Source organism: Ihubacter massiliensis, assembly GCF_024125305.1.
Classification (GTDB): Bacteria; Bacillota; Clostridia; order Peptostreptococcales; family Anaerovoracaceae; genus Hominibacterium; species Hominibacterium faecale.
Map to the genome: position 1 here is coordinate 691277 of NZ_JAMXVH010000001.1, position 57671 is coordinate 748947.

54 protein-coding genes and 2 tRNA genes (2 of these 56 running past the window's edge) are annotated in these 57671 nt (G+C 47.5%); all 56 read left to right on the forward strand.

Annotation, left to right across the window (positions count from 1 at the left end; genetic code table 11):
• Positions 1–314, forward strand: partial view of a pantoate--beta-alanine ligase gene (gene panC / locus NIA71_RS03090; protein ID WP_253019663.1) — the end only. It extends 529 nt beyond the left edge of the window; the window shows 314 of its 843 coding nt (coding positions 530–843); the start codon falls outside the window, past its left edge; the stop codon is at positions 312–314.
• Between the two features lie 161 nt (positions 315–475).
• Positions 476–2062: a DUF975 family protein gene (locus NIA71_RS03095; RefSeq protein WP_253019664.1), complete on the forward strand. Its 1587-nt coding sequence runs from the start codon at positions 476–478 to the stop codon at positions 2060–2062.
• A gap of 108 nt (positions 2063–2170) precedes the next feature.
• Positions 2171–4060, forward strand: a complete 1890-nt coding sequence (gene htpG / locus NIA71_RS03100) for a molecular chaperone HtpG (RefSeq protein WP_227755190.1) — start codon at positions 2171–2173, stop codon at positions 4058–4060.
• Between the two features lie 151 nt (positions 4061–4211).
• A complete protein-coding gene (locus NIA71_RS03105) occupies positions 4212–6293 on the forward strand; it encodes a lectin like domain-containing protein (RefSeq protein WP_253019665.1) in 2082 nt (693 codons plus the stop codon).
• A gap of 12 nt (positions 6294–6305) precedes the next feature.
• Positions 6306–8969: a DNA polymerase I gene (gene polA, locus NIA71_RS03110; protein ID WP_253019666.1), complete on the forward strand. Its 2664-nt coding sequence runs from the start codon at positions 6306–6308 to the stop codon at positions 8967–8969.
• A gap of 101 nt (positions 8970–9070) precedes the next feature.
• Positions 9071–9661 (forward strand): dephospho-CoA kinase, encoded by a 591-nt coding sequence (coaE, locus tag NIA71_RS03115; protein ID WP_227755187.1) that lies wholly within the window; start codon positions 9071–9073, stop codon positions 9659–9661.
• Positions 9662–9681: 20 nt separating this feature from the next.
• A complete protein-coding gene (locus NIA71_RS03120; RefSeq protein WP_148395120.1) occupies positions 9682–10368 on the forward strand; it encodes a DUF554 domain-containing protein in 687 nt (228 codons plus the stop codon).
• Positions 10369–10431: 63 nt separating this feature from the next.
• Entirely contained in the window at positions 10432–11115 is a 684-nt protein-coding gene (locus tag NIA71_RS03125; protein WP_227755186.1) for a response regulator transcription factor, read from the forward strand.
• Entirely contained in the window at positions 11105–12100 is a 996-nt protein-coding gene (locus NIA71_RS03130; RefSeq protein WP_148395124.1) for a sensor histidine kinase, read from the forward strand. Before NIA71_RS03125 ends, NIA71_RS03130 begins: the two co-directional genes overlap by 11 nt.
• Positions 12101–12199: 99 nt before the next feature.
• Complete coding sequence (locus NIA71_RS03135) at positions 12200–12967, forward strand: ABC transporter ATP-binding protein (protein WP_227755185.1); 768 nt, start codon at positions 12200–12202, stop codon at positions 12965–12967.
• The gene (locus tag NIA71_RS03140; protein ID WP_253019667.1) at positions 12957–14948 is read left to right on the forward strand and encodes an FtsX-like permease family protein; all 1992 of its coding nucleotides are present in this window, start codon (positions 12957–12959) and stop codon (positions 14946–14948) included. The genes NIA71_RS03135 and NIA71_RS03140 overlap by 11 nt, the downstream gene beginning before the upstream one ends.
• A 200-nt stretch (positions 14949–15148) precedes the next feature.
• Positions 15149–15231 (forward strand) — tRNA-Leu (locus tag NIA71_RS03145).
• 282 nt (positions 15232–15513) lie between these two features.
• Entirely contained in the window at positions 15514–17160 is a 1647-nt protein-coding gene (locus tag NIA71_RS03150; protein ID WP_148395130.1) for a family 10 glycosylhydrolase, read from the forward strand.
• Between the two features lie 134 nt (positions 17161–17294).
• A complete protein-coding gene (locus NIA71_RS03155) occupies positions 17295–18995 on the forward strand; it encodes an ABC-ATPase domain-containing protein (protein ID WP_253019668.1) in 1701 nt (566 codons plus the stop codon).
• A 25-nt stretch (positions 18996–19020) separates the two neighbouring features.
• A complete protein-coding gene (locus NIA71_RS03160; protein ID WP_148395134.1) occupies positions 19021–19614 on the forward strand; it encodes a hypothetical protein in 594 nt (197 codons plus the stop codon).
• A 91-nt stretch (positions 19615–19705) separates the two neighbouring features.
• Entirely contained in the window at positions 19706–20335 is a 630-nt protein-coding gene (locus NIA71_RS03165; RefSeq protein ID WP_148395136.1) for a TetR/AcrR family transcriptional regulator, read from the forward strand.
• Positions 20329–24054 carry an efflux RND transporter permease subunit gene (locus NIA71_RS03170; RefSeq protein WP_148395138.1) on the forward strand — a complete coding sequence of 1242 codons (3726 nt, stop codon included), beginning with the start codon at positions 20329–20331 and terminating at the stop codon, positions 24052–24054. Before NIA71_RS03165 ends, NIA71_RS03170 begins: the two co-directional genes overlap by 7 nt.
• Positions 24055–24123: 69 nt before the next feature.
• A tRNA-Leu gene (locus NIA71_RS03175) sits at positions 24124–24210 on the forward strand.
• A 48-nt stretch (positions 24211–24258) separates the two neighbouring features.
• Positions 24259–24723 (forward strand): preprotein translocase subunit YajC, encoded by a 465-nt coding sequence (gene yajC / locus NIA71_RS03180; RefSeq protein WP_148395140.1) that lies wholly within the window; start codon positions 24259–24261, stop codon positions 24721–24723.
• Positions 24724–24893: 170 nt separating this feature from the next.
• Positions 24894–25259 (forward strand): TIGR04086 family membrane protein, encoded by a 366-nt coding sequence (locus tag NIA71_RS03185; RefSeq protein WP_253019669.1) that lies wholly within the window; start codon positions 24894–24896, stop codon positions 25257–25259.
• 132 nt (positions 25260–25391) lie between these two features.
• Positions 25392–27611, forward strand: a complete 2220-nt coding sequence (secD, locus tag NIA71_RS03190; protein WP_148395144.1) for a protein translocase subunit SecD — start codon at positions 25392–25394, stop codon at positions 27609–27611.
• A 25-nt stretch (positions 27612–27636) separates the two neighbouring features.
• Positions 27637–29826 carry a RelA/SpoT family protein gene (locus tag NIA71_RS03195; RefSeq protein ID WP_148395145.1) on the forward strand — a complete coding sequence of 730 codons (2190 nt, stop codon included), beginning with the start codon at positions 27637–27639 and terminating at the stop codon, positions 29824–29826.
• A 22-nt stretch (positions 29827–29848) separates the two neighbouring features.
• Positions 29849–30298, forward strand: a complete 450-nt coding sequence (gene dtd, locus NIA71_RS03200; protein ID WP_148395147.1) for a D-aminoacyl-tRNA deacylase — start codon at positions 29849–29851, stop codon at positions 30296–30298.
• A 12-nt stretch (positions 30299–30310) separates the two neighbouring features.
• A complete protein-coding gene (locus NIA71_RS03205; protein WP_148395149.1) occupies positions 30311–30934 on the forward strand; it encodes an MBL fold metallo-hydrolase in 624 nt (207 codons plus the stop codon).
• Positions 30921–32279, forward strand: a complete 1359-nt coding sequence (hemZ, locus tag NIA71_RS03210) for a coproporphyrinogen dehydrogenase HemZ (RefSeq protein WP_253019670.1) — start codon at positions 30921–30923, stop codon at positions 32277–32279. The genes NIA71_RS03205 and hemZ overlap by 14 nt, the downstream gene beginning before the upstream one ends.
• 3 nt (positions 32280–32282) lie before the next feature.
• Positions 32283–33536: a histidine--tRNA ligase gene (hisS, locus tag NIA71_RS03215; protein ID WP_227755179.1), complete on the forward strand. Its 1254-nt coding sequence runs from the start codon at positions 32283–32285 to the stop codon at positions 33534–33536.
• A gap of 9 nt (positions 33537–33545) precedes the next feature.
• Complete coding sequence (gene aspS / locus NIA71_RS03220) at positions 33546–35336, forward strand: aspartate--tRNA ligase (protein WP_253019671.1); 1791 nt, start codon at positions 33546–33548, stop codon at positions 35334–35336.
• Positions 35337–35345: 9 nt separating this feature from the next.
• Complete coding sequence (nadD, locus tag NIA71_RS03225) at positions 35346–35948, forward strand: nicotinate-nucleotide adenylyltransferase (RefSeq protein WP_148395157.1); 603 nt, start codon at positions 35346–35348, stop codon at positions 35946–35948.
• The gene (yqeK, locus tag NIA71_RS03230) at positions 35935–36501 is read left to right on the forward strand and encodes a bis(5'-nucleosyl)-tetraphosphatase (symmetrical) YqeK (RefSeq protein WP_148395159.1); all 567 of its coding nucleotides are present in this window, start codon (positions 35935–35937) and stop codon (positions 36499–36501) included. The genes nadD and yqeK overlap by 14 nt, the downstream gene beginning before the upstream one ends.
• On the forward strand, positions 36491–36838 hold the full coding sequence (gene rsfS / locus NIA71_RS03235) for a ribosome silencing factor (protein ID WP_148395160.1): 348 nt from the start codon (positions 36491–36493) through the stop codon (positions 36836–36838). Before yqeK ends, rsfS begins: the two co-directional genes overlap by 11 nt.
• Positions 36838–39306 carry a leucine--tRNA ligase gene (gene leuS, locus NIA71_RS03240; RefSeq protein WP_148395161.1) on the forward strand — a complete coding sequence of 823 codons (2469 nt, stop codon included), beginning with the start codon at positions 36838–36840 and terminating at the stop codon, positions 39304–39306. The genes rsfS and leuS overlap by 1 nt, the downstream gene beginning before the upstream one ends.
• A 52-nt stretch (positions 39307–39358) precedes the next feature.
• Positions 39359–41050, forward strand: a complete 1692-nt coding sequence (locus NIA71_RS03245; protein ID WP_148395162.1) for a ribonuclease J — start codon at positions 39359–39361, stop codon at positions 41048–41050.
• A gap of 1 nt (position 41051) precedes the next feature.
• On the forward strand, positions 41052–41414 hold the full coding sequence (locus tag NIA71_RS03250) for a YlbF family regulator (protein WP_148395163.1): 363 nt from the start codon (positions 41052–41054) through the stop codon (positions 41412–41414).
• Positions 41395–42093, forward strand: coding sequence for a M24 family metallopeptidase (locus NIA71_RS03255; RefSeq protein ID WP_148395164.1), 699 nt, complete (start codon positions 41395–41397; stop codon positions 42091–42093). Before NIA71_RS03250 ends, NIA71_RS03255 begins: the two co-directional genes overlap by 20 nt.
• 34 nt (positions 42094–42127) lie before the next feature.
• Positions 42128–42688 (forward strand): elongation factor P, encoded by a 561-nt coding sequence (gene efp, locus NIA71_RS03260; protein ID WP_148395165.1) that lies wholly within the window; start codon positions 42128–42130, stop codon positions 42686–42688.
• A 150-nt stretch (positions 42689–42838) separates the two neighbouring features.
• Positions 42839–43912, forward strand: coding sequence for an endolytic transglycosylase MltG (gene mltG, locus NIA71_RS03265; protein ID WP_148395166.1), 1074 nt, complete (start codon positions 42839–42841; stop codon positions 43910–43912).
• On the forward strand, positions 43913–44557 hold the full coding sequence (locus NIA71_RS03270; RefSeq protein ID WP_148395167.1) for an O-methyltransferase: 645 nt from the start codon (positions 43913–43915) through the stop codon (positions 44555–44557). It begins immediately after the preceding gene.
• 1 nt (position 44558) lies between these two features.
• Complete coding sequence (locus tag NIA71_RS03275) at positions 44559–45782, forward strand: peptidase U32 family protein (protein ID WP_148395168.1); 1224 nt, start codon at positions 44559–44561, stop codon at positions 45780–45782.
• A 6-nt stretch (positions 45783–45788) separates the two neighbouring features.
• A complete protein-coding gene (locus tag NIA71_RS03280) occupies positions 45789–47204 on the forward strand; it encodes a hemolysin family protein (RefSeq protein ID WP_253019672.1) in 1416 nt (471 codons plus the stop codon).
• A 70-nt stretch (positions 47205–47274) separates the two neighbouring features.
• Positions 47275–47883, forward strand: a complete 609-nt coding sequence (locus NIA71_RS03285; RefSeq protein ID WP_227755175.1) for an HD domain-containing protein — start codon at positions 47275–47277, stop codon at positions 47881–47883.
• Between the two features lie 118 nt (positions 47884–48001).
• Positions 48002–48322: a hypothetical protein gene (locus NIA71_RS03290; RefSeq protein ID WP_148395170.1), complete on the forward strand. Its 321-nt coding sequence runs from the start codon at positions 48002–48004 to the stop codon at positions 48320–48322.
• Between the two features lie 247 nt (positions 48323–48569).
• On the forward strand, positions 48570–49463 hold the full coding sequence (gene spoIIIAA / locus NIA71_RS03295) for a stage III sporulation protein AA (RefSeq protein WP_148395171.1): 894 nt from the start codon (positions 48570–48572) through the stop codon (positions 49461–49463).
• Positions 49456–49974 (forward strand): stage III sporulation protein AB, encoded by a 519-nt coding sequence (locus NIA71_RS03300; RefSeq protein WP_148395172.1) that lies wholly within the window; start codon positions 49456–49458, stop codon positions 49972–49974. The genes spoIIIAA and NIA71_RS03300 overlap by 8 nt, the downstream gene beginning before the upstream one ends.
• A gap of 25 nt (positions 49975–49999) precedes the next feature.
• The gene (gene spoIIIAC / locus NIA71_RS03305; protein ID WP_148395352.1) at positions 50000–50194 is read left to right on the forward strand and encodes a stage III sporulation protein AC; all 195 of its coding nucleotides are present in this window, start codon (positions 50000–50002) and stop codon (positions 50192–50194) included.
• A 12-nt stretch (positions 50195–50206) separates the two neighbouring features.
• The gene (locus tag NIA71_RS03310; protein WP_148395173.1) at positions 50207–50590 is read left to right on the forward strand and encodes a SpoIIIAC/SpoIIIAD family protein; all 384 of its coding nucleotides are present in this window, start codon (positions 50207–50209) and stop codon (positions 50588–50590) included.
• Positions 50591–50602: 12 nt separating this feature from the next.
• Positions 50603–51697: a stage III sporulation protein AE gene (gene spoIIIAE, locus NIA71_RS03315; RefSeq protein WP_253019673.1), complete on the forward strand. Its 1095-nt coding sequence runs from the start codon at positions 50603–50605 to the stop codon at positions 51695–51697.
• The gene (locus NIA71_RS03320) at positions 51688–51855 is read left to right on the forward strand and encodes a stage III sporulation protein AF (protein WP_227755173.1); all 168 of its coding nucleotides are present in this window, start codon (positions 51688–51690) and stop codon (positions 51853–51855) included. The genes spoIIIAE and NIA71_RS03320 overlap by 10 nt, the downstream gene beginning before the upstream one ends.
• 41 nt (positions 51856–51896) lie before the next feature.
• Positions 51897–52295, forward strand: coding sequence for a hypothetical protein (locus NIA71_RS03325; protein ID WP_148395176.1), 399 nt, complete (start codon positions 51897–51899; stop codon positions 52293–52295).
• Complete coding sequence (locus NIA71_RS03330) at positions 52292–52930, forward strand: SpoIIIAH-like family protein (RefSeq protein WP_148395177.1); 639 nt, start codon at positions 52292–52294, stop codon at positions 52928–52930. The genes NIA71_RS03325 and NIA71_RS03330 overlap by 4 nt, the downstream gene beginning before the upstream one ends.
• A gap of 52 nt (positions 52931–52982) precedes the next feature.
• The gene (locus NIA71_RS03335) at positions 52983–53360 is read left to right on the forward strand and encodes an Asp23/Gls24 family envelope stress response protein (RefSeq protein WP_148395178.1); all 378 of its coding nucleotides are present in this window, start codon (positions 52983–52985) and stop codon (positions 53358–53360) included.
• Positions 53353–53757, forward strand: coding sequence for a transcription antitermination factor NusB (gene nusB, locus NIA71_RS03340; protein ID WP_227755172.1), 405 nt, complete (start codon positions 53353–53355; stop codon positions 53755–53757). The genes NIA71_RS03335 and nusB overlap by 8 nt, the downstream gene beginning before the upstream one ends.
• Positions 53750–54721, forward strand: a complete 972-nt coding sequence (locus tag NIA71_RS03345) for an O-sialoglycoprotein endopeptidase (protein ID WP_148395180.1) — start codon at positions 53750–53752, stop codon at positions 54719–54721. Before nusB ends, NIA71_RS03345 begins: the two co-directional genes overlap by 8 nt.
• A complete protein-coding gene (gene xseA / locus NIA71_RS03350; RefSeq protein ID WP_148395181.1) occupies positions 54712–55935 on the forward strand; it encodes an exodeoxyribonuclease VII large subunit in 1224 nt (407 codons plus the stop codon). Before NIA71_RS03345 ends, xseA begins: the two co-directional genes overlap by 10 nt.
• Complete coding sequence (gene xseB / locus NIA71_RS03355; protein ID WP_148395182.1) at positions 55922–56119, forward strand: exodeoxyribonuclease VII small subunit; 198 nt, start codon at positions 55922–55924, stop codon at positions 56117–56119. Before xseA ends, xseB begins: the two co-directional genes overlap by 14 nt.
• A gap of 13 nt (positions 56120–56132) precedes the next feature.
• A complete protein-coding gene (locus NIA71_RS03360) occupies positions 56133–57029 on the forward strand; it encodes a polyprenyl synthetase family protein (RefSeq protein ID WP_148395183.1) in 897 nt (298 codons plus the stop codon).
• Positions 57030–57031: 2 nt separating this feature from the next.
• Positions 57032–57671 carry the 5' portion of a 1-deoxy-D-xylulose-5-phosphate synthase gene (dxs, locus tag NIA71_RS03365; protein ID WP_253019674.1) on the forward strand. It continues 1217 nt past the right edge of the window, so 640 of the gene's 1857 nt are visible here — the first part of the coding sequence; it begins with the start codon at positions 57032–57034; its stop codon lies off the right edge, out of view.

The following is a 57671-nucleotide window of genomic DNA, read 5'->3' on the forward strand; positions in this document are numbered from 1 at the left end:
GAGAAGCGGATGGTCTGGCGAAAAGCTCACGCAATACATACCTGTCGCCAGAAGAACGGAAGGCGGCGGCTGTGATCCACAGGACCTTGGAATATGCGAAAGAAGCCATTTCACAGGGGCAGCGGGATGCAGGCGAGCTGAAAAAGGAACTGGTAAGCCGGATTGAGAAAGAGCCTCTTGCAGAGATCGATTATATTGAGCTGGTGGACGGCGAGCTTCTCCAGCCGGTGAAAGTTTTGAAAAAGCCGCTGCTGATCGCGGCAGCCGTCAGGGTGGGAAAGACCAGGCTCATTGACAATTATTTTTGGGAATAAACAATAGAGGACGAAATGGCAAATATCTATGTTCGCGTTGCCTGTTTATCCTTTTTCGGTAATATCCATTCTTTTTTCGAAGAAGCATTTGCTATAAACCCTAAATTTTGCTATACTGTATTGCAGTTTTTGTAAAAACGTATCGAAGAAAGGAATATCCTATGTGGAGCCGAAAGGAATTGAAAGCAGAGGCAAAGGCGAATCTGAAGAAAAATTACTGGGCCATGGTGGCGGTATGTTTCTTAATGGCGATTCTGATTGCCGAATACAGTCTGTCAACTGAGACAATTAATTATTATGATTCGGATAACCGTTACAGCGGCGCGGTCCAAAATGAGATGAACAGTACCGGCGGCCTTGGCGAAGAAATGGATCACTTGCTGCCGGGAAGCGAAGAACAGCTCCAGCAGGAACTCCACCCGACCAAAGGAGTGTTTTCCTCCGTTTTCAATATGCTGGGTAAATCCAAGGCAACGGCGAACAATATCCTTCGTACAATTAATTCTATTGCGGCAGACCATGGCGGATTTGCGCTAATGATCGCGTTGCTGGCCGTAGCGCTGGCAGCCTTTTATGAAATTTTCATTAAAGCCATGCTGCGAGTGGGTGAACGACGTTTCTTTCTGGAAAACCATTTATATCATAAAACGCATATAGGTAGAATCTTTTTCCTGTTCAAAGAAAAGAAATTCAGACGGCCAGCTTGGGTTATGCTGGTTAAGGCGATTTACCTGTTCCTATGGAGCCTGACCATTGTCGGCGGCATCATCAAGCACTACTCTTATAAAATGATTCCCTATATTCTAGCCGAAAACCCGGATATTGACCGGCGCCAAGCCTTCAAGCTGTCTCGGGAAATGATGAATGGAAACAAGTGGAAAGCATTCGTTCTGGACCTTTCCTTCATTGGCTGGAACATTCTCATGAGCGTAACCTTTGGCATTCTGGGGATTTTCTTCCTCAATCCTTATGTGCGCGGGGTGGAGGCCAATCTCTATCTGGCTCTACGCGCGACGGCGATTGCCCGCGATTTACCCGGGGCGGATGCCCTGAACGACGATTACCTGGCCGCCGCGCCGGCAGATATTCAAGAGGGCTTTTATCCGGGACAGGCGCAAGTGCGGCAAAAGAAAATCGCCCTTGACTACCACCGCCATTACACTTTGATCAATCTGGTGTTATTCTTTTTCATTGCTGCTTTTATCGGCTGGTGCTGGGAAGTTGCGCTCCATCTTGTAAAGGACGGCATCTTTGTCAACCGGGGCACCATGCTGGGACCCTGGCTGCCGATCTACGGCGTAGGGGGCGTGGCGTCGCTGATTATTCTCAAACGCTTTGTTGACAGGCCTTCGCTTTTGTTCGTTCTGACCATGGCTCTGTGCGGGGTTGTCGAATATTTTACTTCCTGGTATTTGGAAATGACCAAAGGGATCAAATGGTGGGATTACAGTGGTTACCTGCTCAATCTCAACGGTCGAATCTGCCTGGAAGGACTTCTGACCTTTGCCATTGCCGGCTGCGCCTTCATCTATTTGATCGCGCCAAAGCTGGATACCATGCTTAATAGAATTCCCAAGGGGACCAGGTTTGGCATCTGCGGTATCCTGATTCTGCTCTTCGGCGCCGATACCGTCTATTCCCACTTCCATCCAAATACCGGAGAAGGTATTACCGATTACGGGATGCTGGCAGAGCCGGAGCGTTCTGCCGCATCAGGTCAGGAGGCCTCAGGGGAAACGACGTTATAGGGAAAACTTGTAATTTCCCCCTTGATTTCTGACAACAGTTGATGTATAGTAATGTTAGCACTCGATAAAGCTGAGTGCTAACATTTTGATTTAAAAGGAGAATGTATTATGGCAAAGAAACAGTTTAAAGCAGAATCAAAACGACTTTTGGACCTGATGATCAATTCCATCTACACCCATAAAGAAATTTTCCTGAGAGAGCTTATTTCCAATGCCAGCGATGCCATTGACAAATTATATTACCGCAGCCTGACAGAGGGCAATACAGGCCTTTCAAGAGAAGATTTCGCAATTACCATCGAGCCCGATAAGGATGGACGTACCTTGAAGATTATGGATAATGGTATGGGTATGACCAAAGATGAACTGGAAAAGAACCTGGGAACCATTGCCAGGAGCGGTTCGCTGGACTTTAAGAAAGAAACAGAAGGCAAAGATGATATCGACATTATCGGCCAGTTCGGAGTAGGCTTTTATTCCGCTTTCATGGTCAGTGAGAAGGTAACGGTAATCAGCAAAGCCTTTGGTGAAGAAATGGCTTATCAGTGGGAATCCAGCGGAGCGGACGGATACTCCATAAAAGAATGTGAAAAAGATTCAAACGGCACTGAAATTACCTTGCAGCTGAAAGCGGACACCGATGATGAGAACTATAGCGAATACTTAGATACTTATAAAATCAAGAACCTGGTGGGCAAATATTCTGATTACATCCGCTATCCGATTAAGATGATGGTGGAAAAACAGCGCCTTAAAGAGGGAACTGAGGACGAATACGAAAGCTATTCGGAAATGGAGACCTTGAACAGCATGGTTCCTCTTTGGAAAAAGAATAAGAGCGAGATTAAGGACGAAGATTACAATACGTTTTATAAAGAAAAATTCTATGATTTCACCGATCCAGCCAAGGTGATCCATACCAGCGTGGAAGGCGTTACCAGTTATACCGCACTGTTGTTCATTCCGTCTCAGGCGCCTTATAACTACTATACCAAGGACTTTGAAAAAGGATTGCAGCTTTATTCTTCGGGCGTGCTGATCATGGACAAATGCGCCGATCTTCTGCCGGACCATTTCAGCTTTGTCAGAGGTCTGGTAGATTCCCAGGATTTGTCGCTGAATATTTCCAGAGAAATGCTTCAGCATGACCGCCAGCTGCGGGCCATCGCATCTCGTTTGGAAAAGAAGATCAAGAGTGAGCTCTTGGAAATGCTCAATAAGGATCGGGACAAATATGTGGAATTCTTTAAGAATTTTGGATTGCAGCTGAAATACGGGCTTTACGACCAGTTCGGCGCTCACAAGGAAGTTCTCAAAGATCTGGTTATGTTCCATTCATCCCAGGAAAACGCATTGGTTACACTATCTGAATATGTGTCCAGAATGAAGCCTGAACAGAAATATATTTATTATGCCAGCGGCCAGACCACAGAAAAGATCGACAAGCTGCCCCAGACAGAGCTGTTAAAAGATAAGGGCTATGAGATCCTTTATCTGACAGAGGACATCGACGAATTTGCGCTGCAGATGCTGCGGGAATTCGATGAGAAGGAGTTCAAATCCGTATCCAGCGATGACCTGGAGATCGAGGAAAGCAAGGAAGAAAAGGAAGCTGCCGACAAACAGGCGGAGGAAAGTAAAGACATGCTGGCCTTTATGAAAGAGGCTCTGGGGGATAAGGTCGCGGAAGTGCGGCTGACCCAAAGATTAAAGAGCCATCCTGTGTGCCTGACGGCCAAAGGCGGCCTTTCCATTGAGATGGAAAAAGTCCTCAACTCCATGCCGGTGGACCAGAAGGTTCAGGCGGAGCGGGTACTGGAGATCAACGCCAAGCATCCGATTCTGGAGACCTTGAACACCGTCTATAAAGAAGATCAGGAAGCGGTGAAAACCTATACCAAGCTGTTATACGATCAAGCATTGATGATCGAAGGCCTGCCGGTAGAGGACCCGGTGGCATTCTCCAACGCAGTCTGTGAATTGATGACAAAGAAATAAAAACCATATTAAAGAAAACCCGGTGCAAAGGGAGCAGATCGCTCCGCCGTGCGCCGGGTTCTTTGATTAGTGCAAAAGCCGAACGTACCTTGCTAGCAGGGAAACTTTGTCGTATAATAGAAAAGATATTGAACAATGGATGGGAGAAGTTATGAAAAGAAGAGTATTATCGATCTGTATCACCTTTGTTATGCTGGTGACATTACTGGCAACAACAGGTTCCGCGGCAGTTTTTGCAGACAGCGGCGCCAAAACATCCCTTTCCGGGGCAGAAAAAATTGGTGGCTTGGAAGAAGTGGGAGACCAGGTTCGCTACCGGATGAAAAACGATGCCCTCCTGGATCCGGGACAGGCGGCGGCTAAGAAAGCGGCCAGAGCTTCATCCGTATCTCAATCCAAATTTTCACTGGCGGATAAAATGCCTGCGGTTCGCGACCAGGCAGCAAGTGATAACTGCTGGACCTACGGCACGCTGGCATCCATGGAATCCAGTCTCATCATGCGGGGCCTTTCCGGAACCGGACTGGATCTCTCCGAGAACCATTTGACCTGGTTTACCTATAAAGGCGCAAGCAGCGCTGCAAAGAGCGCTTATGCTGGAAAAGACACCCACATCCTTACCCAGAGCAGAAGCCCCTTCAGCGAGGGCGGAAACCGATGGTTTTCCACAGCTACGCTTGCCAGATGGTACGGTGCTGCCGATAACAGCAGAGTAGGAAATACCACCAGCCTTTCCTCCGGCATTCAGACCGTGTCGGATATTCGGCTGCGTAATGCGGATTTTCTGCCGGAGCCGGCCGAGAATAACGAAAACGCAAAAAGAATTATTAAAAACTATTTAGTTAATAAAGGTGCTGTAGATGTGTCGTACTATGTGCCTAATAAAAACCTGCAGAAGAATGCAGACGGTAAATTTGGCTACTACTATGGCGGAAATGCTCTTGCCAATCATGAGGTTGCCATTGTCGGCTGGGATGATGATATTTATTTCAGCGGCTGGAAAGGCCCGGGCGCCTGGCTGGTGCGCAACAGCTGGGGCAGCGATTGGGGAGACAACGGCTATTTTTACCTTTCCTACTATGATTCCAGCCTGTGCAATCCGACCTTCTTCGAAGCAGAGGCCCGTTCCTATAACGGCGGCAGCACCTCTCATGAATATACATCCGTCTATCAGTATGACGGCGTGGGCGCCGGAGACGGAGAGTTTGCCATGGGCAGCAAGCTTTCTTCGGCTAACCGGTATACGGCTAGAAAAGACGAGCTGATCCGGGCCGTTGGAACCTATACAGGGGCGGCCAATTCCACGGTCAACGTTTCCATATATATCAATCCTTCTGCTTCCAATCCGGCCAGTGGTGTGAAAAAACTTAGTAAATCCTTTTCCCTCCAATATGCGGGATATCATACCTTGGATTTGGGGACGGCCATCGGCATACCCAAGGGATGCACCTTTTCCATCGTGGTTTCTTCCTCCTTTACCGATGGCGGCAGGCGCTATTATTTCCTGCCTAATGAAACAGCCGACTATAACTACTATGTGTCCGCATCCATCGATTTCAGCAAAGGACAGAGCTTTATCAACGATGGCGACGGCTGGTACGATGTGACCAATGTGGCGCCCATTGCTGACGGCAGGGATAAATACGAAGTGGGAAACGCACTGGCAAAAGCCTTTGGTACAAATACCGGAACTGCGGCTCAATCCATATCAGCAAAGAGCAAATACACCAAAACTTACGGCAATAAGGCCTTCAAACTGAACGCCAAGCGAAAAAAAGGCAACGGAAAACTCTATTACCGGTCCAGCAACACCAGTGTGGCTGCAGTCAGTTCTTCAGGAAAAGTAACCATAAAAGGCCCTGGCAAAGCAACCGTAACCATTTCCGCAGCGCCGAGCACGGTCTACAAGTCTGCGTCTAGGAATGTGACCATAACCGTAAAGCCAAAAAAAACGACGATTACCACAGTCAAATCAAAAAAATACAGAACCCTTTCCGTAAAGTGGAAAAAAGATTCCAAGGCCAGCGGCTATCAAGTAATGATCGCTCAGAACAAATCGTTTAAAAAGGGAAAGAAAACGGCCACCATTAAAAAGAAATCAACCACCAGCAAGACTTTTAAAAAACTCCCATCCGGAAAGACTTATTATGTAAAGGTCCGCGCATATAAAAAGGCGGGCAGCAAGAAGGTCTACGGGTCTTACAGCAAGATCAAGAAAATAAAGACAAGATAGAAGGAGCAGAGCATGGAAAAGACCATTGTCATCATTGATGGAAACAGTTTGATCAATCGGGCGTACTACGCAATGCAGCGGCCTATGATCACAAAGGACGGAATCTATACACAGGGTATCTTCGGCTTTCTCAATATGCTGTCGAAGATTGAAAAAGATTATGAACCGGGTTATATAACGGTGGCTTTCGACTTGAAGGCGCCGACCTTCCGCCATAAAGAATACAAGGAGTATAAGGCAGGCCGCAAAAAGATGCCGCCGGAGCTGGTGATGCAAATGCCGCTTTTAAAAGATGTGCTGCGGGCGATGAACATCAAGCTGCTGGAAATGGAAGGCTTTGAAGCGGACGATATCATCGGAACCGTCGCCCGGGAAGCGGAGGAGCAGGGGCTGCTGCCGCTGATCATCACCGGGGATAAAGACGAATTGCAGCTGGCCACCGATAAGACGAAAGTCATCATTACCAAGAAGGGGATCTCCCAGTTTGAGATCTATGACCGGAAGGCGATGATTGATAAGTACGGATTTACACCTGCCCAGTTCATTGATTTTAAGGGCCTTATGGGCGATCAATCGGATAATATCCCAGGACTTCCCGGCGTGGGTGAAAAAACGGCGCAAAAGCTGATTTTGGAATACGGGAGCGTGGAGGAGCTGATTGCCAATACGGACAAAATTACCAGCCCCAAATTAAAAGAAAAAATCGAAGACAATGTCCAGCTGGCTGTTATGAGCAAGCGGCTGGCGACGATCAATACCAATGTACCCATTGACATTGATTTTGACGAGTTTTTATTGGAAGAGCCGGATTACGATCAGCTGATCGAAATCTACACCAAGCTGGAATTCAATAGTTTTCTGAAAAAACTGGATAAGTCGGCGGTGAAAAGTGCGGCCCAGCAGACGATTATCGATACGGAAGCTATCGAAAAGACGGTCATTCGGGAGCCGGAGCAGGTGCATGATCTGAAGCTGACAGAGCAGATTTCCATCAAAGTGCTGGGAGATTATAATCACGTAGCCGCGCCAAAAGTTTACGGGATCGGTATTCTGTCAACCAATGGCAAGTATTTCTATATCAACTGCGAAAAGGAAGAAACACTGCTGGCGGCCATCGATCTCTTCAACGAGGAAAAGCCGTGTTTTATCGGCCATGATCTGAAAAACGATTATTATATGCTGATGGCTTACGGCCTGGTCAGCTGCAGCTCTTGCTTTGATACGGCCATCGGCCAGTATGTTCTGGAATCGGGACGCAGCAACTATAACCTCAAGACCCTGGCTTATGAATATTTCCACGAGAGCCTGGAGGATGAAAAAGAGTTCTTTGAGAGCAACAGTCAAGTGGACTTATTCAGCGATCCTACGGAGATTTACAGCACTTACGGGCTTCGGTGGTGCGCCACTGTTCTCAGTCTGATGCCGGTGCTGGCTCAGAAGACCGAGGATGAAAACCTGAAGCAGGTTTTATACGAGGTGGAATTGCCGCTGATCGAAGTTATGGCAGCCATGGAGCGGGACGGCGTCACGGTTGATCGCAAAGAACTGACGGATTTGGGCGAGGTAATCACAGCTCAGGTGGAGACCATTACCCAGAAGATTTATGATCTTGCCGGCGAGTCTTTTAACATCAATTCACCGGCCCAGCTGGGACCGATCCTCTTTGAAAAGCTTGGGCTGACAGCCGGAAAGAAAACAAAACGGGGGTATTCCACCAGCGCTGAAACGCTGGAAAAGATCATGGACGAGCATGAAATCGTGCCCTTGATTTTAGAGTACCGGACCCTGACCAAGCTGAACAGCACCTATATTGAAGGGCTGCTGCCGCTGATCGACGAAAACAATAAGATCCATGCTCATTTCAATCAGACGGTGACGGCCACCGGCCGCATCAGCTGTACGGAACCCAATCTGCAGAACATTCCCATCCGCCAGGCATTCGGGCGACAGCTGCGAAAGGCTTTCGTGCCCGAGGATGACCATCATACCCTGGTGGGGGCGGATTATTCCCAGATTGAACTGCGGGTACTGGCCCATATGGCAGAAGATCCTGCGCTGATCGAAGCATTCAACCAGGGCGAGGATATCCACCGGACGACAGCCGCCAATGTGCTGGGCGTACCCAAAGAGCAGATTACCATTGAAGAACGGAGCCGGGCTAAGGCGGTTAATTTCGGTGTTATTTACGGTATGAGCTCCTTCGGCCTTTCTTCGGAACTGCATATTACAAGAAAGGATGCAGACGCTTATATCAAAGCTTACTTTGAAAAGCATGCGGCAGTGAAGACCTTTATGGATGAGCAGGTCCGCCTGTGCAAAGAACAGGGCTATGTGACCACTATCAAGGGGAGGAAACGTTATATCAGTGAAATCAATGCTTCCAATTATATGGTGCGTCAGGTGGGGGAACGGCTGGCTATGAACAGTCCCATCCAGGGGAGTGCGGCGGATATTATCAAGCTGGCGATGATCAAAGTGTTCCAACAGATTAAAGAACAGGGATTGAAATCCAGGCTGATTCTCCAGGTCCACGACGAATTGATCATTGAAACCGCTGAGGACGAACAGGATATCATCGAGCGATTGCTGGTGGAAAATATGGAAAACGCAATCGATTTGAAAGCCCGATTAGTCGTAGATCTGAATCAGGGTAAAAGCTGGTATGATTTGAAATAACAAAGTCGGCTTCGCCGATTCTTTAAAGAAGTAGACTTTGTTGATACTCCGGAAATATCGCTGACGATATTTCCTACGTCATAGAAGAACGGGAGCATACGATGAAAATTATTGGACTGACAGGAGGCATTGGGGCCGGTAAGTCTACAGCATCGAAATATTTGGCGAAAAACGGGTACGCCGTCATTGATGCCGATCAGATTGCAAGAGAGGTGGTGGAGCCGGGAAAGCCTCTGCTGGCAGAACTCCGACAGGCCTTTGGAGCCGAAATTATTAAAACGGATGGAAGTCTAGACAGAAAGGCCCTGGCCGCCATTGTTTTTGAAGACGAAGCCGGTCGCAGAAAACTGAATCGGATCATGCATAGCAATATTATTCAAGTTATCGATAAGAGAATTGAAGCATCCTGCAGGCAGGAAACATGTAAAGGAATCATCATTGACGCGCCGCTGCTATTTGAAACCGGCCTGGAAGAAAAGTGCGATCAAACCTGGCTGTTGGTAGCAGATTGGGAAACTCGCATTCGCCGGGTCTGTGCCAGAGATGGCGCAGCGCCGCAGGAGGTGGAGGCCAGGATCAAAAGTCAGATGGATGATGAGGAAAAACGAAAACGGGCTGATCTTGTGATCGACAATTCCGGCAGCAGACAGGAGCTGGAACAGAAGCTGAAGACTGTGATCGCACAGCTGTAGAAGGAGGCAGGAAAAGGAATATGATTGGCACGATTGTCAACACTTGTACAATTTTAGCGGGAAGTATCATCGGAAGCGTGATAAAAAAAGGCATTAAGCAAACCTATCAGGATGCACTGCTCAATGCCATGGGTTTGGCGGCAGTGGCTTTGGGCATCAATACCCTTGTCCAGAACATGCCGAACAGTGAGTTTCCCGTCCTTTTCATTCTCAGTCTGGCAGCAGGGAGCCTCTTCGGTTACATTGTTGACTTGGACAGGCGGTTTCAGAATCTCACCGACCGTTTCAGCGCCTCCGGTTCCAATTTGGCCCAGGGTCTTTCCACTGGAATTATGCTCTTTTGCATCGGCACCCTTTCCATTTTGGGACCTATCGAAAGCGCTCTCCACGGAGACCATACCTTTCTTTTCACCAATGCCACTTTGGATTTTGTGACCTCCATGGTATTGGCATCTACATACGGCATCGGTATTGCTATTGCCGCCGGTGTGCTGTTCTTGTGGCAGGGAGGCATTTATTTATTGGCGACGTGTGTGGCTTCCTCTTTGTCTGCCGATTTGCTTACGGAAGTTTCCATTATTGGAGGTATTCTCATCTTCAGCTCAGGACTGTCCATTCTCAAAATCAAGGACCTGAAAGCACTGAACATGCTGCCGTCACTTTTAGTACCAATCATCTGGTTCGGTGTGAAAGCCTTGTTTTCTTAATTGACCCAAGGATAAAATGACGTTAAAATAAAAAGACTATGAAACTGAAAGGCAAAGATAATCATGGAAAAACTATTCCTTGTTGAAGATGAGCCCAAGATTCGCCAGGAGCTGGCCGCCTCACTGATCAAAAACGGATATTCTTGTATACTGGAGGATCAATTTGAGCATGTTGCGGAAGATATTCTGGCAGAAGCTCCTGATTTGGTTTTGTTGGATATTAATCTGCCCGTCCACGACGGATTTTATATCTGCCGGGAAGTGCGGAAAGTATCCCGTGTACCGGTGATCATGGTAACCAGCAGAGATTCGGATTTGGATGAAGTTATGAGCTTGAATACCGGAGCCGATGACTTTATTTCAAAACCTTACAACCTTCATGTGTTATTAGCTCGGATCGCTGCCGTACTCAAACGGAGCAGAGGAGGAAATGACCAGGCATTACTTAAATATAAAGGGGTATGTTTGGAATTGCTTAAGAGCAAAGTCTCCTATCAGAACCAAGAGATGGAGCTGACCAAAAATGAACTGGAGATTCTAAAAAAACTGATGAATCAAAAAGAGCAGATTGTTTCCAGAGACGAGCTGATCCGTACACTTTGGGAACAAGCTGAATTTGTTGAAGACGGGACTTTGACGGTCAACATCAATCGGCTTCGCCGCAAGCTGGAATCGATTGGCTTGAACGGGTTTTTAACAACGAAGCGCGGGCAGGGATATATGATCGAGTGGACCAATGAATTTTAACACATACTTGAAAGAAAAAGGAATGCGGATCTTCTTTTTTCTATGTATTTATGCTCTGGCTGGCTGTTTCCTATATGCCACTGGTACAGGATTACCTGCAATCTGTCTGATTGAAATCATCTTTTTGATGACTGGATGCGGGATGCTGTTCTTTGATTATGTAAAAAAAGTCCGTTTCTATCAGGAAGTGGCCAGCACCATCCATGTGTTTTCGGAAAATACAGGTTTGATGGAATTGCCGATGGAACCGGATTTTTGGGATGGAAAGATCGTACACAACATTTTGGAGCAATTGAAAACCGATTACAATGATCAAATGGCTGCTCAAATGGGCCAAAATCGAGAATACCGCCAGTACATTGAAAGCTGGGTCCATGAAATAAAGCTGCCGATTGCAGCCGCCCAGATGCTGGTAACCAACTATCCCAGCAGGGAGACGGCCAGTATTGGAGAAGAATTGCAAAAGATTGAAGCATACGTACAGCAGGCGCTCTACTATGCCCGCAGCGAAGGGGTGGAAAAGGACTATCTGATCAGTCCGATTTCCTTAAAAGATTTGGTGCTAAAAGAACTGGCTGACTGTGCAAGGGATATGCTGGAAGCCAATATACGACCGGCAGCCGAAAATCTGGACTATCAAATTTTGGCAGACAGTAAGTGGTGCGGGTTCATTCTTAGGCAGATTCTTTCCAATTCCATCAAGTATCGCAGCAAGATGGACGGTATGATCCGCCTTACTGCGAAGGAAGAGGGGTCCTGCATCTGGCTTTCCATTTTTGATAATGGAATCGGAATATCGGAAAAAGATATGGAGCGGATTTTTGAAAAGGGATTTACGGGGGAAAATGGGAGAAAATATGGCTCATCCACCGGCATGGGCTTATATTTATGTAAAAAATTATGTGATAAAATGGAAATGAAGCTGAATATTCATTCCGTTCAAGGAAAGGGTACGGAAGTGCGGATTGGATTTGTAAAAGCGTGAACTGGGATCTTACAAAAGTGTAATATTTCTGTCAGATAAATCGGTGGAAGGCTTAACTCCCTCCTGGTATGCTATAGAAAAGAAAAGGAGGAAGTTTATATGGAATATGTATTAAACGCAAAAAACGTACAAAAGTATTATTACAATAAAAAGAACGTTACCAAGGCGGTGGATGATGTTGATCTCAAAGTACACAGAGGCGAGTATATTGGAATTATGGGTCCATCAGGAAGCGGTAAAACGACTTTGCTCAACTGCATTTCGACCATCGATATTGTGACGGCGGGCCATATTTTTATCGGAGAAAAGGATATTACGACGCTGAAACAAAATCAATTGTCAGATTTCAGAAGAAACCGTCTAGGATTTATTTTTCAGGATTTTAATCTGCTAGACACCCTGACGGCTTATGATAATATTGCTCTGGCCCTGGCTGTGATTGGAAAGGAGCCAAAACTTATCGATCAAGCGGTGCATAGGATGGCAGAGGAGCTGGGAATTGAAGAAATTCTTTCGAAATTTCCCTACGAATTGTCTGGAGGTCAGAAACAGCGGGTGGCCTGCGCCAGAGCAATGGTAAAAAATCCGTCTCTGGTATTGGCCGATGAACCTACAGGAGCATTGGATTCCAAATCGTCGAAAATGCTTTTGCAGAATCTGGGAGATATGAATGAAAAAAGAAACGCTACGATTTTGATGGTTACCCACGACGCCTTTACAGCCAGCCATTGCAAACGAATTCTCTTTATGAAGGACGGCAAATTGTTTCATGAGCTGGTAAGAGGATTGGATACGAGAAAGGAATTTTTCAAAAAGATCATTGAAGTCGTTTCTGTGCTGGGAGGTGACAACAACCATGTCATCTAAAAAAGCAAAGATCCAGACAATGGCTCTTTTTCAGCAGATTGCCAGAAAAAACGTAAAAAACAACTTAAAAAATTATATGATTTATTTTCTGACAATGACGTTGGGCGTTGCACTGTTTTACACCTTCAATTCGACAAATGCCCAGTTTGCGATGATGAATATGAGAGATGAAGGCAGTTATTTAACATTTGCTTCTGCTACGCTGCTAGGGGTATCGCTGTTTATCTGTGTTATTATGGGGTTTTTAGTCAGCTATGCTAATCGCTTTTTAATGCGCAAACGGAAAAAAGAGCTGGGTATTTATATTAGTCTGGGCATTGACCAAAAAACAATTTCAAAATTGATTCAAAAGGAAACTCTTTTGATTGGAGGGATCTCCCTGGCCGCCGGGCTGGCTGTCGGTATTTTTCTTTCCCAGGGGCTGGCTCTCATTTCCATGCAGTTTTTAGCTGTTCAGAACGCAAGTTATCATTTTGTATTTTCGCCTGGAGCCGCATTGGGGGCAATTTGCTTTTTCGGCCTATTGTTTTTTGTTATGTATCGGGTGAACAACCGAACTTTAAAAAAGTACAAACTGATAGATCTGCTGTACGCAGATAAGAAAAATGAAAACTATCGTGAAAAATCGTCAGTCCAGAATCTCCTGATCGCAATCTTTGGCGGGGCTCTGATTATCGGAGGCTATTTGATGATTCTGGGTACAGATTCTTTAAGCCCGAAATGGGCGGGCGCTGGTATTGTATGCATTTTTATTGGAACATTTTTTTTCATTTGGGCAGTATCAGGGGTGCTGCTGCTGGTCTGCAAACGGCGTAAAAAAAAGTATTACAGAGGTATCAACCTTTTTTCCGTTGCGCAGATTGCAAGCAAATTCAAGACCACAAATGTTTCCCTTTCAATCATTTGTATCCTGTTGTTCCTTGCTATCAGCAGTATGACCATTGGGCTGGGGATGGGAAAAAGCTTTTCCCAGGATTTAGATACGCTTACTGCTTATGATGCTACAGTAAGAAAGATTCAAGAAGAAGGTATGAGCGGCCGCCAGTTTGCCAAATTGCAGCTTGAACAAGATTTGGAAGAAAAGGGACTGAAGATCAGTCAGATCGGTGCGGCAGGGCAGATTTCAATATATGCTTTTCCTGATACGAAAATTCAGGGCAAGCAGGTCTATACAGTGTCTCTGTCGGACTATAATAAAGCGCGGATCATGCAGGGCCTTAAACCTGTTCAACTTTCCAGCAACAGTTATCTGCTGTCGGTAACAGATCGGGATATGATAGCAGAATTCAAAGAGTTTTTATCCCAAACTGACGGTGAACTGCAAGTCAATGGGGAAAAATTAAAGCCGGAAACCAAAAATTTGCTCAATATGGGTTACGCGGTCAGTAATGTAAATACTGGGGACGGGACGGCAATCGTCGCTGATGGACTATTAAAAGGAAAAACGCCGCAAATCAAATATTTAAATATCAACTATACAAAAGATGCGGAACATGCTAATAATGTCCTTGCCGACGGTCTTAGGAATTTACAGGATAAATCGTATTCACTGGCAGAAAAGAGTATGGTAATTGTTGAACTGACATCCAGCAATTTGATGATGTCCTATTTGGCAATTTACTTGGGCATCTCGTTTATGATCTGTGCCTGCGTAGTACTGGCCTTACAGCAGATGGGAGAAGCGGAAGATAACCGGAAGCGGTACAGGGCTTTGAAGCAACTTGGCGTTCGATCCACTGCTATCCGAAAGTCTATTTTTCAGCAGATAGGCGTATACTTTGGATTGCCCTTGATACTGGCCTTGATTCACGTGGTGGTGCTCACTGTTGGTTTTTATATGATGCTGCCGCCGATGGGAATCCCCGCGATTATCTATAATACTGCTTTTGCAGCAATTGTTACCGGTGCTGTTTATGGAAGCTATTTCTTCCTCACATATTTGTCTGGAAAGTCTGCGGCGGAAGAAGATGTATCACAATAATTGTTTTATGATCGGTCGGGGCCTCCTTCTTTGGGGCCCCACCTTTTTTAGGTCAGATGATTTAACAGGTTCCGGACAATGAATGATTTTCTCGATACATAAGTATAAAATATCAAATTTTTACGAACTTGTGATTGACAAAAGGGTCAATTTCCATTAAAATTGTAAAAGTGAGTTGAAGGAAAATAATTCACGGATGTGCGGCTGTGGCGGAATAGGCAGACGCGCACGGTTGAGGGCCGTGTGGGCGACCGTATGGGTTCAAGTCCCATCAGCCGCACCAATATAAATCGTTGGAATGATTGCGTTTCCAACGATTTTTTTATTATGCAGGAAATAGATCAATTACGGGTATCTCTTTGAAGGACTTAAGATTGCTTCCTGGTCCTGACGCAGATTGAAGAGCGGGACTACGAAGCCGGGCTGTGCGCGGAAAGTTATGACGATATTCGAAAATACGGTGTTTCATTCATCAAGGAGAGCGGAAAACATTTCCGGTTCCAATTCAGGTCAATGGAAGTTATAGTAGTAACATACTTAACATTACAAAAGGAGATTCATTATTGTGAAAAGAATTGGAATTATTTTTATGATAACAGCGCTGCTGCTGGGAGGCGCTTTTACCTACGGACCCCAACGACCGGAAACTAGCTTTGCAGCGGCAGCCAAGGGCGAATTGAGAGGAATATGGGTGTCGGTCTTTGATTTGCCCAAACTGGGGTTGAACGCTTCCAATGAGGCAGCCTTTATTAAGAATGCCGACCAGTTTTTAACCGATGCCAAATCAAATGGAATTAATACGGTTTTTCTGCATGTACGCGCCTTTGACGATGCCATTTATCCGTCGAAGACCTTTAGAAGGAACCAGTATGTGTCCTCTTCCTACGACCCGCTGCAGCTGATGATCCAGCAGGCCCATAAAAAAGGTATGGAGCTTCATGCCTGGATGAATCCCTACAGGCTGGATTACAATTATTATTTGGATCCGGCGCAAGCGTCCACCAGTGAGCGCATTAAAAAAGCCGTTTCCGAAGTGATGGCATATGATATCGACGGCATTCATTTTGACGACTATTTTTACCATGCAGAAAAGGGATACAAAAATGTCAATGGAACCATTACTATCCAAAAGGAGCAGGAACCTTCCCCACCTGTTAAGCGGGCCAACGTCAATGCGATGGTTAGTTCAATTTATTCCTACATAAAAACGAAAAAGGCGGATGCCGTTTTCGGTATCAGTCCCCAGGGCAGTCTGGAAAATTGCCGGCTGGGAGGAGCCGATATTGACCGCTGGATTTCGCAGAGCGGTTATGTAGACTATTTGATGCCGCAAATCTATTGGTCCAATCAATGGGGAAGCAAGGCCGACCGGGCGATGTTTTCGGAGCGAATCGCAGAATGGAAAAGGCTGAATAATGGCAGGAAAACCCTATATGCCGGACTGGCCTTATATCGAACCGGCACCGCCATTTCCGACGATCCGGGTTGGATGAAGAAATCGACCAATTTAAAAGATCAAGTCCAGATTTTGCGAAGCAGCGGTCTAGCAGGCTACACCTTGTTCAGCGGACAAGATCTATACAGGAGCGCTGCTCAAAAAGAGCTTTCCCAATTGCGCGTGCTTCTTGGTCTGGAGACAGCGCCGTCTGTTCCCAAGCCAATTCCGGCGCAGGCGCTTCAGGTTTCGGCAAGCAGCTACAACTCTTTAAAACTTTCCTGGAAAACGCTGCCGGGTGTGAGCGGATATCAGATTTACAGAGCCGCTTCAAAGGGAGGCACTTATAAAAAAATCAAAACCATTGATAAAGCACAAACCAGTACCTATAAAGATTCCTCCCTGGTATCGGGCAAAAGCTATTATTATAAAATAAGAGGCTACAAAGGCAGCCAATACGGGGCGTTTTCCACGGTTAAAAGCGGAACGCCAAAACCGTCAGCACCTAAAATAAGCGTCAAGGCCGGCAAACGTTCTGCGGCCATCAAATGGAAGAAAATCTCCGGCGCCAATGGATATGTTCTGTACAGAGCCGCGGGCACTAAGGGAAAATTCAAGACAATCAGGACAATAAAGTCAGGCTCTACGATCAAATATACCAACAAAAAACTTGCGAAGAAGAAAAAATACACCTTCCGAATGCGTGCTTATCGCCTGGTAAAAGGAAAGCGGGTCTACAGCGGATACAGCAGCAAGGTAACGGTGCGCATAAAATAACGTAGTCGGCTTTGCCGATTCATAAAAGAAGTAGATTTTGTTGATATTTCCTATGCTATAAAGAAATGCAGATTGCCCGGCCTGGGTTTCTCGGTTATAATACTCGTAACATCAATCGGAAAGCAGGTCGCGCAATGAAGCAAGCAATGGATTTAAAAAAACAACTATACGCCATCGACGGTAAAAGCTATGCGCTCTATAAGGAGCTGAGAGGCAGATACCAATTCGACCAATACGTTTTGGCATTGGATCGGATTCAAGGGGATCCTTTCGCGCCGCCATCAGCCCTCAGCGTGAGGATTCCTTTTAAAGATACCGGAATCCCTCGATCTTACACAGAGAAAAAATATACCAGAATTGCTCTCCAGGATTTTCTGACCCGCAGGCTGGCAGCCCAGCTTGAGAACTTTACATTTCAAACTTCCGGTTCAGGAAAAAGCGGCCTTTTGACTACGTCCCGGTGCGGACAAACGGTCCTCGAGCGGACAGCCTGCCAGATTACGGAGGACAGCCTGATCGTAAGATTTCATGCTGGGTTCCCGGCAAATGGCCGGCGAATTCATGCCGCAGGATTGGAAAAAATGCTCTTTTCTTTTCTTCCTGTCTGCATGGAGAAAGCTCTGTTTTATTCCAACATGGATGGCCGGGAACTGGAAGCGGTTATTTTCCTGGCAGAAGATCAACATGCGATCCGCCGGGAATTGAAAAAGCGAAATCTGGCTGCTTTCGTAGCAGACGGGTCTGTTCTGCCCCGGGAAAGCGGCATATCGGACCGGCCGATGAAGGATTCTGTGGCTTTTTCCGCGCCCGATCGGCTGCGAGTTACCATCCGGCTTCCCCACAGAGGGGAAGTGAGCGGAATGGGGATTCCCTGCGGCATCACCCTCATTGCCGGCGGCGGATACCACGGCAAGTCCACCTTGCTCAACGCATTGGAACAAGGCGTGTACAACCATATCGCAGGCGACGGCAGGGAATATGTGGTGACCGATGACAGCGCCGTTAAACTGCGTGCAGAGGACGGCCGGTTTGTTAAAGATGTAGATATTTCTCTCTTCATCAACGATTTACCCAACGGGAAAGATACCGGCTGCTTTTCCACGCTGGATGCCAGCGGCAGCACTTCCCAGGCCGCCGGCATCGCAGAGAGCATTGAAGCGGGCAGCCGCCTGTTTCTCATAGACGAAGATACTTCCGCCACCAACTTTATGGTGCGGGATGCCTTTATGCAGGAGGTCATCAGCCGCAGCAAAGAGCCGATCACCCCCTTTCTTGAACGGGCCGGACAGCTTTATGAACAAGCTGGCATTTCCACCATCCTGGTGGCAGGCAGCAGTGGCGCTTTTTTTCACATCGCGGACACCATCATTCAGATGGATTGCTACCGGCCGGCGGATATTACGGAAAAAGTCAAAAAACTGTGCGAGAAGCATCCGCTTTCCAGTGGGGGCACCATACCGCTCTTTGCGCTGCCCCGGAGCCGCCGGATTATGAGCTGGCCCAGGAGACTGGAACAGGAGAAAAAGAAGCACAAGCCTCTAAAGGTAAGACTTCACGACAAAGATTCTTTTTCCATAGGCAAAGAAACGGTGGATTTGCGGTATGTGGAACAGCTGACCGACGTGGAACAGACCCAGTCGCTGGGCAGATTGCTGCTTTACGGACTGGAACAGCTGACCGACGGCAGGCGGACGCTGCCACAGATTGCCGATCAGTTGGATGAACTGGTGAGGGGGCAGGGGATGGAAGGATTCTTTTCCGGCAGCCCGGTATGCGGATTCGCTGCTGTACGCAGACAGGAAATTTTCGCCTGTTTAAACCGGTTTAGACGATAAAATGTGTGTGACAAAGGAGGAAAGTATGAAAGAAGAATATGAATTTGGCCCGGAAAGGCCGGGGAATTTTACAGTTTCCGAAAAAAAGTTGAAAAAGCTCTGTCCTGAGCTTTATGGAACGGGTAAGTTTAACCCGTCCAAGATGTTTGCCAAATCATCCATCAAACGCTTTGTTAAAATTGGAGATTGCCAGCCGGCGGTGGTACTAAAGACAAAGCCGCTGATGGTAGCAGCGTTTGCTGATGAGCTGGATTGCATCGCCATGCTCCGGTTTCCCGAAAAACTGGCAGATACGTATGAGCTTGTGGAAGGAAGCCGGCTGCTCAGTGTGAATACCTATACGGAAATGGAAGGAATGCTCTGCGCCGACCTGGACAAGGGCCCGGAAGATTCCGGTATTTTTGAAGGTTTTCAACCGATCATTATCCAGTTCCTTTCTGATGAGGAATCGAGGATGGAGGAAATCATGGATTCTTTCGAGCCTGTTTTGTGGGAGAAAGCCTTTCAGCTGGGCAAAGAATACATGCGAAGCTATCCCGGCGTGTTTCGAGATGGAAATCCCCTTCGATCGGAAGAACTTTCCAAAGACTCTAAGCGGAAATTAAAAAAGAAGCTTTAAGAAAAAGAATTCAATTGACATTCGACACGGTGTCCAGTACAATATTTATGTTGTATCGACACTGTGTCAATTTTTGTATAAGGAGAATCTTATGCCGACTGAGGCTTTTTTTCATTTAGAAGAACAAAAGAAAATGGTTTTGTTAGAATCTGCTGTCAGTGAATTTTCTGCGCTGCCTTATGAAAAGGTTTCGATTTTTAAGATTGCGCAAAATGCAGGAGTTTCCAGGAGCGGATTTTATTATTACTTTAAAGATAAAGAAGATATTTACAAATACTTGATCGACCAGATCAAGGAAGAATTTATGACCGAGCTTGGCAAAGATAAACGGCGATACGATATCTTCGCGTTCTGCAAAAAAATCTTCTGTCTGCTGGCCAATGTGAAAGGAACCAGCCGGGAAGCACTGATCAAGCGCATCGTTTCCAATGCCAAACCGGACGATGTAAACGAATTCCTGGATAAGTTCGAGCTGTGCGCCGAAGAAAAACAGTTTGAATATCTGTGTGACTTGAATGATTTAAACCATTATTCCAGACAAGAGATCACCAGCCTGACCTGGCTTTTGATCTGCAGTTCCGTTTATGCGCTTCAGCGGTACTTCGCAGGGGGCGAATCGTTTGAAACAGCTGAAGGGCGGTTGGAAAAGATGTTCGAAATGCTTAAATACGGTGTAATAAAGGAATGCAAGCGGGATAAAACAGGAGGAGATAAATGTTAGCAAAATTCAGCGTAAAAAAACCATTTACCGTGTTAGTGGCGGTCATATTAATCATTGTTTTCGGGATTGTATCCTTTTCCAAGATGACTCCGGATCTGTTTCCCAGTATCAACATGCCTTATGCCATTGTGATGACCACGTACCCGGGAGCCAGCCCGGAGGAAGTGGAAAACGAGCTTACCAAACCCATGGAACAGCAGCTGGCCACGCTCAACCATATTAAAAATCTGACTTCCCAGTCCAATGAAAGCTACTCCATGATCGCTTTGGAGTTTTCCGATGATGTGAATATGGACGCGGTGTCGGTGGATATCCATGAGAAAATCGATATGATTTCCGGCGGATGGGACGAAACCGTGGGAACGCCCATTGTTATGAAGATCAATCCGGATATGATGCCGGTCAATGTGGCGGCGGTCAGCTTGAAAGATAAAAGTACCACGGAGACATCCAGTTTTGTAGAGGAAAATCTTCTGACGCCGCTGGAAGGGATCGAAGGAGTAGCCAGCGTCAACGCCACCGGATTGATTAGTGAAGATATACAGGTTATCCTTTCGCAGGACAAAATCGATAAAATCAATGATAAGACCAGTAATGCCATACTCAAGCAGTTTTCCGACGCTAAAGGCAAACTGAACAGCGGAATCAACTCGGCAAAAGGCGGTCAGAACAAAATTGATTCGGGTAAAAAACAGGTGACCAAGGCTCAGAAACAAGCTGCTCAGCAGATGGAAGCCGCAAGGGTCCAAATGAAAGAAGGAAAAGAGCAGCTGCAGAAGGCCAAGGAAGCGGTTATTCAGGCAGAAGCGCTGAAAGCTACCATGCAGCAGATTGAAGCGGAAGTAAAAAAACAGTATCCGTCTCTTTCTGATGAACAGATTAAAGAACTTTGTATGAGAAATCAGGCTTATGCCCAGGCTTCCAAGGCGCTGGATACAATGGCCGATGCGCTGAAGGCATATGGAATGGATATGAATGATCTTCCTTCGACCAAGGAGATCGATGCCCAGATCAAAGCGATCGACGACGGACTTTCCAAGCTCAACGTACAGCAGGCCAATCTCTCGGACACCTTGGGCAACAACATGTCCGAGCTGACGGCAGGCAGCAGCACTCTGCAGGCCACAGTGGCCCAGCTGCAGGCATCTTTGGCTCAGGTACAGTCCTCCGAAGAAGCGGCGCTTAACAGTGCCAATCTGACGGGCGTACTGACCATGAGCAATGTTTCGGCAATCTTGAGTGCCCAGAACTTTTCCATGCCGGCCGGCTATGTGAGTGACGGAAAAAGCGAGATCCTGGTCAGTGTGGGCAATAAAATCAAGAGCATTTCCGAATTAAAGGATCTGGTGGTTTTGGATATGGACGTGGACGGCATGGACCCGGTAAAGCTGTCCGATATCGCCGATGTGACCAATGCCAATAATTCTGCCGAAACCTACGCCAAAATCAACGGCGAAAACGGCGTGCTGCTGACCTTTACCAAGCAATCTGGATACTCAACCGCCGACGTTGCCGATCGGGTTACGGAAAACTTCGATAAACTTGCGGATAAATATGACGGCCTTACCTTTACAACCTTGTCCGATCAGGGGGAATATATTCATATGGTCATCAATTCCGTATTGCAGAACCTTTTGCTGGGGGCGATCCTGGCGATTCTGATCCTGCTGCTGTTCCTGAGAGACATCCGACCTACGATCATAACGGCCATCAGTATCCCCATCAGCGTGACCTTTGCCATCGCATTGATGTACTTCTCAGGAGTCACTATCAACGTGATTTCTCTGGCAGGTTTGGCCGTGGGCGTGGGTATGCTGGTGGATAACTCCATTGTAGTGATTGAAAATATCTATCGGCTGCGCGCGCTGGGCTACAACCATACCAGAGCCGCTATTTCGGGGGCAGCCCAGGTGACGGGAGCGATTACCGCCTCAACCCTGACCACCATCTGCGTCTTTGCGCCTATTGTCTTTGTGGAAGGTATGACCCGGCAGATTTTCACCGATATGGCTCTGACCGTGACTTATGCGCTTTTGGCCAGCTTGATTATCGCACTCACATTGGTTCCGGCCATGGCCAGAGGACTTTTGAAACGGGACGCGAAAAAGACGGCTCTCAGCCAGGACAGCCCGATTATCGCCAAGTATAAAAAGGCTGTGGAGTTTGCGCTGGATCATAAAAAGTGGGTGCTGATTATTGCGGTGGTGCTGCTGATCGGTTCCACTGGTTTGGCATTGAGCAAAGGGTTTTCCTACATGCCTTCCATGGCCAGCCAGCAGATGTCTGTAACGATACAAATGCCTGACGACAGCGACCTGAGTGATACGGCTAAGGCTACTGACGCGATTTCTAAGAAAATCATGAAAATGGATTATGTGGAAACGGTTGGCGCTATGCTTTCAAGCGATGCCAACAGCGCCATGGGCATGTCTACAGGAGAGAAGGATGTGACTCAGTCCATGATGTATGTGATTTTGGACGAGGATAAGCTGGACCAGGCCAAAGATCTTTCCCAAAAAATCGAAGCTATGGGCAGCGATTACGGCTGTGAAATCACCGCTCAGGGAGATACGGATATGATGAGTATGATGGGCGGTTCCGGGGTACAGCTTAAGGTGTACAGTGATGACCTGGATACGCTGAGAACTTCAGCCATATCCATTGAAAAGCGTCTGGGTCAGGTCAAGGGACTGAAAGAGGTGACCGATACAAAGGACGACAGTACGCCCAAACTGCAGATCAATATTCATAAGAATAAAGCCATGTCCTACGGGCTCACAGTGGCGCAGGTGTTTGCCGATGTTTCCGCCCAGCTTTCGAAGGATAAAGCAGCCACAACGCTGGTGCAGAGCGGAGAGGGAACGGATGTGCTGGTATCCAGCAAGGATACGGAATCCATGACAAAGAAGGATTTGGAGAAATTGAAAGTTACCGGCAAGAAGGCGGACGGCAGCGAAAAGAAGGTCAGCCTTTCGACGATCGCCGATATTACGGAAGAGCAAGCCCTCAGCGTGATCAATCATGAATCACAGAAGCGAGTGCTGACCATCAGCGGCGAACTGGCTGAGGGATACAACATCACCCATGTGACAAACGCGGCTAAAGACGCAGTAGAAAGCATGGATTTGCCGTCGGATGTAAAAGTGGAATTTGAGGGAGAAAACGAGACCATTATGGATGCCATGGAGCAGATGATGCTGATGATGGTGCTGGGTATGCTGATGGTATATCTGGTCATGGTGGCTCAGTTCCAGTCTCTGCGTTCTCCGTTTATCGTCATGTTCACCGTTCCCCTGGCCTTTACCGGAGGAATGCTGGCGCTGCTTTTGACCGGACAGGATGTGAGTGTGGTCGCACTTTTGGGATTCGTCATGCTGATGGGTGTTATTGTAAACAACGCCATTGTGCTGGTGGATTGCATCAACCGCTTCCGGCTGGAAGAGGGCATGAGCCGCCGCGATGCCATCATTGAGGCGGGAGCAGTAAGAATACGCCCGGTTCTCATGACAGCGATCACCACCATTCTGGGACTCTTGCCGCTGGCCGTGGGGATGGGAAACGGCGCCGAGATGATGCAGCCTGTAGCCATCGTCTGCATCGGCGGATTGATTTATGCTACGCTGATGACCTTAATCGTCATTCCGGTTATGTACAGCTTGCTGAGCAGAAAATATATGACGGATATCAAGGCCGAGGACCTGGAAATTATCGATGCGTAAAAATATGCCGAATTTTTTGTGTTAAAATCTTGTCTTAATCTGTAAGCTATGCTATAATAATTTCATTGCGCCGGCGTGATGGAATTGGCAGACGTGCGGGACTCAAAATCCCGTGGTGGCAACACCGTATGGGTTCGACCCCCATCGCCGGCACCATTTGAATTTGAATTGTATAAAGTAATATTTTAAGGAGGCTTTATTTTTATGAATGGGAACATGTTAGCAACGTTACTGCCTTTAGTCCTGCTCTTAGTAGTAATGTATTTCCTGCTGATCAGACCTCAGAAAAAGAGGGAAAAGCAGGTAAATCAAATGAGGAGCAACGTTCGTGTTGGTGACGAAATTATCACGATTGGCGGAATCTGCGGTAAAGTCGTAAAGACCAAAGACGAGTCCCTGGTGATTCAGGTTGGAGCTGATAAAGTAAAATTCGAAATAATGAGATGGTCGGTTTCCAAGGTTGTTGAAAATGCAAAACCGACTAAGAAAGTAAGCGTGCCGTCTTCCGAAGAAGAGACCGAAGAGGAAGATGCACCAAAGAAGGCAATGCCGAGAAGATTGAAGAAAAAAGCTGCCCAGGAAGAAAAGGCTGAGGAGCCGGAATCTGCTGAAGAAGCCGCGCCGGAAGAAGAGCCTGCCGAAGAAGCTGCAGCTGAGGAACAAAAATAGGCCGCCTTTTGTAATAGGAAATCAAGACGCATCCGAGAGCCAGAGGTTTTGGATGCGTCTTTTTTTGTGTATGGCTTTTGCCGGCCGCTTTTAAATCGGCGGGCTGCGGTTCTTATTTTCCTCTTGACGAAATATACTGATTACAGGCAAAAGAGGGAGGTACAAAATCGATGGATAAAATTATGAGAATCTGCAAAGGGTATTTCTTCAGCTTGATTGGCTTCGGACTGTTTACATTGGTGGGAGCGCTGGTTTTGAAATTCACTCCGTTTCCAGAGAGTTGGAGTTTCTTTTATTTGCTGGCAGCTATGATAATCGTCTGCCTGTTTATCGGTCTCTATATGGGAGCATTTTTTCAAAGAGCAGGACTGCTGACCGGTCTGGCCTTTTCCACAGCGCTCATGCTGCTGATTTTGCTTATCGTCAGCGCTTGCTTTACAACCTTCATAAAGCTTTCTATGTTAACGCCCGCATATCTGATTCCCATTGGGGCCGGGGCGCTGGGAGGAATCCTGGGGGCAAATATGAAAAAGTAGCGAGAAAGCAGAAAATTCAATGGTCCCCCTTGTTAAAACAGTAAAAAAGTAGTAAAATATTATGACTGTAGTTTAAAATGGCACAGATGTTGCCATAGAGAAATCATACATAAGATAAGAGTGGAGGACAAAATGAATTACAAGCTTAAAAGAGTTTTCGCAGTTTTGATCATACTTCTGATTGCGTTCGGATGGTATGTGACTCTTTTTGGACTTGGATCTGTCATGGAACCAACCAAGGACAAAATCAAACTGGGACTCGACATTAAGGGCGGAGTATACGTGGTTATGCAAGCCAACACCGACGCCACAGGTGAGGAACTGACAGAGCTGATGAATCAGACACAGGCAGTTATTGAAAAGCGTGTTAACGAAATGGGACTGGCGGAACCTACTGTTACGGTGGAAGGAACCAACCGCATTCGTGTTGAGCTGCCGGGAGCCGAGGACGCAGAAGAAGCCATCGACCAGATCGGTAAGACTGCTCAGCTCCAATTCGCACTGGCGGACGGCACCATTGTACTGGACGGAAGCAATGTAAAAAATGCTACTACCGGTATGGCGGAAGATGGGGGCTATGCGGTCAACTTGGAATTCAACAGTGAAGGCGCCAGCAAATTTGCCGAAGCCACACAGAAGGCTTACAGCGGAACAGTGACTTCAAAGATTGAGAACGTAGCAAATAACGCAATCATGATCCTTTTGGATAATCAAATTATTTCCGCTCCGGGAGTGAAAGAACCGATTTCCGGCGGAAAATGTGAGATTACCGGCAATTTCTCTCAGGATGAAGCCAAGAATTTGGCTGCCCTGATTCGAGGCGGTTCACTGCCGGTAGAACTTGAAGAAGTCAATTCTTCCGTGCAGACGGCCAAAATTGGGTTTAATGCTTTGGAACAGAGCATTATTGCCGGATTTATCGGTCTGGCACTGATTTTCCTGATCATGATTGTGGGATACAGACTTATGGGCCTGACTGCCGATCTTGCACTGCTGCTTTATGTGGTCATCATACTCAATGTCATGGCTCTAATGGGAAGTGTATTAACCCTGCCCGGAATTGCAGGTATCATCTTGTCCATTGGTATGGCCGTGGATGCCAACGTAGTTATTTTCTCCCGAATACGAGAGGAGATCATCAGCGGCAAGAGCGTGCGGGTAGCCGTTCAGACCGGTTTCAAACGGGCCATGAGTACGGTAGTAGATTCCCAGGTGACGACCTTTATTGCCGCCATTATCCTATACCAAGTGGGAACCAGCTCAGTAAAGGGCTTCGCATGGACGTTGATGATTGGTATCCTTGCCAGTCTGTTTACCGCAGTTGTGGTTACCCAGCTATATCTGGGCATTCTTTCTGAAAGCAAGAAATTCACCAAAAAGTCTTTCTACGGAATAAAAAAGGACAACACTGCAGCCTTCCAGATCAAACGAGAACTCCATTTTGTTAAGCATAGAAAAATCTTTTATATCGCAACGGTTGTAATCATGCTAATTGGATTGGCATTTGGATTAATCCGCGGACTCAACTACGGCATTGATTTCACCGGCGGTACCATGATTCAGATTGATATGGGCAAGCAGGTGCCTGCTGCTGAGGTAGAAAAATCCATCAAGGAATATAAGCTGGATCCGGAAGTCATTTATTCCGGAGAAGGAAATGAAGAAATCGTGATCCGTACCATGGAGGCACTGGATTCCGATCAAAGAGCGAAAGTCATTGGGACTCTCCAAAAAGATTTTGGCTTTGAAGATCAGGACATCATCGCACAGGAACTCTTTGGGCCTTCCGTGGGAAAAGAGCTTCGGAACAATGCTATCAAGGCGATTTTGATATCGGCGCTTTGTATGCTGATCTATATCCGAATCCGTTTCTCCGAATGGAAGTTCGGCGGGGCGGCTCTGCTGGGTGTACTAAATGATGTCCTTCTTGTGATCGCTTTTTACGCCATCTTCCACGTACAGGTCAACAACCCATTCATTGCGGGTATTCTGACCGTAGTCGGGTATTCTATAAATGATACCATTGTTGTTTTCGACCGGATCCGTGAGAACCTGAAGTACTCCAGGCGCGGAGGAACGGAGGAGTTGATCGATAAGAGTATTTCCCAAACTTTGGGCAGATCGTTGATGACTTCCTTTACAACGCTGATTGTCATGGTTCCGCTGTTCATCATGACCGGTCCTGCAATTCGGGAGTTTACACTGCCGCTAATGATTGGCGTGCTGGCAGGTGCCTGCTCTTCCATCACCATCTGCAGTCCTCTCTATTATGAATTTGCACAGCGGGCGCGGGGCAGCAAATATTTAAAAGATTCGAAGAAGAAAAAAGAAAAAGCCAAGAAAGACAAATAAGTAAGAACGAGGATAAGGACAGTCGATGAAAAGCAGAGAAGAATTTATAGAAACCATAGCCGGTTATAATCCAAAGTACGATTTGGATCTGATCGGACGGGCCTACGATAAGGCCAGAGAAATGCATGAAGGACAACTGAGAAAGTCCGGCGAACCATACTTAATCCACCCGCTGGCCGTCGCAGAGATTCTGGCCGATTTGGGCATGGATGAGGATACCATCGTCGCGGGGCTGCTTCATGATGTGGTGGAAGATACTTCTTATACAGAGGAAGAACTGAAAGAAGAATTCGGAGAAGAAGTAGCGCTTTTGGTAGACGGCGTCACTAAACTGGGTTCCCTCAAATTTGAGAGCAAGGAACAAAGACAGGCTGAAAATCTGAGAAAAATGTTTCTGGCCATGTCCAAAGATATCCGCGTGCTGATTATCAAGCTCTCCGACCGGCTTCATAATCTGCGGACGATCAACTATATGACGGAAAATAAAATCATCGACAAGTGCAAGGAAACCTTGGAAATCTATGCACCTCTGGCCAGCCGGCTGGGGATCTATGCCATGAAGTTTGAGCTGGAAGATATCGCGCTCAAATATCTGGACCCTGAGGCTTATTACAACCTGGTGGAAAAGGTCAGCGAACGGAAAGAAAAACGGGAGGAAGCCATAAAGCAGGTCATCGACGAGATCAAAGAAGCGTTGGAAGATCTGCGGATCCACTACGATATCATGGGCCGTTCCAAACACTTTTACAGCATTTACAAGAAAATGAAATACCAGCATAAACAGCTGGATGAAATCTTTGACCTGACGGCAGTGCGCATCATTGTTGAAAATGTGCGGGACTGCTATGCGGTGCTGGGGATCGTCCATACCCTGTGGACGCCCATTCCTGGCCGTTTCAAAGATTATATCGCCATGCCCAAACCCAATATGTATCAATCCCTCCACACGACGGTCATCGGCGATACGGGAAATCCGTTCGAAATTCAGATACGGACCTACGAGATGCATAAAATCGCGGAATACGGTATCGCGGCCCATTGGAAATATAAAGAGGGCATTACTCAGGACAAGGAAGAAGTAAAACTGGCGTGGCTGCGCCAGACCCTGGAATGGCAGAAGGATATGAACGACCCCAAGGAGTTCATGGAAACGCTGAAGGTCGACCTTTTCGCAAGTCAGGTTTTCGTATTTACTCCCCAAGGGGATGTTATCGAACTTCCGGCCGGTTCGACGCCGCTGGACTTTGCCTTTAAAATCCACTCGGATATTGGCTGCAAGTGCGTGGGCGCCAAAGTAAACGGCAAAATGGTTACCATCGACCATACCCTGGAAAACGGCAATATCATCGAGATCGTTACCTCGCCCAACGCCGCCGGACCCAGCATCGACTGGCTGAAAATCGCCAAGAGCAGTACGGCCAGAAATAAGATCCGGCAATGGCTGAAAAAAGAAAATAAGTCCGATGCCGTTGATAAGGGAAAGGATTTGATCGATAAATATGTCCGGAAAAAGGGATACGACCCGCGGGACGTTTTGAAAAATTCCTTTATCAACCGGGCATTGAAAGAATTGAATCTGAACAATAGCGACGAACTCTATACCCAGCTGAGTCACGGCGGAGCCTTCCAAAGCAAAGTAGGAACCCTGCTCTTCAAGTATTATAACGATGAAAAGCAGGAGCAGCTGGAGCGTGAAAAGAAAGAAATCGCGACCAAGATTCCCGATGAGCGCAAGCAGCGGGAAGAACGCAAGCGCAGAGAAAACGCAGGTATCACCGTTGAAGGGGTGGACAACCTGATGATCCGCATCGCCAGGTGCTGCAATCCGGTGCCGGGCGACGACATTGTCGGTTTCATCACCAAGGGGAGAGGAATCTCCGTTCACCGCGCCGACTGCCCCAATATTACATCTCTGCCCGAATCGGAACGGGCTCGTTTCATCGATGTGCGGTGGGACAAGGAAAAGCTGGATCAGGTCTATACAGCTGATGTCAGCGTGATCGCCCAGGACAGGAAAGGGTTGTTCTCAGCTGTTTCCAGAGTCTGCGAGGATATGGACGTTCATATCGATGGGGTAAACGCCAAGAGCAGCAAGGATGAAACCATCAATGTAACCCTGACACTTTCCATATCCAGTAAAGATCAGATGGAAAAAGTTCTGCGCTCCCTGAGGAGCGTTCCCGGCGTTTCCGACGTTTATCGGGCAAAACCATAGAAAAAATACATTAGGAGAAACCATGCGAGCAGTAGTACAAAGAGTATGCGAAAGCAGCGTGACCGTCGACGGAACCGTTACCGGCTCCATACAACAAGGACTGATGGTCCTTTTAGGCGTAGAAGATGATGATACGGAAAAGGATGCCGCGTATATTGCTGACAAGGTGGCCGGACTGCGCGTTTTCGAAGATGCGGATGAAAAGATGAACCTGTCGGTGAAAGATGTGAATGGACAAGTATTGGCTGTTTCACAGTTTACGCTGCTGGGCGATGTGCGAAAGGGAAAGCGGCCCAGCTTTACCAAAGCAGCTTCCCCCGAAGAAGCAAACCGGCTTTACCGCAGTTTCATCCAGCTGGTAAAACAGCAGGACATACATGTAGAAGAAGGGGTTTTCCAGGCCGATATGCTGGTGAAAATCCACAATGACGGTCCGGTGACCATCTTACTGGACAGCAAAAAAACATTTTAGGAGAGAAGTTTTATGAAAATCACCAACCTGCCCAGCGGCCCGCTGGCTGTAAATACGTATCTTGTGGAAGATGAGACGACGAAAAAAGGATTTATTGTCGATCCCGGCGGTTATAACCCCAAGCTGACAAAGCAGATTGCCAGCGAAGGAATCGATATTGAATATATTATTTTGACCCATGGACACAGCGATCATATCGGCGGGGTCAGCCAGCATAAAGAAGAACTGCCCCACGCCAAAGTAGTGGCAGACGAGGCTGAGGTCCCGATGCTGGCCGATGCCCGTATGAATATGAGCGCCATGATGGGCGGTCCGGTTACCCTCACGCCTGATCTCACCGTTAAGGACGGCGATACTTTGAAGGTAGGAAACATGGAACTGACCTTCCTTCATACACCGGGCCATTCCCCAGGAGGCATGTGCATTGTCGTCGGCAATGCGGTTTTCAGCGGAGATACGCTTTTTTGCCAGTCCATCGGCAGAACGGATTTCCCAGGCTGCTCCTTCAACGATCTGGCGGAATCCATCCGGACAAAACTCTATGTGCTCCCGGACAACATGCAGGTTTTCCCGGGACATATGGGGCCTACCGAAATCGGACAGGAAAAGGAGAGCAACCCCTTTGTACGGCCTTAAACTGGAGAATGTGGACAATACCAACCCTTATGAAGAATTGATCAAGCTGTTTTTACAGCCGCAGCAATATCAGCTGCTTACCGGGGATGAAACCGGCGGCGATCAAGCTGCTGTATTCACCTTTGCCGGAGACAAGGATCAATTAAAGCGGGAACTGTACCAATACTTGCAGGCGGAAACCGGAAGACGCCCCCAATGGGGAATTCTGACGGGTATACGGCCGGTAAAGCTGGCCGGTGAACTGGAGCGGAAATGGGGAGGCGCAGCTGCGGCCAAACAGATCCTGATGAACGATTATCTGGTGGATGAACGGAAGGTTGACCTTCTCTTGGAGTTATATGCCTATCAGCAGCAAACCCTGGGAAAGCCGGAGCCAAACACAGCAGGAGTCTATATTGGGATCCCATTTTGCCCCACCAGGTGCCTTTATTGTTCCTTTACATCCAATCAGGTGGGGCCGGAGGAAATCGACCGTTACTTGAACGCCCTTTACAAAGAAATTTCCTTTGTCGGCAAGGGTATGGCAGATGACGGCATCAGGGCCGAATCCATTTATATCGGCGGCGGAACGCCCACTACGCTGACAGCGGAGCAGCTGAAAACGCTGCTAGCCTGCATCAAAACGTCCATGGACCTATCCCATTTAAAAGAGCTGACCGTGGAGGCCGGACGGCCGGATACGATTACGTCGGAAAAGCTGGCAGTCCTCAAAGAAGCTGGGGTCGGGCGAATCAGCATCAACCCTCAGACCATGCACGATCGGACCCTGGAAACAATCGGCCGCTCCCATACGGCGCAGCAGATTCGTGAGGCCTTTTTGATGGCTCACGAGGCTGGAATCGATGTGATCAACGCCGACTTGATCGCCGGGCTTCCGGAAGAGACCGGCGGGGATTTTCAGGAATCCTTAAGACAGGTGATGGAGCTGGGCGCAAACAACATAACCGTTCATACTTTGGCGGTAAAGCGTTCCTCCAGGCTGAAAGAGCTGGATGAAAACTTTCATTATAAACAGCCTCAGCTGACCCAGGATATGCTGGAGCAGGCGGCAGCAATGCTGCGGGCCGGCGGATACTTGCCGTATTATTTATACAGACAAAAGCATACGGCCGGGAGCACCGAAAACATCGGTTACTGCAAAGACCATACTCCCAGCGTTTACAATGTTCGCATCATGGAGGAAGCGCAGAGCATCATTGCCCTGGGCGCCGGCGGGATCACAAAGGTTTATTATCCGGAGGAAAACCGTTTGGAGCGGGTTCCCAATGTATCCAATTACGAGATTTATATAGAGCGCATCGACGAGATGCTTGAGCGGAAGAAAAAGAATTTATTCAGGAGGTAAAAGATGTTAACCAACGCACCAAAAGGCACCAAGGACGTATTGCCGTCCCAGGTGTACAAATGGCACTATGTAGAGCAGGCTTTTGCGGATATCTGTGCAAAATACGGCTTTAAAGAAATCAGGACTCCGGTCTTTGAGCATACAGAACTATTTTCAAGAGGCGTGGGCGACACGACGGATATTGTACAGAAGGAAATGTACACTTTCCAGGATTATGGAAAAAGAAGCATTACCTTAAAGCCGGAAGGGACGTCTCCCGTTGTGCGGGCCTTTATCGAGCACAAATCTTATGCGGATGTGCAGCCTTCCAAATATTATTACAATACACCATGCTTCCGCTACGAAAAGCCCCAGTCGGGCAGACTGAGAGCTTTCCACCAGTTTGGCATCGAAGTCTTTGGAACCAACAATATGCTGGCTGATGCCGAGGTCATTTGTCTGGCCCACGATTTTCTGGCAGGCCTTGGTATTGAAAATGTACAGCTGCGGATCAACAGCGTGGGCTGTCCGGGTTGCAGAGAGGCTCACAGAAAAGCGCTCCGCGATTTCCTGCGCCCCAAATACGATGAACTTTGCGACACCTGCAAGGACCGTTTTGAGCGGAATCCCCTGCGCATTCTCGACTGCAAGTCGGAAGTCTGCCAAAAATTAGTTCAGGGCGCGCCGATGATGATCGATTTTCTGTGCGAGGAATGTAAAGATGCCTTTGATCAGGTTCAGCAGAATCTGACCAGCATGGGCATTGAATTTGTCGTGGATCCGGGGATCGTAAGAGGTCTGGATTACTATACAAAAACAGCCTTTGAATTTGTCACCGACAGCATTGGCGCCCAGGGTACCGTCTGCGGCGGCGGCCGTTACGACCACCTGATCGAAGAAGTGGGAGGACCTCCCATTCCAGGGGTAGGATTCGGTCTGGGCATTGAGCGGCTTCTTCTGACCATGGAGGCAAACGGAGTGGAAATTCCCCAGCCGGAAGGAGTGGATGTCTTTATCGCTGTCATGGGCGATGCGGCCAAAGCTTTCGGACTCAAACTTCTGCGTCAGCTTCGCCAGGCGGGAGTACGTGCGGAGATGGATACCATGGCCAGGAATATCAAAGGCCAGTTTAAATACGCCAACCGACTGCACGCGAAAAAAACCGTTGTCATCGGCGACAACGAGCTGGCGGAAAAGAAGGTTGCCATTAAGGATATGGAGACTTCCCAGCAAGCGGAAGTAGCAATGGACGATATCATCAAAGAGCTTACAAAATAGGAGATAAGGATGGAACAGATATTCAAAAGGACCCATATGTGCGGAGTCCTGAATGAAAACAACATAGATGAACAAGTGGTGATCAACGGCTGGATTCAAAAGCGGCGAAATCTGGGCGGACTGATTTTCTGCGATGTGCGGGATAAAACCGGCATTGTCCAGGTCGTATTCAACGATCAGATTCCCCAGGAATTGTTCGAAAAGGCCGACCGTCTGCGCAGTGAATATGTGGTGGGAATCAAGGGAACCGTAAAAGAACGGGAATCCAAAAATCCCGATTTGCCCACCGGCAGCATCGAGATTTTTGCCGATGATCTGATGATCTATTCTGCGGCCGATACGCCGCCCATCTATATAAAAGACGACGATAACGTGGATGACAACCTGCGTCTCAAATACCGCTATCTGGATTTGCGCAAACATCAGATGCAGCAAAATTTGACCTTCCGCCATAATCTGACCAAGCTGGCCAGGGACTATTTTGACAGCCAGGGCTTCACAGAAGTGGAGACCCCTATGTTGATCAAATCCACGCCGGAAGGCGCCAGAGACTATCTGGTTCCCAGCCGGGTCAATCCGGGAGCCTTTTATGCTCTGCCTCAATCCCCGCAGATGTTCAAGCAGCTTCTGATGGTGGCGGGAACAGACCGTTATATGCAGATTGTAAAATGTTTTCGGGATGAAGATCTTCGTGCTGATCGGCAGCCGGAATTTACTCAGATTGACTTGGAAATGTCCTTTGTGGATCAGGATGACGTCATCGCCGTTCAGGAGGGCTTTTTAAAAAAGGTCTTCAAAGATCTAATGAATATTGAACTGGATACGCCGTTTCCAAGAATCCCTTATGATGAGGCGATGGAACGCTACGGCAGCGATAAGCCGGATACCCGCTTCGGGTTTGAACTGAAAAAGCTCAACGATCTGGTAACTTCCTGCGACTTCAAAGTCTTTACTGATGCTTTGGCAGCAGGCGGCGATGTGCGCGGCATCTGCATCGACGGCGGCGCGGCTTCCTATACTCGCAAAAAGATCGACAAGCTGACAGAGGCGGTCAAAAGCTACGGCGCGAAAGGCATGGTTTGGATCAAAGTGGAAGACGATAAAATTTCTTCTTCCGTCAATAAATTCTTTTCACCGGAGGCGCTGCGTGAAATCGCCGATGTCTTCGATGCCAAGGCCGGCGATCTGATCCTGATCGTTTCCGACAAAAAACAGGTGGTGTTCGACAGCCTGGGATTCTTGCGACGCCATATTGCAGGAGAATTAGGTCTGCTGGACGACAACAAGTACCAGCTTTTGTGGGTGGTCGATTTCCCTCTCTTCGAATACGACGAGGAGACCGGCGAATACCACGCCAAGCATCATCCATTCACATCGCCCAATCCGGAGGATCTGGAATTCCTGGAAAGCGATCCGGGGAGGGTAAAAGCCCAGGCATACGATATTGTGCTCAACGGCGTAGAGCTGGGCGGAGGCAGTATCCGTATCCACGATCGGGCCCTGCAGGAAAGAATGTTCGGAGTCCTGGGGCTGTCCCCTCAGGAGATCGATGAGAAATTTGGTTTCTTAGTGGAAGCCTTTAAATATGGAGCTCCGCCTCACGGTGGACTTGCCTATGGGCTGGACCGTCTCGTCATGCTGCTGACCCATCAGAGCAGCATCCGGGAAGTCATCGCCTTCCCCAAAAACCAGGCAGCCCAATGTATGGTCAGCGAAGCTCCGGGCTGTGTGGATCAAGAACAGCTGGACGAGCTGGGGATCGCCGTAACAGCGGCAAAAGAAGAGGAAGCACACCAGTAAGGGCATGACATGAAGCGCATTGGAATTTTAGGCGGGACCTTTGATCCCGTACATTACGGCCACATTGGCCTGGCACAGGATGCACGCAGGCAGGCGGGGCTGGATAAGGTTCTGCTGATTCCGGCCAAGCTGCAGCCGTTTAAGCTGGACAAGGAGATTACCTGCGGCCGGCACCGGCTGGCGATGGTTGAGCTGGCCGTTGCGAAAGACCCGGGTCTTGAAGCATCCGATTACGAATTAAGGCAGAAAGAGATTTCTTATACTTATAAGACTTTGCGGGCGCTTTCGGCCCAATGGGGCGAGGAGACCCAGATCTGCTTTATAACTGGAACAGATGCATTTTTGAAGATCGATCGATGGAAGCAGGCGGAGGAAATGCTGACTAAGTATTCCTTTGCCGTGGGTTCCAGGCCCGGCTATAAAGAGGCGGAATTGAATCAATGTATAGAGCATTTGAAATCGGTCTATAATACAGATATTGTAAAAATTCAGAATCGCAGAAGAGACATTTCTGCCACTGAGATTCGGGAGCGGCTCTCAAGGGGAGCATCCCTCAGCGGCCTGGTTCCTGAGCAAGTAGAAAGGTATATCAAGATAAATGGACTCTATTGAAGTTTATATAGAAAAAAACTTATCTGAAAAACGCAGACGCCATATTTACGGTGTTGTTTCCACTGCTGAAAAATTAGCCGCAAAATACGGGTGCGATCAGGAAAAAGCCAGGATCTGCGCCCTTTACCACGATATGTTCCGCAGTACTCCGGCTGCTGTGTTGAATATGTACGTCAAGCAGCTGGGGCTTGATCCTGCTTTTATGGACAATGCCAATCTGGCCCACGGCCCGATTGCGGCCAGGATTATGGAACGGGACTATGGGATCAGCGATCCCGATGTTTTGAATGCGGTAAGATATCATACCACTGGCCGGGAGGGCATGTCCCTGCTGGAAAAGGTGGTATATCTGGCAGATGCGATTGAACCCGGGCGGGAATATCCGGGAGTGGAGCCGATCCGGCGGCAGGCGGAGGTCTCTTTAGACCAGGCATGCCTGCTTGCGATGGAACGCTCGATTACATATATTGAACAGCGAGGATTGTTCCTCCATGAGGATACGATAAAAGCACGAAACGATTTGAAAAAGAAGGGAGAAATAAATGGATTGTAAAGACATGGCTATGTTTTCAGCAAGAGTCCTGGATAATAAAAAGGCCCGGGACATTGATGTGATCAACATTGGAACCAAAGCCGCATTTGCGGATTATATGGTTCTGGCCTCCGGCGGCAGCGAGCGGCAGATTGAAACCCTGGCCGATGAACTGGAAGAACAGTTCCAAAAGGAAGGGATCCAGGTTCGGAATATCGAAGGAAAGAAAGCTTCCGGATGGATTCTGATGGACTACGGCGATATTATCGTCAATCTGCTGACCGCGGACATGCGCGAAAAATATAACATTGAAAAAGTCTGGGGAGACTGCGAATTTTTAGATCTGGAGGATGAGTGATGATCGATAAATACAACTTTACGGAAATTGAAGCCAAATGGCAGAAAAAGTGGCAAGACGCGGATATTTTTAAGACCACGGAAGATGAAACTAAGGAAAAATATTATGTACTGGAAATGTTTCCATACCCATCAGGCAAACTACATATGGGTCATGTGAGAAACTATTCCATCGGCGATGTCATTGCCAGATTCAAGACCATGAAAGGCTTTAATGTGCTCCATCCCATGGGATGGGATTCTTTCGGCCTGCCAGCGGAAAACGCAGCTATCAAACATGGCGCCGCACCCAGCGAATGGACCTGGAACAACATCGACGAAATGCGCGACCAGCTTTGCGAACTGGGACTTTCCTATGATTGGGACAGAGAGGTGGCTACCTGCCATCCCGACTATTACAAATGGATGCAATGGATTTTCATCCAGTTTTACAAGAAGGGCCTCGCCTATAAAAAAGAGAATCCAGTAAACTGGTGTCCCAGCTGCCAGACGGTTCTGGCCAACGAGCAGGTTGTGGATGGAAAATGCGAACGCTGCGGCGCGGAAGTGGGAAAAAAGGAACTGTCTCAGTGGTATTTTAAGATCACCGATTATGCGGAGCGGCTCCTTTCCAATCTGGACAAGCTGCCGGGATGGCCGGAAAAAGTTAAGACCATGCAGAAAAACTGGATCGGTAAGAGCATCGGCGCAGAGGTTACGTTTGAAATCGAAGAATTTGATAAAGGCCTGGATATCTTCACCACCAGACCGGACACCCTCTACGGTGTGACCTATATGGTACTTGCTCCCGAACATCCTTATTTGAAGGATTTAGTGGCCGGCGGCGAGTATGAGGAAGCTGTAAAGGCATATGTGGATAAAGTCCAGCATATGTCCGATATTGAGCGTACGTCCACTACCAATGAAAAGACCGGCCAATTTATCGGCCGTTATGCGGTCAATCCGGTTAACGGCAAGAAAGTGCCGATTTATATTTCCGACTATGTACTGATGGATTATGGTACCGGCGCCATTATGGCCGTACCGGCGCATGACCAGCGGGACTTTGAATTCGCTAAGAAATTCGGCCTGGATATTATACCGGTTGTAGATACCGACGATCCGGACATCGATGTATATAACCTGAAGGAAGCCTTTGCTGCCGAAGGAAATATGATCAACTCGGAAATGTTCACAGGTATGAACAATCAGGAAGCGATCACCAAGATCATCGATTACCTGGAAGAAAAGGGCATCGGTAAAAAGTCCATCAACTATCGGCTCCGCGACTGGCTGATTTCCAGACAGAGATATTGGGGTACGCCGATTCCGATGATCTACTGCGATGAATGCGGATGGGTTCCGGAAAAAGAAGAGAACCTGCCGGTTATGCTGCCCACGGATGTGGAATTTACCGGCAAGGGCGAGTCACCCCTGACCACCAGCAAAACCTTTGCCAAAGCGGTCTGCCCAAAATGCGGAAAGCCGGCAAGACGGGAAATGGATACCATGGACACCTTCCTGGATTCATCCTGGTATTTCCTGCGCTATTGTGACGCCCAAAACGAAAAAGAAGCCTTTAACCTGGAAAAGATTAAATACTGGATGAGCGTGGACCAATATATCGGAGGCGTGGAACATGCGATCCTCCACTTGATGTACGCCAGATTCTTCCAGATGGCCCTTTATGATCTGGGACTGGTGAACACAGACGAGCCTTTTGTCAATCTGCTGACTCAAGGCATGGTCATCAAAGATGGAAAGAAAATGTCCAAATCCATCGGGAACGTGGTCAGCCCTGCGGAAATCATTGAAAAGTACGGCGCTGATACGGCACGACTGTTCATTCTCTTTGCGGCTCCTCCGGAAAGAGAGCTGGACTGGTCCGATAAAGGAGTGGAGGGAAGCTATCGTTTCCTGAACCGCGTCCACAGATTGGTCTATGAGTTTGCGGAAAAGTATCAGGACGTGCCGGAAAGCTACGAATTAAAGAACAAGGCGGACAAGGACCTGGCATACGCCATGAACTATACCATTAAAAAGGTATCGGACGATGTTGGCGGAAGGTTCAATTTCAATACGGCGATCAGTTCGGTCATGGAGCTGGTCAATGAAATGTACAAGTATAAAGAAGGAGAAGTAAATCCCGGACTTTTCGGAGAGGCAGTCAAAAATCTGGTACTGGTCCTGTCTCCGTTCACGCCCCATATCTGCGAAGAAATGTGGGAGCACCTGGGACATGATTCCTTTATTTATAAAGAAGCGTGGCCGGTATGCGACGAAAGCGCATTAGTGAAGGACACCATAGAAGTAGTTGTTCAGATCAACGGAAAAGTAAAAGAAAAAATGGACGTACCGGCAAATCTGAATAAAGCAGAACTGGAAAAGCTGGCAATGGAAAACGAAAAAGTACAAACGCTGACAAGCGGCAAGAACGTTGTGAAAGTAATCGCAGTGCCAGGTAAGCTTGTCAATATCGTTGTAAAATAGGTTTTCTCAGCTTTTCAGGAAGAAAGAGAAAGAAAAGAGAGAACGGAAATTTATGAAAACAAAACAACAGAATACGAATAACAACAGAGGCGGAGCAGCGCTGAAAATCATCCCCCTGGGCGGACTCAACGAGATCGGAAAAAATATGACCGTCCTGGAATACAAGGATGAGATACTGGTCATTGACTGTGGTCTGTCCTTTCCCGATGATGATATGTTCGGGATTGATATGGTTATCCCTGATTTTTCCTATCTGGTTCAGAATCGGAAAAAAATCAAGGGCATCGTGATCACCCACGGTCACGAGGACCATATCGGCGCCGTCCCTTATCTGCTGAAAGTGCTCAACGTACCCATCTACGGGACCAGGTTCCCGCTGGGGCTGATCGAAAACAAGCTGAAGGAGCACGGATTAAAAGGGAAGCTGCACCCCATCAAGGCCGGACAGAAATTCAAGCTGGGCGTCTTTGAGGTGGAAACGCTGAGGATCACCCACTCGATCGTGGATTCCATCTGCCTCTGTATCAACACGCCTGCCGGAAGGATTTTCCATACCGGCGATTTTAAGATCGACTATACGCCGGTGGACGGGGAACCCCTCGATTTTGCCAGGCTGGCGGAGCTGGGTTCAAAGGGCGTGCTCCTGATGATGGCCGACAGCACCAACGCCACCAGACCGGGGTATACCTCATCGGAAAAGGTGGTCGGCCGCACGCTGGAAGATATTTTCCGCAGATCCCAGACCAGGATCCTGATCGCCACCTTCTCTTCCAACGTCCACCGAATTCAGAAGATTATTGATATCGCCGTAATGTGCAAACGGAAAGTGGCTGTCTCCGGCAGGAGCATGGTTAACGTGGTGGCTCTGGCCCAGGAATTGGGATACATTAAGATTCCTGCCAATGTGCTGGTTGATATCAACAAGACAAGAAATATACCGGATAAAGATCTTGTGATCATAACGACTGGAAGTCAGGGCGAGCCCATGTCGGCATTGTCCCGTATGGCTACCAACGACCATAAGGCTGTAAAGATCAAAAAGGGCGACATGGTTATCCTTTCGTCCACACCGGTGCCTGGAAACGAAAAGACCGTTTCCAACGTGGTAAACAAGCTCTTTGAGAAGGGGGCGGAGGTCATCTATTCGGATATTGCCGATATCCATGTTTCTGGCCATGCCTGCCAGGAAGAGCTGAAGCTGATGCACTCTCTCATACGGCCCAAGTATTTCATGCCTGTACACGGAGAGTACCGCCACTTGAAAAAGCATTCGGAAATTGCCCAGTCCCTGGGAATGCCGGAGAGCAAAATCTTCATTCTGGAAAACGGTGATGAGCTGGATGTGAACAGACGTCAAGCGAAAATCGTCACCAGTGTGGCGGAGGCCGAAGGCGTGATGGTTGACGGTCTGGGAGTAGGAGATGTAGGCAACATCGTGCTCAGAGACAGGCGGCTCCTTTCCGAATCGGGATTGATCATTGTGGTCGCTGCCATTGACCGGCAGAATAATTGCGTCTCCTCTGGTCCGGACATTATTTCCAGAGGGTTTGTCTATGTGCGGGAAAATGAAAAGCTCATCGACGATGCCTGCGATCTGGCGGCGGATATTTTGGAAAAATGCTGCAAAAAGAACGTGCGCGACTGGAATGCTATGAAAACTGCCGTCCGCGACGGCCTGAGAAGCTATATTTATAATAAGACCATGAGAAGTCCGGTGATTTTGCCGATATTTTTGGAGGTATAAAATGAATGTATATGATGAGGCCCACAAATTAAACCAGGCCATCAAGGAATCAGAAGAATACAAACAGTATCAGGCTGTAAAGGAGAAAATCAAAGGAAATACTCAGTTGGAACAGACGCTTAACGATTTTAAAACCAAACAAATTTCCATGCAGGCCCAGCAGATGATGGAAGGCCAGATGAATCAGGAGGCAATGGCCCAAATCCAGCAGCTTTCCATGGTCCTGATGCAGGATCCGCTGGCTGCTGAATATTTGCAATGCGAAATGCGGTTTTCCCTGATGATCAATGATGTCTATCAAATCCTTTCGGAAGTGATCGATTTGGGATTAGGGGGTGTGCTCGGTGGAAAACAGAATGATTAAGACTCCTGACGAGATTTTAAAAATCATGAAAGCAGAAGCCATGGGCGATATGTGCTTCTCCCACATCCTGGATTTTATCAAGGTAGGCATGACGGAGCTTGAGGTTGCAGGTGAGATTGAACGGGTGCTGCTGGCGCTTGGCGCGGAAGGCCTTTCTTTTCCAACCATCTGCGTTTCCGGTACAAGAACTGAATTTCCCCATGGGGAGCCTACGGATAAAGTGATTATGGAAGGCGATTTGGTTACTATAGATATGGGCGCGGTCGTGGACGGCTATTGCGGAGATATGACCAGAACCGTGGCTATGAATTACATCCGCGATGATCAGCAGGAAGTATACGATGTGGTTCTTCGCTCCCAGGAGGCCGGCCTTGCTGCCGTCAAATCCGGTGTCAGATGCTTTGATGTGGACAAGGTTTGCAGGGACATCATCGCAGACGCCGGTTACGGAGAATACTACATTCACGGCACCGGACACGGGGTGGGCACGGAGGTCCATGAGGCTCCCACCCTCAATACCAAAAGCGATGAAGTTCTGGCGGAATATATGCCGGTTACAATTGAGCCGGGTATTTACATACCTGGAAATTTCGGAGTGCGGATTGAGGACTTGGCAATCGTTACAGACTTTGGTATAATAAATACGACTAAGTCTTGTAAAGAGCTGATTATACTCTAATTAAAAATACAAATTTAAGAAAGGTCGAGAATTTATGATTTATGCAGGTGATTTTAGAAAAGGTATTACATTTGAAATTAACGGCGAACCCCATGTTGTTCTGGATTTCCAGCACGTTAAACCGGGCAAGGGGGCTGCTTTTGTAAGAACCAAATACAGAAACATCCTTACGGGAGCCACCAGAGAAGAAGCCTTCAACCCCAATGACAAGTTCCCCAAAGCCCATATTGAAACCAAGACCATGCAGTATCTGTATAATGACGGAGATCTCTATTACTTCATGGATCCGGAGTCATATGAACAGATTCCTCTGCCTTTTGAACAGGTGGAAGATGCGATGAATTATTTGAGGGAGAATGATGAGGCAACAATTAAATTCTACAAGGGCAGCGCTTTCCTTGTGGAAGCGCCCAACTTCGTCGATTTGAAGGTTATCGAGACAGAGCCCGGCGTAAAAGGAGACACTGCCACCAACGTAACAAAGGCAGCTACTGTTGAAACCGGCGCGGTCGTTCACGTTCCTATTTTCATCGAAGAGGGTGAAATCATCCAAATCGATACCAGAACCGGAGAATACCTGGGAAGATCCAAATAAACAATCAAACCGGAGGGACGTTTTGGCGTCCCTTTCTGCGTATTATACGGTCAATCAAGGGTGCTTTTCCGTACGGGCGGCAAGTCATTGACACTTTTAAATGGAGCAGATGGAATATCAGCAATTATTGCAGAAACGAGGACAAACGAGATGAGAAGGGCGAATCAGGGTAATCGAGGCGGGCTTGGGATCCGGCTTGTGATCATATTAGCGATAATCGTAATCATTTTAGCAGGGGGGCTTTTTTTCTACGTGCACGGTATTTCGGCCACCGATCCTGGCAATCAGGAAAAAGTGAGCATTACCGTTGAGCCGGGGACCGGGGTCATGCAGATCCTCAACCAGCTGGACGAGGCCGGGCTGGTTGAAAACAAATTCTGCGGAAAGGTTTATGTCAAGCTGGCATCACCGGACAAGATTCAGGCGAATACTTATGTGCTCAGCAAGGATATGACTCTGACGGAAATCTTTTCCGCAATGGACAGCGGGGATCCTGCGTATATTTCCCAGTCCAAATTCACGATCATAGAAGGCGCCACCATTCCCCAGGCCGCAGAAGCCATCGCCGATGAATCGGGTTTGTCTCAAAAGGCAATTATGAAAAAGTGGTCGGACACAGCCTATTTGAAGAAGCTGATTGAAAAATATTGGTTCCTGACCGATGATTTGCTCAATAAGGACTTGAAATACCCGCTGGAGGGTTATCTCTATCCGGAGACCTATTTCCTCTCTGAAAAGGACCCGGATATTGAAAAAATTACGGAAACCATACTGGACAAGATGGACGAAGAACTGACACCCATCAAGGGCGACATAAAATCAAAATTGAACATGTCCGTTCACCAGTTCCTTTCTTTTGCTTCTGTGGTGGAACGGGAATCCCTTTTTGAGGCTGACCGGCCCAAGATTGCAGGCGTCTTTAAAAACCGCCTGGATCAAGACATGGCTCTTCAGAGCGATATTACCGTTTTGTATGCCCTGGACCGGACCGGAGTCAAGGTTTCCATCAAGGAAACTCAGGTGGACTCCAAATACAATACGTATAAGTATAAGGGGCTTCCTGTAGGCCCAATCTGTGCAGTACCGCGAAGGACGATGGATGACTGCCTCAATTATGAACCCAGCGACTATCTGTTCTTCTTTGCCACAGAAAAAGGAGAGGTGCTCTATTCCAAGACTTATGAAGAGCACCAGAAAATTGTCAAGGAAAATAAATGGTATTAAATGAATATTATAAACGATAAAGTTACTGCATATATCGACGCATTATACCAGCCCATGGACAGCCGCCTGGCCCTTTTGCGGCAGCAGGCGGAGGAGGATAATGTTCCCATTATTCTAAGGGACACGGAGACGTTTTTGATGAATCTTCTGCGCATCCGAAAACCGGTGAAAATCCTGGAGATCGGTACGGCGGTGGGTTATTCGGCAGCTTGTATGGCAAAGACCTGTCCTTTTAGCCGGATTATCACCATCGAAGCCGACCCTCAAATCGGCATGACAGCAAGAAAAAATATTGAAATGCTGGGACTTCAGGATCGGGTTCAGGTGATCCTGGGGCCGGGCCAGGAAGTACTGGATCAGCTCACCGGCCCCTTTGATTTTGTATTCATCGATGCGTCCAAAAGCAATTACCGCACTTTTTGGGATAAAACACTTCCCATATGCTCTTCCGAGGCTGTCATCGTCTGCGATAATGTGCTCTTAAAAGGTATGATCGTTTCCGAAGAATACGATCCGCGAAAAAAACACAAGACCCATATCCGTAAACTGCGGGATTTTCTCACCCATATCACACAGACCGACTGTGCCGACACGTCGCTCCTTCCCATCGGCGACGGCGTTTCTTTTAGTGTATTGAAAGGATAATATGGACAAACTAGAATTACTTGCTCCTGCGGGAGATTTGGAAAAATTAAAAACAGCAGTGGATTACGGCGCAGATGCCGTTTATTTCGGCGGCGAGCTGTTCAGCCTGCGGGCGGGTGCCGGAAATCTTTCCATCGAACAGATGAAGGAGGCAGTCCAATACGCCCATGCCCATCATGTGAAGTGTTATTTGGCCCTCAACATCTTTGCCCATAACGAGGATGTTCTTCCCTTGGAAGACTATCTGCTGAAGATTAAAGCGCTGGAGATTGACGCCTTCATCGTTTCTGATCCAGGTATTATGCTGATGATTCGGGCGGTGATGCCGGATGCGGAGATTCATCTTTCCACCCAGGCCAATATGACCAATTACAAGACGGCGCAGTTCTGGAAGAACCAGGGCGTAAAAAGAATCGTGCTGGCCCGCGAGCTGACCTTTGATGAAATACGTCATCTGCGGGCCCAGCAGCCGGATCTGGAACTGGAAGCCTTTGTTCAGGGGGCCATGTGCATTTCTTATTCGGGCCGCTGCCTGCTCAGCAATTTTATGATCGAACGGGATGCCAACCGGGGCCAGTGCGCCCACCCGTGCAGGTGGAAATACGCGCTGGTGGAGGAACAGCGCCCCGGCGAATATTATCCCATAGAAGAGGATGAGCGGGGCACCTATATTCTCAATTCCCGCGATCTGTGTATGATCGATCATATTCCCGATCTGGTGGAGGCCGGTATCGCATCTGCCAAAATCGAAGGCCGGATGAAGAGCAGCTTTTATGTTGCTACAGTTGTCGGGGCTTATCGAAAAGCGATCGATGCTTATTACCAGGACCCTGCCGGATATGAATTCCGCAAGGAATGGATGGATGAATTGAAAAAGGTCAGCCATCGGGAATTCACCACCGGTTTTTATTACAACCAGCCCACCAACCAGGATCAGAACTACCAGACCAGTGCCTATACGAGAAACTATAGTTTTATCGGTGTGGTGAAGGATTACGATCCTCAAACCGGGATGGCGATTGTGGAACAACGAAATAAAATGACGGTAGGGGAGGAGATCGAAGTCTTCGGCCCCCATACCGATTTTTTTAAACAAACACTGGAAGTGCTGCTGGATGAAGAAGGAAATGCCATTGAATCGGCGCCCCATCCCCAGCAAATCCTTCAAATCAAGATGGAGCATCCAGTCAGTGCAAACTTTATGTTACGAAAGCGAAAGGAGTAAAAACCAATGTCAGGTTCTGACCCCGGGTCGCCTTTGGCGGTCCAATTTCTGTTTCTATTTGTTTTAATTATCATCAATGCCTTTTTCGCCGCGGCGGAAATGGCAGTCGTATCTGTGAACAAGAACAAGATCAAAGTTCTTGCCCAGGAGGGGAATAAGCGGGCAATCGCCGTGCAGAAACTTCTGGAGAATCCCAATGTTTTTTTGTCGACCATTCAGGTTGCCATTACCCTGGCGGGCTTTCTGGCCAGCGCTTCTGCTGCAGTGGGCATGTCTGACGATCTGGGTGACTGGCTGATGGGCTTTGGCCTTTCCAAAACGGTTGCCAACGATTTGGCAGTGGTTATTGTGACCATTATATTGTCCTATGTTACCCTGGTTCTCGGTGAGCTTTTTCCAAAACGGATTGCCCTTCAGCACTCTGAACGGGTTGCCATGCTGGTGGTTCGGCCGATTAACGCCATCGCTTTTTGCTCCAAACCTTTTGTTTGGTTCTTGTCGGCATCGGTCAATGTGCTTTTGCGGATTACCAGGCAGAAGGTGGACATGGATAACGAGGAGTTTTCTGAGGACGAAGTCATGTCCATGCTGGAAGTCGGGCAGGAGAGCGGCGTGCTGAAAGAAGAGGGAAAGAAGATGATTAACAGTATCTTCGCCTTTGATGACAAACTGGCCTATGAGGTGATGACGCCCCGTACAGAAGTGTTCTCTATCGATATCAACGACCCCACTGAGGAATATATTGACGAACTGATGGAGCTGCGCTATTCAAGGATTCCGGTTTACGATGACGACAGCGACAAGATCATCGGTATCCTCAATATCAAAGACTATCTGATTAAGGCAAGGGATACTGGATTTGAAAACGTGGACATCGCGGCCATTCTTCGCAAACCGTATTTTGTACCGGAGACAAAGAATATTGACTCACTTTTTTTTGAACTGCAAAAGACCAAACAGCAAATCGCGATTTTGATCGACGAGTACGGCGGTTTTTCTGGTATTGTCACTATGGAAGACATCATCGAGGAAGTTATGGGCGATATTGATGACGAATACGATGAAGAAGAGCCTGAAATCGAACAAATCGATGAAAATACCTATATGCTCAACGGCGCTGCTGATCTGGACGATATCAACGAGGAGCTGGATATCAATTTGGAGTCAGAGAACAGTGAGACCATCGGCGGCTTTATCATCGATATTCTGGGTGAGATACCGGATGAAGATGAGGATGAAGACCGCATTATCGAGTTTGAAAATTACATTTTCAAAATTGAATCCGTAAAGGATCGAAGAATCGAGAAGGTTAAGCTGTATATTATGCCGAAGAAGGAAGACGAAGATTCTGAGGACAACGACGGAGATGAAAAAGAATCCCGCCGGGAAAAGCGGGCGAAAGAAAAAGATACGGAAAAATAGTTGATCGGGAGCTGCCAATTTATGTGGCAGCTCCCATTTTGGGAGAGCAAGGACTACGAAAGGAGCAAACATGAACAGTCAAAAGGAAGAAATAGATAGACTAGAAAAACAGTTTTCGTTTATTAAAGAGATCGACAAGGAGAAAAAGATTACCCGGCAGACCTACATATCCAGCGGAGAAAGAATGGAAAACGATGCCGAGCATGCGTGGCATATGGCGATCATGACCTTACTGTTGAGCGAGTATGCCAATGAAAACATCGATATTTTAAAAACCATATCCATGCTGCTGATACATGATTTGGTGGAAATTGACGCTGGTGATACCTATGCTTATGATGAAGCAGGCAAAGCTTCACAGCGGCAGCGGGAAGAACAGGCGGCCGAGCGGATTTTCGGGTTGCTGCCGCAGGATCAGGGAAAGAAGATGCGAGCTTTATGGGATGAATTTGAAAAAGGAGAGACAGCGGAAGCAAAGTTCGCCCATGCTATGGACAACATTCAGCCGGTTATGCTCAACGCAGAGACCGACGGAAAAGCCTGGGCAGAGCGGAACATCCATTTATCCCAAATCCTCAAACGAAACCAGGCAACTGCAGAAGGCTCGGACACTTTATGGAACTACGCCTATCATCATTTCATCATGCCCAATGTGGAGAAGGGGCGGATCAAAGAATGATTGCCTTGATTACGATCTACATGAAAATATTGTAAATTAATTACATAAAATAACATATATTGCTTGAAAGCTCGTAAAAGATGTGCTAGAATTAAGAAAAAAAGAAGGAGGTGAAAGTATGGAGCAGGAATTAAAGAACATGTTGACTTTGATTTATGAGGAAGTAAAGGAATTGAAAGTGCGAGTGACCAATCTGGAAACCCAGACAACTTCCCTTAGAGAAGATCTGGAAACCCGGACAACTTCTCTGAGAAACGATCTGCAAGCACAGATAAATTCTCTGAGAGAAGAACTGGACAAACGCACATCGGCGCTGGATCAGCAGGCAAAACGCCATTTCGAGATCCTCGAAAGAGATTTAGGCGGAGCCCTGGATTGGGGCAAATATCTGCAAGAAAAGAAAGTTGACAAAGAAGCCTTAAAACAAGCAGCCGTATAGACTGCAAAACCAAGTTGTCACCGGGTGGGACCGGCAGTATTGTGACAGCAGAATTTTAAAAGTACCCACTTTTAAGCAAGCATTACAGAATAAAAATCTGTACATGGTTGCTTTTTTTATGCAAAAAATAACTATAGATTGTGAGAGCGGGCCGCTCTCTTTTTTCTGACCCTGATCTAAAAAAATCTGTAATAAAACCTTGTCCCAGGAATATGATGTATAAACAAAAGGGAAAAGGGGTGTTTTGATGAACAACTTGGAACAAATTTTAAATAAACTTCCGGATAATATCAGGGGGCCGGTCATGGATCTGCCGCAAACAATTCTCAATAATTTGGAGGAAATCAGAATAAAGGCTGAAAATGATATACGGGTCCTGTCAAAGAATCAGGAAATCGTAGTAGCGCTGAAAAAAAATGCGCTGGTTACCAGAGAAGATTTGGATACCATTTTAAATAACCTGCTGAACTATTCCTATTATGCCTATGAAGAAGAACTGGCAAAGGGTTACATAACCATCGAAGGCGGGCACAGAGTCGGAGTCTGCGGCAGGGCCGTTTTGGACAAGGGGAAAGTTTGCCTGATCAAGGAAATCTCATCCCTCAACATTAGACGCAGCAGAGAGATCATCGGCGTGGCAGATCGGGTGATCCCTCATATTCTGGACAAAAACAACGGCCTGCTCGCCAACACTTTGATTGTTTCACCGCCCAAATGCGGTAAAACCACATTACTTCGGGATCTGGTGCGCGTACTCAGCTACAAGGGCTATAAAGTAGGTCTGTGTGATGAACGCTCGGAGATTGCCGGCTCTTACTTGGGAAAACCCTCCTATGATTTAGGGCCCAGGACCGATGTGCTGGACGGATGCCCCAAAGCAGAAGGGATGACCATGCTGATTCGGGCAATGTCACCGGATGTGGTGGTCACCGATGAAATCGGGAAAACTGAGGATGTTTCTGCCATCGAAACGGCTGTTTGTGCCGGTGTCAGCATTCTGACAACGATTCACGGAAAAAATTACGATGACGTGATCGCTTCCAATATTGGACCGCTGGTTTCGAAAGGCGTTTTTTCCAGGATTGTGTTTCTGACCAACGATCCGCGGACGGGTACCATCGACGAGGTCCTTCATGCTTAAGGGAATTCTATGTCTGATCATCGTCTTTGCCTGCGGAGGACTGGGGCTTTTGAAAGCGCAGACATACAGCGCCCGGTTGGAAGACCTGGCGGATCTTAAGGATATGATCCACATTCTGCAGACCGAGATGAGCTATCGCAAGGATCCTCTCCCCAATGCCTTTGCACGTATCGCCTCATATAAGGATAATCGGGCAATGGATCTCTTGCGAAGGTGCAGCGATTCCATGAAAGAAAGTCTGGATTTAAAACAATGCTGGGAACAGGCCGTAAAGTACGCTTACGAAAAGAGCGGCAGCTGTCTGACCGGCGAGGATCTGGTCATTCTCAAAGATTTGGGACTGCAGCTGGGGAAAAGCGACATCAAAGGACAGGCTGCTATGTTTGCCCTTACAGAAACTAAGCTGGAAAATCAAATCGAGCAGGCGACCAAGGAGAAAGAGAGCAAGGGAAAGATGTACAAAGGCTTGGGATTTTCCATCGGCATCGTCATTGCGATCATTTTGATTTAACAGCAAAACAGGAGATAAATCTATGATGGATATCGATATTATATTTAAAATTGCGGCGATCGGCATCGCTATAGCCGTGCTCAATCAAATTCTGATCCGGGCGGGCAGGGAAGAGCAGGCCATGATGACTACCCTGGCGGGAATCGTCATCGTGCTCTTCCTGGTCGTCCAGATGATCAGTGAATTCTTTGACACAGTCAAAACATTGTTTCAGTTTTAAGGGGGACAGCCTATGGAAATCATGAAAATCGTTGCCATCGCCATAGGCGGAGTCATCATGGCAGCCGTCGTAAAAAACTTCAAGCCTGAATTTTCCATCTACGTGGTTCTGGCTACCGTGATCATTATTTTTCTCATGGCGCTGGACAAATTGACTACTGTGTTTCAATTTTTGGGAACTGTGTATGGAGAAATGACTTATGGGAAAAATTTCTTTCCTATTATTATAAAAGTTTTGGTGGTGGCATATCTGGCTGACTTTACAGCACAGCTCTGTAAAGACGCCGGGGAAAGCGCCATCGCAGGAAAAGTGGAGCTGGCAGGAAAAATTGTGATCTTTTATCTGTCCATGCCTATCCTCCTGGCGATCCTGGAACTGATCAATTCTGTGCTGTAAGGGGGAATATATTTGGATTACGATTCGATCTTACAAGAACAAATGGGAAAGATGGACCTCTCCGAGCTGGAACAGATCATGGACGATGCGGCAAAACAGAGCAACGGACTTTTTTCTTCCATGTCCACCGATGATATTGTTCAAAGCTTTATCGACGGCAAACCGCTCTTTGACTCGGAGGTCATCATGAACAACCTCCTCGACGTCTTTTTATATGAAATCAAGGCGGGACTGATACTGGGCGTGGAAATCATCAGCATTTGCATTGTGATGGGTTTGCTTAAAAATTTTTCCAATTCTTTTGGGGACAAACCGGTGTCTACTTTGGGGACAGTTGTATGCAGCTGTTTAGTCATTACTCTTTGCTTAAAAAACTTCATGACGACATACGACGCATGTTTGGATACACTCAACATCATGACTAAAACCATGCAGATCCTTCTTCCGATCATGATACCGCTGCTGATCAGCATGGGCGGTTTTTCCTCCGGAGGAGTGCTCAATCCGGTTATCATCGGCGCCATTACCGCTTTTAATACAGCACTGCAAAAGTTCATTCTGCCCATTGTTTTTATTTCCAGCATTTTTATTCTCATTAACAGCTTGACAGAAAAGGATTATGTGAGCAGACTGGCGATCTTTCTGCGAAAGGCAGCGGTCTTCTTCACCGGGCTAGCCGTCACCATCTTTGCCGGATTAACTGCCATTCAGGGGCTGGTAACAAAAACCGCCGACGGACTCCTGGTCAATACGGCTCGTTATTCGGTGGATAACTTTGTACCTATTGTGGGCGGCTTTGCAGCCGATTCCATCGACATGGTCTTAAGCTGTGTGGCTGTAATAAAAAATGGGATCGGTGTGCTGGGAATTATCATCATTTTATGTCTGCTTGCCATGCCAGTATTGAAGATTCTGGCGATCGCGGTTATTTACAAAATCACAGCTATTCTAGTGGGTCCAATCGGTAACAAACAGATTGCAGACAGTTTGGGTGAAATGGGTAGCTCAGTTATCACCATGGCCGTTATTTTGTCCCTATGCGCGCTCATGTTTCTGATTTTTTTGACCATCATCATCGGCATCGGAGGAGGCACCCTATGGAAATGATGAAAGAATGGGTGAAGAACATCTTTATACTCATACTGGCCCTCACCTTTATCGAAATGCTGCTGCCCACCTCCCGAATGGAAAAATACATTAAGTTTATTTTTTCCCTGGTGGTGATGGCTACGATATTGTCGCCGCTTTTGATTTTGCTGGAATAAGCGGCAGAAGGTGAAATATATATATAAGGAGAGTGATCACAATGCTAGAAAAATTAAAAAAAGATCCAAAGATGAAGGATCTGGCAATAAAGATCATCGCCATACTCATCATCATCTCTGTAGCGCTGCTTTCTTTTGACGTATTTACACAGAATAAAGATGGGCGGAAACAGATCATCGATGACGACGGCGGCACCGAAGCACAGCTTTGCAGCATTTTGACTGACATTAAGGGGGTAGGTGCTGTGGATGTGATGCTGCAATATGGTGAAAAAGACCAGATCACAGGAGTCATTGTAACCGCAGAGGGTGCAGATGATCCGGTCGTAAGGAATAATCTGGTCAATGCAGTGAGAGCCGTGTTCAACATACCGGTGTCCAGTGTTATGGTCTTTGAAAAAGACAATACAACTAAAAAGGATGGAGGAAGTGAATCATGAAAAAGCACAACTTTTGGGAAAAGATAAAAAAACATAGAAAATTGATCGGCGGGGCGCTGGTGGTGGCGCTGTGCCTGGGGGTGGTAACGGCCATCGGAGGTGTATTCCCGTCGCCGGACGCGGCGCAGAGCAATCAGGATATTCCCGAGCACGACGGCGATGTTCTTGTGGACAGCATTAATGTTAAGAATGAGAGCGAAACATCTGCCCAGGAAAATAAAAAAGAAACTGAAAAAACAAAAGAACCTGCGCCCGTCACTTCTGATGACGTCAGTGACCTGGAGAATACAGATACTTATTTCGAAGAAATGCGCGCTACCATCAACATGGACAGAAATCAAGTTATTTCCATGCTGACCGATGCGGAAACCACAGCCGACAGCAGCTCGGAAAAAGAAAGCGCCACACAGCAAAAGCTAAAGCTGCTCAAATATATGGAGCAGGAACAAAATGTAGAAAACGCGATTAAGACAAAAAAACTACCCGAATGTCTGGTTCTGATCACAGATAGCGGTGTCAACGTTACCGTTAATAAACAGGACTTGAATCAGTCTGATGTGGCAAAAATCTGTGACGTAATCATGCGGGAAACCGGCAGAAAAGCACCGGAGATCGTTATTCAAAGCAAGTTTTAGACATTGTAATCACGGGGTAAATTTGTTATAATAAGTCCCGAGGTGAAAATGAATGAATGTGGTAAATGAACAGAAATCCGGTACCCTGAAAATCTCCGATGAGGTAATCGCCGTCTGCGCAGCAAATGCTGCCTTAAAGACGGATGGTGTGGCGGAGCTGGCCGGCGGCCTGACCAATGCGCTTTCAAAAAACTTTTTAGGCAAAGAGCTGCTGTACAAGGGCGTAAAGGTTTCTCAGGGTGAGGCCGGTGTGATCATAGACATATTCGTCATTGTGGACTACCAGGTGAATATACCGGCTGTTGCATGGAATATCCAGGAACACGTCAAAAAAGAAGTGGAATCCATGACGGAAATGACGGTAGAAGCTGTAAATATCAATGTACAGGGAGTCCACATACCCGAGGAGGAGGCCCCAATACATGACTAGAACCGAAGCAAGAGAACGATTGATGCAGCTGTTATTTCAGATGGAGATTCAAAACGATTACAGCGATGAGATAAAAAACAACTATATCGACGACCACTTTAAGAACGACCATCAGCTTTCCTACGCGATCAAACTGTGCAATGCGGTCATACAGCATCTGCCTGAGATCGATGCTAAGCTAAATGAGAGCAGTTCCAAATGGAACATTCAGAGGATGGCAAAAGTAGATCTGGCCATAACCAGACTGGCCATGGGAGAAGTTCTTTACATGGACGATATTCCTGATGCGGTGGCAATTAACGAAGCGGTGGATATGGCCAAAAAATACAGCGCGGAAGACTCCAGGAAATTTATCAACGGAGTGCTGGGCCAGATTGTGAAACAGAAACATGCTTAGGAATCGGGACTATGTGCTGGGAATCGATACCAGCAATTACAAGACTTCCGCAGCGATTACAGATGCACAGGGTAAGATTTTATGCGATCTGCGAAAGCTGTTGCATGTAAAACAGGGCGAACGAGGGCTGAGACAGTCAGACGCCCTTTTTCAGCATGTGGAAAACCTGCCAAAGCTTTTGGAAGAAGCGCTGGCAGACGACAGGGCCCGGCGTATCGCAGCAGTCGCCTGTTCTGACCGGCCAAGGCCGCAGGAAGGCTCCTATATGCCGGTATTCAAAGCCGGAATCGGATTTGGACAAGCCGTGGCAGCGGCGCTCCAGGTGCCATTTTTTACCTTTTCCCATCAGGAAGGACACATTGAAGCAATCAAGTCCAGTTCCGGGCTTTCCCATCAAACACGTTTTCTGTGTTACCATTTGTCCGGCGGCACCTGCGAACTTTTGGAAGTCAACGAAGGAAATATTCAAATCATCGGCGGCTCTAAAGATCTTTCTTTCGGACAGGTGATCGATCGGGTCGGCGTCAAACTAGGCCTGAATTTTCCTGCGGGTGAAGAAATGGACCAGCTGGCCATAGGTGCTGAAAAGCCATCTGCCTATTTGAAAAAGATTCCGGCAGACGATTTGTTTTTCAATCTGTCCGGTATCGAAACCCAGTGCGGCAGACAAGCCGAGTTGATGATGCAGCAGGCTTCCACAGAAGAAGAAAAAGCCGAGCTGGTGCGGGAGCTGTTTGATAAAATAACCCGCATTTTAATCGAAATTACGCAAAAGGCCAGCAACGAGACGTCGATAACTAACATTATGTATACCGGAGGAGTTTCCTCCAGCCGCTGCATTAGCGGACAATTGAAAAGACATTTTTCCAATACCGGGATATCCGTAGAATTCGGGCAGCAGCGGCTGTCCCAGGACAATGCTGTGGGTATCGCGCTTCTTGGGGGTAAGAAATTATGGCTATAAAACCAATCAAAGTTTCACAGCTGAACGGATATATTAAGCGGATCCTGCAGACCGATCCGCTCCTTGGAAACGTATCCGTGGTCGGTGAAATTTCAAATCTGAAGTTTCATGGTTCCGGCCACGTCTACTTTTCCCTGAAGGATGCAGACAGCAAGCTCAACTGCTTTCTCCCGCAGCAGCGAGCTGAAGCTTTGCGCTATGAGCTTTCAGAAGGGATGGAAATCACGGCCAGCGGATACATTTATCTGTACGAACGAGGGGGCAGCTATTCGCTCAATATACGCGATATTGAAGTGGCCGGCCTGGGAAACCTCTCCGTTGCCTTTGAAAAACTGAAAGCAAAACTGGAAGCAGAAGGGATTTTTGACGCTGCCCATAAAAAACCAATTCCGTTTTTTCCGGAAAAGATTGCAGTCATTACTTCGGAAACCGGAGCTGCCATTCGAGATATTTTGAAGATTATCAAAAGCAAGAATCATTATACGGACGTGCTGATTTATCCGGTCCTGGTCCAGGGACCGGCGGCAGCCGGACAGATCGCAGAAGCCATCGATCAGGTCAACTGCCTTTTTCCGGAAACGGATACTATCATCGTAGGCAGAGGCGGAGGCTCCATGGAGGAGCTTTGGGCCTTTAATGAGGAAATCGTGGCCCGCAGCATATACCAGTCCAAAATTCCCGTTATTTCCGCAGTGGGCCATGAAACGGACATTACCATTGCCGACTTCGCGGCCGATAAGAGGGCGGAAACGCCGACAGCCGCGGCAGCTATGGCAGTGCCGGATATCGGCGAGCTGAAGATTTATGTGGACAATTTAATGAAAACGCTGGCAGCAGACGCCAATTCCTATATCCGCTATCAGCAGATGCATTTGAAAAGCCTGGATCTGGCGGCCTTTAAAAGAGATTTGGAGAGCCGGATCGTCATGGAACAGATGCGTATTGAGAATTTAAAATCCCAAGCCCAAAACCGGGTTCTAGGAATCATTGCCCAAATGGAGAAAGAGGTCAACCTGCATAAGTCCAGTCTGGAATCTTTCAACCCGGCAGCAATCATGGCCAGAGGATACAGCGCTGTTTTGGATAACAGCCGCAGATTGGTCGGCAGGGCTGAAAAGCTGAGAAAAAACGATCGTATCACCTTGGTTATGAAAGACGGGGAAGCAGACTGCGAAGTGACAGAAATAAGGAGGGACAGCCATGAGCAAAGCTGAAAACAAGCCGAAGTTTGAAGAAATTCTGGCAAAGCTGGAACAAAGCTCGGAAAACTTAAAAAAAGAAAACATCACGCTGGAAGATGCCCTGAAAAATTTCGAAGAAGGAATTGCATATTATGAAGCGTGCAGCGAGATATTAAATAATGCCAAACAAAAAATCGAAACGTATTCCAAGGAATAGAGGGAGGGCTACCATGCCGGAATTAATTAGAAAAAGATATAAAGAACTGATAGAAGAACACATTCTGGATTTCCTGCCGGATATTGATCACAAAAGCATTACGCTCTATGAATCTATGAAATACAGCCTTTCGGCAGGCGGTAAGCGGATACGCCCGATGCTGCTCTTAGCTGCGGCAGAATTTACCGGCTGCAAGCTGGAGGCCGCTATCCCATATGCCTGCGCAGTTGAATATATGCACACTTATTCGCTGATTCACGACGATCTTCCGGCCATGGATGACGATCAGCTGCGAAGAGGTGTTCCAACAAACCATATCATTTACGGCGAAGCCATGGCTATTCTGGCTGGGGACGGACTGCAGTCGGCTGCGTACGAAGCCATGAACAAGGACATGCTCCTTTATTTCGATGATCCCGATAAGCTGAAAAAGCGTATTCGCGCCTCTTATGAGATTGCAAAAGGCTCCGGATGCCGGGGCATGGTGGCCGGTCAAGTGGCTGATATCGAATCGGAGGACAAGGCGTGCTCCCGGGAAATGCTGGACTATATCCATTTGACCAAGACAGCGGCTCTCATCGTGGCGGCAGTTCGTGCGGGAGCACAGCTGGGCGGCGCAGATGCGGAAACGCTCAATAACTTGACCATTTATGCGGAAAATCTGGGCTTGGCTTTCCAGATTGCCGATGACATCCTCGATGTGGTAGGCAGCGAAAAAGAGATGGGAAAAAAGGCCGGTGTGGATCAAGTGAAGAAAAAATCCACCTATCCATCCCTCTATGGACTGGAAGCATCCAAGGCCAAGCTGATGGAGTTGACGGACAACGCCATTGAAGCACTGTCTTCTTACTATGACAATGCAGAATTCTTTACTAAACTAGCAACAGACTTAGCAGTACGAGGCAAATAAGCATGAAAAAATTATTGGAATATCAGTTTCCTCAGGATTTGAAAACAATGACCGAAAACGAGTTGGAGCTTTTATCCTATGAGATTCGGGATTTCCTGATCAGCAATATTTCCAAGACTGGAGGCCATCTGGCCTCCAATCTTGGTGTAGTGGAATTATCCATTGCTTTACATAAAGTCTTTGACACTCCCACAGACAAACTGATCTGGGATGTAGGACATCAATCTTATGTACACAAAATCCTCACCGGAAGGGCCGAGGGATTTCAGACGCTGCGAAAATTCGGCGGCATGAGCGGCTTTCCCAAGGTGAAGGAAAGCGAATACGACACCTTTGATACCGGGCACAGCAGCACCTCCATATCCGTTGCTGCCGGAATGGCGGCTGCCAGAGATTTGGCAAAGGAAGACTTCAAAATCGCAGCCATCATCGGAGACGGCGCTCTTACAGGAGGTTTGGCCTATGAAGCCATGAACAATGTGGGTGTTTCCAAGACCAATCTAGTAGTCATTCTAAATGATAACGGTATGTCCATCGCTCCCAATACCGGCGGGGTGTCCAAATATCTGAGCAAGCTGCGCGGATCCCGCAAATATACCGATTTTAAGAAGCGGGTAAAAAAGAACATTTCCGAAATTCCAG

Excerpts from the sequence above, each read along its gene's own strand:
- NIA71_RS03095 (WP_253019664.1), top strand. The coding sequence starts at position 476 with ATGTGGAGCCGAAAGGAATTGAAAGCAGAGGCAAAGGCGAATCTGAAG.
- htpG (WP_227755190.1), top strand. The coding sequence starts at position 2,171 with ATGGCAAAGAAACAGTTTAAAGCAGAATCAAAACGACTTTTGGACCTG.
- NIA71_RS03105 (WP_253019665.1), top strand. The coding sequence starts at position 4,212 with ATGAAAAGAAGAGTATTATCGATCTGTATCACCTTTGTTATGCTGGTG.
- polA (WP_253019666.1), top strand. The coding sequence starts at position 6,306 with ATGGAAAAGACCATTGTCATCATTGATGGAAACAGTTTGATCAATCGG.
- coaE (WP_227755187.1), top strand. The coding sequence starts at position 9,071 with ATGAAAATTATTGGACTGACAGGAGGCATTGGGGCCGGTAAGTCTACA.
- NIA71_RS03120 (WP_148395120.1), top strand. The coding sequence starts at position 9,682 with ATGATTGGCACGATTGTCAACACTTGTACAATTTTAGCGGGAAGTATC.
- NIA71_RS03125 (WP_227755186.1), top strand. The coding sequence starts at position 10,432 with ATGGAAAAACTATTCCTTGTTGAAGATGAGCCCAAGATTCGCCAGGAG.
- NIA71_RS03130 (WP_148395124.1), top strand. The coding sequence starts at position 11,105 with ATGAATTTTAACACATACTTGAAAGAAAAAGGAATGCGGATCTTCTTT.
- NIA71_RS03135 (WP_227755185.1), top strand. The coding sequence starts at position 12,200 with ATGGAATATGTATTAAACGCAAAAAACGTACAAAAGTATTATTACAAT.
- NIA71_RS03140 (WP_253019667.1), top strand. The coding sequence starts at position 12,957 with ATGTCATCTAAAAAAGCAAAGATCCAGACAATGGCTCTTTTTCAGCAG.
- NIA71_RS03155 (WP_253019668.1), top strand. The coding sequence starts at position 17,295 with ATGAAGCAAGCAATGGATTTAAAAAAACAACTATACGCCATCGACGGT.
- NIA71_RS03160 (WP_148395134.1), top strand. The coding sequence starts at position 19,021 with ATGAAAGAAGAATATGAATTTGGCCCGGAAAGGCCGGGGAATTTTACA.
- NIA71_RS03165 (WP_148395136.1), top strand. The coding sequence starts at position 19,706 with ATGCCGACTGAGGCTTTTTTTCATTTAGAAGAACAAAAGAAAATGGTT.
- NIA71_RS03170 (WP_148395138.1), top strand. The coding sequence starts at position 20,329 with ATGTTAGCAAAATTCAGCGTAAAAAAACCATTTACCGTGTTAGTGGCG.
- yajC (WP_148395140.1), top strand. The coding sequence starts at position 24,259 with ATGAATGGGAACATGTTAGCAACGTTACTGCCTTTAGTCCTGCTCTTA.
- NIA71_RS03185 (WP_253019669.1), top strand. The coding sequence starts at position 24,894 with ATGGATAAAATTATGAGAATCTGCAAAGGGTATTTCTTCAGCTTGATT.
- secD (WP_148395144.1), top strand. The coding sequence starts at position 25,392 with ATGAATTACAAGCTTAAAAGAGTTTTCGCAGTTTTGATCATACTTCTG.
- NIA71_RS03195 (WP_148395145.1), top strand. The coding sequence starts at position 27,637 with ATGAAAAGCAGAGAAGAATTTATAGAAACCATAGCCGGTTATAATCCA.
- dtd (WP_148395147.1), top strand. The coding sequence starts at position 29,849 with ATGCGAGCAGTAGTACAAAGAGTATGCGAAAGCAGCGTGACCGTCGAC.
- NIA71_RS03205 (WP_148395149.1), top strand. The coding sequence starts at position 30,311 with ATGAAAATCACCAACCTGCCCAGCGGCCCGCTGGCTGTAAATACGTAT.
- hisS (WP_227755179.1), top strand. The coding sequence starts at position 32,283 with ATGTTAACCAACGCACCAAAAGGCACCAAGGACGTATTGCCGTCCCAG.
- aspS (WP_253019671.1), top strand. The coding sequence starts at position 33,546 with ATGGAACAGATATTCAAAAGGACCCATATGTGCGGAGTCCTGAATGAA.
- nadD (WP_148395157.1), top strand. The coding sequence starts at position 35,346 with ATGAAGCGCATTGGAATTTTAGGCGGGACCTTTGATCCCGTACATTAC.
- yqeK (WP_148395159.1), top strand. The coding sequence starts at position 35,935 with ATGGACTCTATTGAAGTTTATATAGAAAAAAACTTATCTGAAAAACGC.
- rsfS (WP_148395160.1), top strand. The coding sequence starts at position 36,491 with ATGGATTGTAAAGACATGGCTATGTTTTCAGCAAGAGTCCTGGATAAT.
- leuS (WP_148395161.1), top strand. The coding sequence starts at position 36,838 with ATGATCGATAAATACAACTTTACGGAAATTGAAGCCAAATGGCAGAAA.
- NIA71_RS03245 (WP_148395162.1), top strand. The coding sequence starts at position 39,359 with ATGAAAACAAAACAACAGAATACGAATAACAACAGAGGCGGAGCAGCG.
- NIA71_RS03250 (WP_148395163.1), top strand. The coding sequence starts at position 41,052 with ATGAATGTATATGATGAGGCCCACAAATTAAACCAGGCCATCAAGGAA.
- efp (WP_148395165.1), top strand. The coding sequence starts at position 42,128 with ATGATTTATGCAGGTGATTTTAGAAAAGGTATTACATTTGAAATTAAC.
- mltG (WP_148395166.1), top strand. The coding sequence starts at position 42,839 with ATGAGAAGGGCGAATCAGGGTAATCGAGGCGGGCTTGGGATCCGGCTT.
- NIA71_RS03270 (WP_148395167.1), top strand. The coding sequence starts at position 43,913 with ATGAATATTATAAACGATAAAGTTACTGCATATATCGACGCATTATAC.
- NIA71_RS03275 (WP_148395168.1), top strand. The coding sequence starts at position 44,559 with ATGGACAAACTAGAATTACTTGCTCCTGCGGGAGATTTGGAAAAATTA.
- NIA71_RS03280 (WP_253019672.1), top strand. The coding sequence starts at position 45,789 with ATGTCAGGTTCTGACCCCGGGTCGCCTTTGGCGGTCCAATTTCTGTTT.
- NIA71_RS03285 (WP_227755175.1), top strand. The coding sequence starts at position 47,275 with ATGAACAGTCAAAAGGAAGAAATAGATAGACTAGAAAAACAGTTTTCG.
- NIA71_RS03290 (WP_148395170.1), top strand. The coding sequence starts at position 48,002 with ATGGAGCAGGAATTAAAGAACATGTTGACTTTGATTTATGAGGAAGTA.
- spoIIIAA (WP_148395171.1), top strand. The coding sequence starts at position 48,570 with ATGAACAACTTGGAACAAATTTTAAATAAACTTCCGGATAATATCAGG.
- NIA71_RS03300 (WP_148395172.1), top strand. The coding sequence starts at position 49,456 with ATGCTTAAGGGAATTCTATGTCTGATCATCGTCTTTGCCTGCGGAGGA.
- spoIIIAC (WP_148395352.1), top strand. The coding sequence starts at position 50,000 with ATGGATATCGATATTATATTTAAAATTGCGGCGATCGGCATCGCTATA.
- NIA71_RS03310 (WP_148395173.1), top strand. The coding sequence starts at position 50,207 with ATGGAAATCATGAAAATCGTTGCCATCGCCATAGGCGGAGTCATCATG.
- NIA71_RS03320 (WP_227755173.1), top strand. The coding sequence starts at position 51,688 with ATGGAAATGATGAAAGAATGGGTGAAGAACATCTTTATACTCATACTG.
- NIA71_RS03325 (WP_148395176.1), top strand. The coding sequence starts at position 51,897 with ATGCTAGAAAAATTAAAAAAAGATCCAAAGATGAAGGATCTGGCAATA.
- NIA71_RS03330 (WP_148395177.1), top strand. The coding sequence starts at position 52,292 with ATGAAAAAGCACAACTTTTGGGAAAAGATAAAAAAACATAGAAAATTG.
- NIA71_RS03335 (WP_148395178.1), top strand. The coding sequence starts at position 52,983 with ATGAATGTGGTAAATGAACAGAAATCCGGTACCCTGAAAATCTCCGAT.
- nusB (WP_227755172.1), top strand. The coding sequence starts at position 53,353 with ATGACTAGAACCGAAGCAAGAGAACGATTGATGCAGCTGTTATTTCAG.
- NIA71_RS03345 (WP_148395180.1), top strand. The coding sequence starts at position 53,750 with ATGCTTAGGAATCGGGACTATGTGCTGGGAATCGATACCAGCAATTAC.
- xseA (WP_148395181.1), top strand. The coding sequence starts at position 54,712 with ATGGCTATAAAACCAATCAAAGTTTCACAGCTGAACGGATATATTAAG.
- xseB (WP_148395182.1), top strand. The coding sequence starts at position 55,922 with ATGAGCAAAGCTGAAAACAAGCCGAAGTTTGAAGAAATTCTGGCAAAG.
- NIA71_RS03360 (WP_148395183.1), top strand. The coding sequence starts at position 56,133 with ATGCCGGAATTAATTAGAAAAAGATATAAAGAACTGATAGAAGAACAC.